This is a genomic window from Cupriavidus sp. FW305-F7 (genome assembly GCF_058782875.1).
This window is the reverse complement of sequence record NZ_JBYSYC010000061.1, coordinates 1-41,203: the sequence shown is the minus strand read 5'-3', so window position 1 is coordinate 41,203 and position 41,203 is coordinate 1. Positions and strand designations below refer to the sequence as shown.

At 66.9% G+C, this 41,203-nt stretch carries 38 protein-coding genes, 1 tRNA gene and 1 pseudogene; 27 read left to right on the top strand and 13 right to left on the bottom strand.

Features of this window, described 5'->3' with window-relative positions:
- The first annotated feature begins 68 nt into the window (after window positions 1–68).
- The gene (locus AC3WL8_RS35600) at window positions 69–206 is read left to right on the top strand and encodes a putative hemolysin (protein WP_256449324.1); all 138 of its coding nucleotides are present in this window, start codon (window positions 69–71) and stop codon (window positions 204–206) included.
- Window positions 207–217: 11 nt separating this feature from the next.
- Here AC3WL8_RS35600 and AC3WL8_RS35595 read toward each other — a convergent pair whose 3' ends face one another.
- Window positions 218–1,723, bottom strand: a complete 1,506-nt coding sequence (locus tag AC3WL8_RS35595; protein ID WP_492379853.1) for a sensor domain-containing diguanylate cyclase — start codon at window positions 1,721–1,723, stop codon at window positions 218–220.
- Window positions 1,724–1,874: 151 nt separating this feature from the next.
- On the bottom strand, window positions 1,875–3,311 hold the full coding sequence (locus AC3WL8_RS35590; RefSeq protein WP_211980837.1) for an aminotransferase-like domain-containing protein: 1,437 nt from the start codon (window positions 3,309–3,311) through the stop codon (window positions 1,875–1,877).
- Between the two features lie 175 nt (window positions 3,312–3,486).
- Here AC3WL8_RS35590 and AC3WL8_RS35585 point away from each other — a divergent pair, with 175 nt between their 5' ends.
- On the top strand, window positions 3,487–3,858 hold the full coding sequence (locus AC3WL8_RS35585) for a hypothetical protein (RefSeq protein WP_153956186.1): 372 nt from the start codon (window positions 3,487–3,489) through the stop codon (window positions 3,856–3,858).
- Window positions 3,859–3,925: 67 nt separating this feature from the next.
- The gene (locus tag AC3WL8_RS35580) at window positions 3,926–5,551 is read left to right on the top strand and encodes an NAD(P)/FAD-dependent oxidoreductase (protein WP_492379852.1); all 1,626 of its coding nucleotides are present in this window, start codon (window positions 3,926–3,928) and stop codon (window positions 5,549–5,551) included.
- On the opposite strand, the gene AC3WL8_RS35575 is transcribed toward AC3WL8_RS35580, so the two are convergent.
- Entirely contained in the window at window positions 5,548–6,813 is a 1,266-nt protein-coding gene (locus AC3WL8_RS35575; protein ID WP_492379851.1) for a TIGR03862 family flavoprotein, read from the bottom strand. The genes AC3WL8_RS35580 and AC3WL8_RS35575 overlap by 4 nt on opposite strands.
- Before the next feature lie 90 nt (window positions 6,814–6,903).
- Here AC3WL8_RS35575 and AC3WL8_RS35570 point away from each other — a divergent pair, with 90 nt between their 5' ends.
- Window positions 6,904–7,479, top strand: coding sequence for a DUF1415 domain-containing protein (locus AC3WL8_RS35570; RefSeq protein WP_013955955.1), 576 nt, complete (start codon window positions 6,904–6,906; stop codon window positions 7,477–7,479).
- Here AC3WL8_RS35570 and AC3WL8_RS35565 read toward each other — a convergent pair whose 3' ends face one another.
- Both AC3WL8_RS35565 and AC3WL8_RS35560 read right to left on the bottom strand, forming a co-directional pair.
- Entirely contained in the window at window positions 7,480–8,322 is an 843-nt protein-coding gene (locus AC3WL8_RS35565; protein WP_153956190.1) for a class I SAM-dependent methyltransferase, read from the bottom strand. It abuts the gene before it with no gap.
- Window positions 8,323–8,835: 513 nt separating this feature from the next.
- Window positions 8,836–9,132: an ArsR/SmtB family transcription factor gene (locus AC3WL8_RS35560; protein ID WP_211980840.1), complete on the bottom strand. Its 297-nt coding sequence runs from the start codon at window positions 9,130–9,132 to the stop codon at window positions 8,836–8,838.
- A gap of 432 nt (window positions 9,133–9,564) precedes the next feature.
- Between AC3WL8_RS35560 and AC3WL8_RS35555 the strand changes: the two genes are divergently transcribed.
- From AC3WL8_RS35555 to AC3WL8_RS35465, 19 genes are all read left to right on the top strand, one after another.
- The gene (locus AC3WL8_RS35555; RefSeq protein WP_211980841.1) at window positions 9,565–9,858 is read left to right on the top strand and encodes a Flp family type IVb pilin; all 294 of its coding nucleotides are present in this window, start codon (window positions 9,565–9,567) and stop codon (window positions 9,856–9,858) included.
- A gap of 52 nt (window positions 9,859–9,910) precedes the next feature.
- A complete protein-coding gene (locus AC3WL8_RS35550) occupies window positions 9,911–11,440 on the top strand; it encodes a pilus assembly protein TadG-related protein (protein ID WP_211980842.1) in 1,530 nt (509 codons plus the stop codon).
- Window positions 11,441–11,498: 58 nt separating this feature from the next.
- Complete coding sequence (locus AC3WL8_RS35545; protein ID WP_211980843.1) at window positions 11,499–12,260, top strand: hypothetical protein; 762 nt, start codon at window positions 11,499–11,501, stop codon at window positions 12,258–12,260.
- A 13-nt stretch (window positions 12,261–12,273) separates the two neighbouring features.
- Entirely contained in the window at window positions 12,274–12,987 is a 714-nt protein-coding gene (locus tag AC3WL8_RS35540) for a hypothetical protein (protein WP_249221253.1), read from the top strand.
- Between the two features lie 4 nt (window positions 12,988–12,991).
- On the top strand, window positions 12,992–13,165 hold the full coding sequence (locus AC3WL8_RS35535; protein WP_010809200.1) for a hypothetical protein: 174 nt from the start codon (window positions 12,992–12,994) through the stop codon (window positions 13,163–13,165).
- Between the two features lie 42 nt (window positions 13,166–13,207).
- Window positions 13,208–14,239 (top strand): Flp pilus assembly protein CpaB, encoded by a 1,032-nt coding sequence (gene cpaB / locus AC3WL8_RS35530; protein WP_492379850.1) that lies wholly within the window; start codon window positions 13,208–13,210, stop codon window positions 14,237–14,239.
- Window positions 14,240–14,294: 55 nt separating this feature from the next.
- A complete protein-coding gene (locus AC3WL8_RS35525) occupies window positions 14,295–15,836 on the top strand; it encodes a type II and III secretion system protein family protein (RefSeq protein ID WP_249221254.1) in 1,542 nt (513 codons plus the stop codon).
- Between the two features lie 7 nt (window positions 15,837–15,843).
- The gene (locus AC3WL8_RS35520) at window positions 15,844–17,706 is read left to right on the top strand and encodes a TadA family conjugal transfer-associated ATPase (RefSeq protein WP_492379849.1); all 1,863 of its coding nucleotides are present in this window, start codon (window positions 15,844–15,846) and stop codon (window positions 17,704–17,706) included.
- 9 nt (window positions 17,707–17,715) lie between these two features.
- A complete protein-coding gene (locus AC3WL8_RS35515) occupies window positions 17,716–18,564 on the top strand; it encodes a type II secretion system F family protein (RefSeq protein ID WP_211980847.1) in 849 nt (282 codons plus the stop codon).
- Window positions 18,565–18,576: 12 nt separating this feature from the next.
- A complete protein-coding gene (locus AC3WL8_RS35510; protein WP_211980848.1) occupies window positions 18,577–19,458 on the top strand; it encodes a type II secretion system F family protein in 882 nt (293 codons plus the stop codon).
- Window positions 19,455–19,820 carry a DUF192 domain-containing protein gene (locus tag AC3WL8_RS35505; protein ID WP_211980849.1) on the top strand — a complete coding sequence of 122 codons (366 nt, stop codon included), beginning with the start codon at window positions 19,455–19,457 and terminating at the stop codon, window positions 19,818–19,820. The genes AC3WL8_RS35510 and AC3WL8_RS35505 overlap by 4 nt, the downstream gene beginning before the upstream one ends.
- Window positions 19,817–20,527, top strand: coding sequence for a TadE family protein (locus AC3WL8_RS35500; RefSeq protein ID WP_211980850.1), 711 nt, complete (start codon window positions 19,817–19,819; stop codon window positions 20,525–20,527). The genes AC3WL8_RS35505 and AC3WL8_RS35500 overlap by 4 nt, the downstream gene beginning before the upstream one ends.
- Window positions 20,528–20,650: 123 nt before the next feature.
- Window positions 20,651–21,064: a hypothetical protein gene (locus tag AC3WL8_RS35495; RefSeq protein ID WP_238553043.1), complete on the top strand. Its 414-nt coding sequence runs from the start codon at window positions 20,651–20,653 to the stop codon at window positions 21,062–21,064.
- Window positions 21,065–21,122: 58 nt separating this feature from the next.
- The gene (locus AC3WL8_RS35490) at window positions 21,123–22,493 is read left to right on the top strand and encodes an OmpA family protein (RefSeq protein WP_013955958.1); all 1,371 of its coding nucleotides are present in this window, start codon (window positions 21,123–21,125) and stop codon (window positions 22,491–22,493) included.
- The gene (locus tag AC3WL8_RS35485; protein ID WP_211980851.1) at window positions 22,493–23,257 is read left to right on the top strand and encodes a lytic transglycosylase domain-containing protein; all 765 of its coding nucleotides are present in this window, start codon (window positions 22,493–22,495) and stop codon (window positions 23,255–23,257) included. Before AC3WL8_RS35490 ends, AC3WL8_RS35485 begins: the two co-directional genes overlap by 1 nt.
- Window positions 23,254–23,595, top strand: a complete 342-nt coding sequence (locus tag AC3WL8_RS35480) for a hypothetical protein (protein WP_211980852.1) — start codon at window positions 23,254–23,256, stop codon at window positions 23,593–23,595. Before AC3WL8_RS35485 ends, AC3WL8_RS35480 begins: the two co-directional genes overlap by 4 nt.
- Before the next feature lie 66 nt (window positions 23,596–23,661).
- Window positions 23,662–24,468 carry a hypothetical protein gene (locus AC3WL8_RS35475; RefSeq protein ID WP_013955961.1) on the top strand — a complete coding sequence of 269 codons (807 nt, stop codon included), beginning with the start codon at window positions 23,662–23,664 and terminating at the stop codon, window positions 24,466–24,468.
- 140 nt (window positions 24,469–24,608) lie between these two features.
- Window positions 24,609–26,222, top strand: coding sequence for a flagellar assembly protein A (locus AC3WL8_RS35470; RefSeq protein ID WP_211980853.1), 1,614 nt, complete (start codon window positions 24,609–24,611; stop codon window positions 26,220–26,222).
- Window positions 26,223–26,477: 255 nt separating this feature from the next.
- Complete coding sequence (locus AC3WL8_RS35465) at window positions 26,478–26,633, top strand: hypothetical protein (protein ID WP_013955963.1); 156 nt, start codon at window positions 26,478–26,480, stop codon at window positions 26,631–26,633.
- Window positions 26,634–26,694: 61 nt separating this feature from the next.
- Here the strand turns inward: AC3WL8_RS35465 and AC3WL8_RS35460 are convergent, their stop codons facing one another.
- A complete protein-coding gene (locus tag AC3WL8_RS35460) occupies window positions 26,695–27,807 on the bottom strand; it encodes a CapA family protein (protein ID WP_371827390.1) in 1,113 nt (370 codons plus the stop codon).
- Window positions 27,808–28,052: 245 nt separating this feature from the next.
- Here AC3WL8_RS35460 and AC3WL8_RS35455 point away from each other — a divergent pair, with 245 nt between their 5' ends.
- The gene (locus tag AC3WL8_RS35455) at window positions 28,053–29,441 is read left to right on the top strand and encodes an FAD-binding oxidoreductase (protein WP_492379848.1); all 1,389 of its coding nucleotides are present in this window, start codon (window positions 28,053–28,055) and stop codon (window positions 29,439–29,441) included.
- 128 nt (window positions 29,442–29,569) lie between these two features.
- Window positions 29,570–30,487: a polyphosphate kinase 2 gene (gene ppk2, locus AC3WL8_RS35450; RefSeq protein WP_153956839.1), complete on the top strand. Its 918-nt coding sequence runs from the start codon at window positions 29,570–29,572 to the stop codon at window positions 30,485–30,487.
- A gap of 343 nt (window positions 30,488–30,830) precedes the next feature.
- Here the strand turns inward: ppk2 and AC3WL8_RS35445 are convergent.
- From AC3WL8_RS35445 to pepN, 3 genes are all read right to left on the bottom strand, one after another.
- Window positions 30,831–30,906: transfer RNA gene (locus AC3WL8_RS35445), tRNA-Thr, on the bottom strand.
- 150 nt (window positions 30,907–31,056) lie between these two features.
- Window positions 31,057–32,073 carry a class 1 fructose-bisphosphatase gene (locus AC3WL8_RS35440; protein WP_013955968.1) on the bottom strand — a complete coding sequence of 339 codons (1,017 nt, stop codon included), beginning with the start codon at window positions 32,071–32,073 and terminating at the stop codon, window positions 31,057–31,059.
- A 97-nt stretch (window positions 32,074–32,170) separates the two neighbouring features.
- Complete coding sequence (gene pepN / locus AC3WL8_RS35435; RefSeq protein ID WP_211980855.1) at window positions 32,171–34,867, bottom strand: aminopeptidase N; 2,697 nt, start codon at window positions 34,865–34,867, stop codon at window positions 32,171–32,173.
- Between the two features lie 270 nt (window positions 34,868–35,137).
- On the opposite strand from pepN, the gene AC3WL8_RS35430 reads away from it, so the two are divergent.
- Together AC3WL8_RS35430 and AC3WL8_RS35425 are read left to right on the top strand one after the other, a co-directional pair.
- Window positions 35,138–35,761 carry a DUF4136 domain-containing protein gene (locus AC3WL8_RS35430; protein ID WP_211982124.1) on the top strand — a complete coding sequence of 208 codons (624 nt, stop codon included), beginning with the start codon at window positions 35,138–35,140 and terminating at the stop codon, window positions 35,759–35,761.
- A gap of 342 nt (window positions 35,762–36,103) precedes the next feature.
- The gene (locus AC3WL8_RS35425; protein WP_013955971.1) at window positions 36,104–38,425 is read left to right on the top strand and encodes an NADP-dependent malic enzyme; all 2,322 of its coding nucleotides are present in this window, start codon (window positions 36,104–36,106) and stop codon (window positions 38,423–38,425) included.
- 110 nt (window positions 38,426–38,535) lie between these two features.
- On the opposite strand, the gene AC3WL8_RS35420 is transcribed toward AC3WL8_RS35425, so the two are convergent.
- The 4 genes and pseudogenes from AC3WL8_RS35420 to AC3WL8_RS35405 form a co-directional block, all read right to left on the bottom strand.
- On the bottom strand, window positions 38,536–38,781 hold the full coding sequence (locus AC3WL8_RS35420) for a hypothetical protein (protein ID WP_013955972.1): 246 nt from the start codon (window positions 38,779–38,781) through the stop codon (window positions 38,536–38,538).
- Between the two features lie 240 nt (window positions 38,782–39,021).
- The gene (locus tag AC3WL8_RS35415) at window positions 39,022–40,089 is read right to left on the bottom strand and encodes a porin (RefSeq protein ID WP_153956841.1); all 1,068 of its coding nucleotides are present in this window, start codon (window positions 40,087–40,089) and stop codon (window positions 39,022–39,024) included.
- Window positions 40,090–40,272: 183 nt separating this feature from the next.
- Window positions 40,273–40,791 carry a 2-oxo-4-hydroxy-4-carboxy-5-ureidoimidazoline decarboxylase gene (gene uraD, locus AC3WL8_RS35410; RefSeq protein WP_211980856.1) on the bottom strand — a complete coding sequence of 173 codons (519 nt, stop codon included), beginning with the start codon at window positions 40,789–40,791 and terminating at the stop codon, window positions 40,273–40,275.
- Window positions 40,788–41,203, bottom strand: a pseudogene (locus tag AC3WL8_RS35405) (allantoinase); the annotation flags it as partial. The pseudogene AC3WL8_RS35405 and the gene uraD, both read right to left, overlap by 4 nt.

Here is a 41,203-nt window from a genome sequence, read left to right as displayed (position 1 = left end):
CGCCGAAAGGACGCCGACGGCGTCCGCGCTATCCTTCCCCGGCCTAAAGGCCGAGGCTTGCCGCGCACCTGGTCAACTGCACGCAGCGCGGCGGCAAGCTGCAGATCGTGTCGACACCGGCCGGCCAGTCCGGCATCTGCACCTTCCCGTCCGGCAAGCAATGCGAGGAGTGGGCGCTGATGCGCGGCCAATGCACGCCGGGCTGAGCCGCCAAGCTTCAATCGCGGCGGCGTTCGTTGGCCAGCGTAGTGTAGTAGTCGCGCTTGGCCTGATACATGCGGCTGTCGGCCAGCTTGACGATCTCGTTCAGCCGGTCGCCTTGCAGGCAGGTGGCGTGGCCGATGGAAAAGCTCAGGCGTGTTCCCGGGTAGAACTGGTTGTTCAGCTCCACCACCTTGCCGATCTGCTCGATCACCGTGGCAGCGCCGCGCTCGTCGCGCCCGGGCAGCAGGATCATGAACTCGTCGCCGCCGATGCGCGCCACGCAGGCCTGCTCGCCCACCGCCTTCTTCAACACCTCGCCGGTGCGGCGCAGCAGCCCGTCGCCGTCGGCATGGCCGAACTGGTCGTTGACCACCTTGAGGCCGTTCAGGTCCACCGCCACCACGCTGACCGGCCACGGGCCCTTACGGCCCAGCCGCGCCAGCTCGTCCTCATAGTAGGCACGGTTGTAGAGCTTGGTCAGCACGTCGTGCTTGCCCAGGAACTCGACATAGGCCTCGGCCTTCTTGCGCGCCGTGATATCGGTCAGCGACACCAGCACCTGGTCCCAGTCCGCTTCCCGCCCGGGGAACACCGACCACTGCATGAAGACGTCCACGGCGCGGCCATCGAGCGCGTAGTTGATGACTTCGCGCTGCTGCCACAGCTTCTCGTGCCAGAGGTCGATCAGCTGCTCGGCAAAATGGATGCGCATGTCGTCGCGGAACACATCGCCCAGCCGCGACAGCAGGACTTGCTTGCTGTCCGCGCCGAACATCTGCAGCGTCTGCTGGTTGACATCGAGCACACGAATCTCCTGCATGCAGCGCGAGACAAAGTCCGGATGCACGTTGAGGAAGGTGCGGAAGTCGGTAATGCCGGCGCCGCGGACCTCATCGAGCAGCACCTTGACCGCGCTGAAGTCCTCCACCCACAACGACACCGGCGAATGCTCGAACAGCCCCAGCGCATATTGCTCGCTGCGGCGCAGCTCGCGCTCGGTGCGCATGCGCGCGGTGATGTCCTTGATCGACAGCAGCACGCGCTCCCAGGTGTCTTCGTGGCCCGGCATCACCGTGGCCTCAAGCTGGATGTCGAGCCGCTCGCCATCCAGCGTGTAGTTGACTGTCTGGCTGGCGAAGCGACTGCCGCCGTCCCACAGCTGGCCGAGTTCCTCGACATGCTGATCGAGCATGTCGTCGCGGAACACGGTGTCGAGGTTGGCCACCAGGTCGTCGAGATCGGCCGCGCGGAACAGCTCCAGCGTGCGCCGGTTCACGTCGATCACGCGGATCAGCGCCGAGCATTGCGCCGCTTGCTGCGGGTTCGCGCGCAGGTGGGCGCGCAGGTCGGTGACACCTTCCTTGCGCAGTTGCGCAAAATACTCGCGCACGGCGCTGAAGTCTTCCAGCCACAGCGAGACAGGTGCTAGTTGGAACAGGGTTTGATAGTCGTCCAGGTTGTTGCCGGCAGGGTTGCCGACACCCTTGCCGACGGACGTTGCCGCGGATGCACTGCTCAAGGCTTTTCTCCTTTTTCTTTTTCCCGTGGTGCACGGCGCCCGTGGTCGGTCTTCGCCCCCGGAGACCAGCCGGGCAGCCCCTGCGCACCAGCGCATTAGGATAGGCGAGGCACCGGCAAAAGGGGAGGGATATTGCAGGCAGGCGCCAGGGCTAGCCTGCCAGCCGCTGCACGATGGCGGCCAGCGTGCCCAGCGCCCGCTCGATCTGCGCCGAGCGCGGCGTGCCGCAGTTGACGCGCAGGCAGTGGTCGAAGCGCCCGGCGTTGGAGAACATCACGCCCGGCATCACGCGGATGCCGGCCTGCAGCGCCTGGTCGAATACCGCTTCGGACGACACCTGCGCGGGCAGCTCCACCCACAGGTGCATGCCGCCGCGCGGCGAGCCCAGCCGCGTGCCGGCGGGAAAGCTGGCGGCGATGGCCTGCGCGAACCATTCGCGCTGCGCGCGCAGCCGGGTGCGCAGCCGGCGCAGGTGGCGGTCGTGCGCGCCGGAAGCCAGGAAGTCAGCGGCCGCCATCTGCGACAGCATCTCGTTGGGCCGCGACAGGCCGAACTTGAGCATCTCCACCCGCGCCTGCCATTTGCCGGCGGCGATCCAGCCCAGGCGCATGCCGGGCGCCAGCACCTTGTGCAGCGAGGCGCAGTGGATCACGTTGCCGCTGCCATCCCAGGCCTTGGCCGCGGCCGGCGGCGCATCGCTGTCGGCGGTGGCCGAGAAGCAGTCGTCCTCGATCAGCGCGATGCCACGCGCTTCGCACCACTGCACCAGCCGCGCCTTGTGCGCGTCCGGCATGATGCAGCCGAGCGGGTTCTGCAGGTTGGGCACCACCGCCACCGCGCGGATGTTGTCGTAGTGCTGCGCGGCCAGCTCCAGCGCCTCCAGCGAGATGCCGGTCTGGGGGCTGCACGGGATTTCCAGCGCGCGCATGCCCAGGCTTTCCAGGATCTGCAGCAGGCCATAGTAGGTCGGGGACTCCACCGCAATCACGTCGCCCGGGCCAGCCACCGCGCGCAGCGCGAGGTTGAGCGCCTCGGTGCAGCCGTGCGTGATGACAATCTCTTCCGGTGCCAGCTGCACGCGGTTGCGCAGCGCCTGGCGCGCAATCGCGGCGCGCAGCGGCTGGTAGCCATCGGACTCGACCGCCTCGCCGAACAGCTGCGGATGCCGGCGCAGCGCACGCGCCGCGGCACTGCGCAGGGCCTCGGTCGGGTAGAGCGACGGCGCGCAATAGGCGCCGCCCAGATCGGTATGCACGTGCTCATGCTGGCTGCGTGCCAGCAAGCCTGAAATGCGCTGGTGGATGCCAACGTACTGGGCCGGGTCCGGCAGCGCGGCGGCGGGCTCTGACAGTCCGGCCAGCGGGCCGCGCAGCGGCGCGGCAACAAAGTAACCCGAGCGTGGGCGCGCTTCCAGCAGGCCGTCGCTTTCCAGTTGCCGGCATGCCTGCAGCGCGGTGGACAGGCTCACGCTGTGCAACGCCATCAGCGCACGCACCGACGGCATGCGGTCGCCGGCGGCGAGCGTGCCGGATTCAATGGCGCGGCGGTAGTGGCCGGCAACCTGGCGGTAGAGCGGGGTGGTGTCCATGGGGGGATCGTGGCGTGGTCGGCCGCATCGGTACAGATACAGAAGCGGGGCCCCTGTATCGTAACAGCCCGAAATCCTGGTTGCTGTTCCGGTTCAGGTGCTACACGGGTGTGCCTGCCGCATGCGCTGGCCGGTCGATAGGCTGGAGTCCTGTGCCTGTTACCGGAGTCCTGTCATGCAAAGCGATCTCAACGACACTTCAATCGTAATGCCGCTTTCGGCCGGCCAGTGCCTGCGCGTGCGCGTGGCGGCGGGCACCGTGCTGCGTGCCGGCGTGGGTGAGCTGGAGGTTGCTGGGCCGCCGCAATGGCTGGCCGATACCTGCTATGTACCGCGGCGGCGCCTGCGCGCGGGCGACACGTGGATCGTGCCCGCGCGCGGCTGGCTGGCGGTGTCGGCCAGCCGTGCCGGCGCGCTCTTGGTCACAGCCCCGCCGGGCTGGCTGCCCCGGCTGCGAGCTTGGCTGGCGTGGTCCTGGCGCCGCACCGGCCCGGCTCGCCAGCCCGTATCCCGCCCGATTCCCGACTCCGCGCCCGAAAGACTATAAAATTGCGCTCCGGCCGGCCTGGCACATTGGTGTGCCCAACCCCCCGGCCGCAGTTCTCGGGTTCCCCATGCTACGTCTAAGTGAAGTCAAACTCCCGCTCGACCATACCGAAAGCGACCTGGACGCCGCCGTGCGCACCAGCGCCGCGCAGATCGGCGTCAAGGGAGACGGCCTGATCGGCTATACCGTGTTCCGCCGTGCCCACGATGCGCGTAAGCGCTCGGATATCAAGCTGACCTACATCATCGATATCGAGGTGCGGGACGAGGCCGCCGCCATCCAGCGCATGGCCGGCAAGCCGCACTGGAGCGTGACGCCCGACATGGCGTACCACTTCGTCGCGCGTGCCCAGGCAGGCAGCACGCATCCGCGCCCGGTGGTGATCGGCATGGGCCCGTGTGGCCTGCTGGCCGGGTTGATCCTGGCGCAGTCGGGCTTCCGCCCCATTATCCTGGAGCGCGGCAAGGCAGTGCGCGAGCGCACCAGGGACACCTTTGGCCTGTGGCGCAAGAGCGTGCTCAACCCCGAATCGAACGTGCAGTTCGGCGAGGGCGGTGCGGGCACGTTCTCGGACGGCAAGCTGTACAGCCAGATCAAGGACCCGAAGCACTATGGCCGCAAGGTGCTCAACGAGTTCGTGCGCGCCGGTGCGCCGGAAGACATCCTGTACAAGGCACGCCCGCATATCGGCACCTTCCGGCTCGTGAGCATGGTCGAAAAGATGCGCGCCGAGATCACCGAGCTCGGTGGCGAGATCCGCTTCGAGACGCGCGTGGACGATATCGACATCGACGGCGGCCAGGTGCGCGGCCTGAAGCTGTCCACCGGCGAATACCTGGAAGCCGACCACGTCATCATGGCGGTGGGCCACAGCGCGCGCGACACCTTCGAGATGCTGCATGAGCGCGGCGTGTTCATGGAGGCCAAGCCGTTCTCGCTGGGTTTCCGCATCGAGCATCCGCAGGGGCTGATCAACCGCAGCCGCTTCGGCAAGTTCGCCGGCAACAAGCTGCTGGGCGCGGCCGACTACAAGGTCGTGCATCACTGCAGCAACGGGCGTTCGGTGTACAGCTTCTGCATGTGCCCGGGCGGCACGGTCGTGGCGGCTGCTTCCGAGCCGGGCCGCGTGGTGACCAATGGCATGAGCCAGTACAAGCGCGCCGAGCGCAACGCCAATGCCGGCATCGTGGTGGGCATCACGCCCGAGGACTATCCCGGCGGCCCGCTCGCCGGCATCGAATTCCAGCGCAAGTGGGAAGCGCGCGCGTTCGAGCTGGGCGGCAGCAACTACTGCGCGCCGGGCCAGCTGGTGGGTGATTTCATCGCGGGCCGGGCATCGACCGCGCTGGGCTCGGTCGAGCCTTCGTACAAGCCCGGCGTGACGCCGACCGACCTGAGCACGTCGCTGCCTGACTACGTGATCGCGGCGATCCGCGAGGGCATTCCCGAGATCGACAAGAAGCTGCCTGGCTTTGCCCTGCATGATGCCGTGCTGACCGGGGTGGAAACGCGCACCTCGTCGCCGCTGCGCATCCGCCGCAACAACGATGACTACCAGAGCATCAATGTGAAGGGCCTGTACCCGGCGGGCGAAGGCGCGGGTTATGCCGGCGGCATCTACTCCGCGGCGATCGACGGCATCGAAGTGGCCGAGGCCGTGGCGCTAAGCATCGTCGGCGGCAAGGCCGCCTAAGCCTGCTGCAGGTAAGCCGCGGCGCCGAGCGCCGCGGTGCGCCCGCTGGCAAAGCACGCCGTCAGCAGGTAGCCGCCGGTGGGCGCTTCCCAGTCCAGCATCTCGCCCGCGCAGAATACGCCCGGCAGCGCGCGCAGCATCAACCCTTCATCCATCGCTTCGAAGCGCACGCCGCCAGCGCTGCTGATCACTTCATCGATGGGCCGCGGGCGCAGCAGCCGCAGCGGCAGCGCCTTGATCGATGCCGCCAGCGTGCCCGCATCGTGCATCGCTTCCTTCGACAGGCATTCGCGCAGCAGCCCGGCCTTGACGCCGGTGAGGCCAAGCCGGCTTTGCAGGTGGCTCGACAGCGAGCGCGCGCCGCGCGGATGCTTTACCTGCGCGCTGACGTGCTCGGCGCTGTGCGCCGGCAGCAGGTCAAGGTGGATGGTGGCGTCGCCATCGGCTTCGATGCGGTCGCGGATCGGTGCGGACAGCGCGTAGACCAGGCTGCCTTCGATGCCGGTTGCGCTGATGACGAACTCGCCCTGGCGGTAGTGCGCGTGTTCATCGCGATCGGCCAGGGCGATCGCGACGGGCTTGACCGGCTCACCGGCAAAGCGCTCGGCAAATGCCTCGCTCCACGCTACATCGAAGCCGCAGTTGGCGGGCCGCAGCGGCGCAATCTCGACGCCGCGCTCGGCCAGCCGCGGCACCCATGTGCCATCCGATCCCAGCCGTGCCCAGCTGGCGCCGCCCAGCGCCAGCACCACCGCGCGTGCCTGCACGACCGTTTCACCGTGCGGCGTGGCAAAGCGCAGCGCATGCTGCGCGCTCTCGTCCCAGCCCAGCCAGCGGTGGCGCATATGGAACTGCACGCCGGATTCGCGCAGGCGGTGCAGCCACGCGCGCAGCATCGGCGCGGCCTTCATGTCGGTCGGGAAGACGCGGCCGGAACTGCCGATGAAGGTTTCGATGCCAAGCCCGTGCACCCACTCGCGCAGGGCCTGCGGGCCGAAGCCCGCCAGCATCGGCGCGATCTGTGCGGTGCGGGCGCCATAGCGGCCCAGGAAGGCCGGCTGCGGCTCCGCATGGGTCAGGTTCATGCCGCCCTTGCCGGCCATCAGGAACTTGCGCCCGACCGACGGCATCGCGTCGTAGACGGCCACACTGGCACCCTGTGCCGCCAGCACTTCGGCCGCCATCAGCCCGGCCGGGCCGCCGCCGATGACGGCAACGTCTAGGCTGGCTTGAGAAGGGGAGGAAGTGGCGGAAGAGGGCATCAGGAGGCTCGGCAGGGGGCAGGGTGTTTCCGCCGCGGATTATAGAGCCTGCGGCAGCGCTAGAATGACGGTTTGCCGCGCCTTGCCATCATGACCTCCGCCACCCACTCCGCAGACACCGTCATCGCCGCCACCCGCCACTGGCTGGAGCGCGCCGTGATCGGGCTCAACCTGTGCCCGTTCGCCAAGAGCGTGTATGTGAAGGAGCAGGTGCGCTACGTGGTCAGCACCGTCACCGAGGCGCCGGACGTGATGGACGACCTGGAGCGCGAACTGCGCCTGCTGGCCGATGCCGACCCCGATCAGATCGACACCACGCTGCTGATCCTGCCGGATGCGGTGGCGGACTTCCTCGACTTCAACGACCTGCTGTATTTTTCCGAGCGCCTGCTCGGCAGCCTCGGCTTGGAAGGCACGCTGCAGATCGCCAGCTTCCATCCGCAGTACCAGTTTGCCGGGACCGAGCCGAACGATATCGAGAACTACACCAACCGCGCGCCGTATCCGATCCTTCACCTGCTGCGCGAGGATTCCATCGCCCGCGCGGCGGCGGCGTTCCCGGATGCGGCGGATATCTATGAGCGCAACCAGGCCACCATGCGCCGCCTGGGCCACGACGGCTGGCAGCGCTGGATTGCGGGCGAGGACGAACCCGAAAAAGGCTGATTACGCAGCCGGCGCCGGCGCGGTAAAGAAGCGTTCGCGCATCTCTTCCAGCCCCAGTCTTTCCAGCACCTCTTCCAGCCGCTCGGCCGGGCGGCGGCGCGGCAGGTCCTTGTACTGCGCGATGATCAGCTCGTTCTTCATCGAGTGTTCCCAGCCCACCAGCTCGGTCACGTTGACCTGGTAGCCATGCGCCTCCAGCTGCAGGCAGCGCAGCACATTGGTCACCTGGCTGCCGAACTCGCGCGTGTGCAGCGGGTGGCGCCAGATCTCCGTCAGCGGATTGCCCGCCAGCAGCTTGCCCTTGTGCTTGCGCAGCACGCTGGCCACTTCGGCCTGGCAGCACGGCACCAGCACGATATGGCGGGCCTCCTTGGCCAGCGCAAAGCGGATCGCATCGTCGGTTGCGGTATTGCACGCATGCAGCGCGGTGACGACGTCGACAGTGGGCGGCAACTGCGGCGAGGTGATCGAATCCGCCACCGACAGGTTCAGGAACGACATCCCCGGAAAACCCAGCCGCGCGGCCAGCGCCTGCGAGGTCTTCACCAGTTCTTCACGGGTTTCGATGCCGAAGATGTGCGAATCGTCCTGCAGCGCCTTGAAGAACAGGTCGTACAGGATAAAGCCCAGGTACGACTTGCCGGCGCCGTGGTCCACCAGCGTGACGCGGCCGCGCTCGGCCTTGACCTCCTGCAGCAGCGGTTCGATGAACTGGAACAGGTGATAGACCTGCTTGAGCTTGCGCCGGCTGTCCTGGTTCATCTTGCCGTCGCGCGTCAGGATATGGAGTTCCTTGAGCAGTTCGATGGACTGGCCGGGGCGGATTTCGTGGGTATTTGACATGAGGGGGGACTGCACAGGCTGCGGGACGCGGCGCGTCCCGGAATGCCGACAGTTTACCGAAAAGTCCCCAAGGGCCCCTGAGTGACGTGGACCTCACCGGCTCGGGCGTGGTGCAGCGGAGTCGTCGGCGTCGCCAGCACGGGTGGGTTTGAGCGAAATTGCGCGTCGGTGCCGGAGTAAATGGTAAAAATATTAAAAATGCTTGGCTGCTGCCCGTTCCAGGAATGATTGCGTTCCACCAGGCTCCGGTCGCTGGGCTTCAGCCAAAAAGGTGGCAAAAAGCAGTAATCGATTGCATTTCCCCGTCAGCGGCCGTGTGTGTTGCACATGGGCCAAGGCTGATTTCCGAAATCTGCAACGAACCGGAAACAACATAATTGACACGATTTGTGTCATGAGCTCGTAACGCGCAAATTTGGCAGAGGCGGATGGCGGGCTGACGTGCCGGGTTGGATGCGGTGACACGGTGGAGCGGTACGCCCGGCGGCGCGCCGCGCCGCCGGGACGTTGCCCTTACTGCAAGGAAGCGCATTTCCCGCCGAGAAATGCGAGGACTGAGGAAATGCCTTCGGTGGTGGCGGAGTAAATCATAAACCGTCCTTGCTGGCGGCTTTTAACCAATCCCGTTCTGACCAGTTCCTTCAAATGGAATGTTACGGAGGACGGGGTTAAATCGGAAGATGCTGAGATAATGCCCGCCGGTATTCCTTCCGGTCCCGAATCGGCGAGCAGTAAAAATATCCTGAGCCGATTTTCCTGTGCTAACGCCCCCAGTATTTCCACTGCGTTCTTTATATCCAGTTCTGCCATTTTTTTGCTTCTTTATTTTATGCCGCGGGCAGCTGGCAGGGGCGGTATGACTGCCCCGGTTCGCCTTGAAGTCCAGCAGGCAGGCCGCATGCGGCCTGCCGCCCGTGGCGCGGCTTGTCATCCGTAAATCAACACTCAATAGCACCCCATTGCTGGCAATGTGCCGGTTCCGAGAATAGTTCCTATAACCTCAGTGTATTGTAAAAGATTACTTTTTGTTACATTCGGGGGGGAGTCATTGGTAGGGTTATTTCAATGCTATTAAAAATATTGAAATTATTCTTCTTCGGCCCTAAGGAACCTTTTGATAGCATGCACGCCGCTGGTGCCGGATAACCGTTCGCATCAGCGTTTTCTTTACATATGGCTTCCATATGAGGCGCCTTTCATATGGCGCAACCGTTTCTGTGCATTCCCATGGAAGGAGTCGTTATGACATTCGCAAATCTTCGCCGCAAAGCGCGTCAGCAAGGTCAGGGCATGACCGAATACATCATCATCGTGGCACTGATCGCGGTGTCCGCGATCGGCGTCTATGCCATGTTCGGCCAGACTATCCGCAACCAGACGGCGGGCCTCGCCCAGGAAATGGCCGGCAAGAACGCGGCGTCCAAGCAGGCCATCAAGCAAGCCGGCAGCGCCGCGGACGATGCCAGCTCCAAGGCCAACCAGGGCAAGGGGCTGAACAACTACAACGTCGGCAACGACACGGGCAAGAACAACTAAGCGGCACCGCCGCCAGTTGCTTGCTGCGCTCCAGCACTCGCGATCCCGGAACATGGGCAAAACAGGTCTTGCGCATCGACGCAGCCGCCCCGGCCAGCGCGGTCAGGCACTCGCCTTCGCGCTGGTGTTCCTCGCCATTGGCGGGCTGGCCCTGTATCTCGCCTTCAACGCGAGCCAGCTGACCAGCGCCAAGACCAAGCTCCAGAACACGGCGGACGCAGCGGCCTATAGCGCCGCGGTGCTGCAGGCGCGCGACTACAACTTTGCCGCCTACGCGAACCGCGCGATGGTGGCCAACCAGGTGGCCGTGGCGCAGGCCGTGAGCCTCAAGTCGTGGATCGATGAGCTGAAGGGCACCTACACGGACAACACCTGGATCGACACGCTGGTTAAGATCTTCTCCGACGGGCAGTTGCTGTGGACCACGCCCAAGCAACTCGGCAAGGCCGCGATCACACCGGTGCGATCCGCCCTGAACACGCTGCTGCCGCCGCTGGTGACCGGGCTCGATGACATCATCGCCGCGCTCAGCATGGCGCAGCACGCCTACCACGCCGGCACCATCGCCGCGGTGCCGCTGGTGACCGACGAAGTCGCCAAGCGCAACCAGCCGGATTCGACGGTCAGTTCCGGCTACTTCTTCGGCCCGCGTTACGGCGTGCAGCTGGCCCGCTGGACCAAGTTCACCACCGTGACCGATCCGCAGAACCCCAAGCAGGGTTCGGCCACCGGCAAGGACCGCTTTGCCGACGTCACCACCGACGGCGCCACGCTCGACGGCTTCCTGAAGGACCGCGGCTCGCCGCGCTCGCCGACGGCGGTCCCGACCGCCTACAAGGGCTGCAAGGGCGCGGTGGTGGCCATCATGGTGACCGTCGTCACGCATGATGGCGGTACGCATTTGCGCCGCGACAAGAAGGGCTGGGAAGCACTCGATGCTTCGCAGGCCAACGGCACGCTTGCCTGTGTCTGGGCCACGCCGGCCGGCCCGGTCGGGTTTGCGATTCCCACCGTGTCCAGTGTCGGGCGCGGCGGCGCGGCCAATGGGCCGGGCGGGCGCTATTCGGGCCGCTCCGGCTATGGTGGCTACAGCAACTTCGGCGGTTCGCTGCTGAACCCGCTGACGCTGATCGCCGCGCAGATGCAGTACTCGTCGGGTCCTGGCAAGACCCTGCACAACAAGCCCGCGGGGCTGCAGGAGTACGCCGACCTGAGCAACCAGCCCAAGCCCGGCACCGGGCCCGTGGACGATTTCAACCGCGCGCCTTCGATCACGATCGAGGCGCAGCGCCAGGACACTTCAGTCGTCACCAGTTCGCGCGTGCTGCCGGGCGGCGATCGCCTGACGCTGGACGAACGCATGGCCGGCGGCATGATGCGCGCGCTTGCCAGCGGCAGCGCGTACTTTATCCGCCCGACCGACAGCGGCGGTATGGCGGGTGCGCTGCGCAGCGCGGCGGGGTGGCGGCGTGCCGATTCGCGCGTGGAATACCCGAGCCTCTTCAATCCGTACTGGCAGGCATCGCTGACGCAGACCAGCGATCTCGAACGTGTTGCCGCGATCGCGGCACAGGGCAACTGAGGGAGCGGAGATGCGCATGCGCAGGCCAGCCAGGCCGAACCGGGCAGCCGGACAGGCAATGATCGAATTCGTGATCGCCGCGATGACGGTGCTCGGCGTGCTGTTTCTCGGCATGGCGATGCTGGGCAAGTTCAGCGACGTGCGCAACAAGGCGCTGATGGCCTCGCGCTATGCCGGATGGGAGCGCACGGTGTGGACCGTCGATCCGGGCTGGCGCGCGTCACACGGGAGCTTCGCCAGCAAGGGCGACGAAGAGATCCGCAGCGAGTTCGTGCAGCGCGTACTGGGGCACGACCAGGCCGCGCTGGCGTCGAACGACCGCACGGCGCGCCGGCTGCCCGGCGGCATGGCGCCGATGTGGAAGGACCATGCCGGCGTGGACATGCTGCGCAACTATGCCGACGTGACCCTGGGCAGCGGCGTCGACGAGACGCCGGCCGCCACGCTCAAGCCGATCACGGCCGCCATGGGTGCGGCCAACGCGGTCAGCGCCGGCTTTGACCTGGCCACGCGCAACCTCTACCGGGCCGAGGTGGGGTTGTCCGTCGCCGGCGACAACGCGGCCCTGCGCGCGCTGTGGCCGGGCTGGACCGGCTTCGGCATGCAGGACCACACCGTGCTGCTGACCAACGCCTGGACGCCCGAGGGGCGCAACGGCACGCTTGCCGTGATCAAGGAAGCGGTGCCCACCAGCAAGGGCGGCGTGATCGACACCGCGCTGACCGTCGGGCTGGCCGCCTTCGGGCCGGAAATCCTGCAACTGGACCTGGGCCGCATCCAGCCCGACGTGGTCCCCGCCGACCGCCTGGGGGCCCGTTGAGATGAGAGGCTGCATGCATGGCGTCCTGATGCGCTGCCTGGCCGCGCTGCTGCCGTCTGCGCTCGCCTGGTCCGCCGCGGCAGCGACCGCGACAGACTGCACCCGGCAGCCGGTTGCGCCTGCCAGGGCGCATGCAGTTGGCACCGACATGGTGGTCAACGGCCTGCCCACGCGGGTGCTGACGATGGAGTTTGCCGGCACCGCCGAAGCGGTGTCGGACGCATGGCGCCAGTACTGGACCCGTGAAGGCGTGCCGGCGCGCGGCCAGCGGGCCGGCGGCCAGTACGTGCTGAGCGCGATCGACGGGCTTTGCCACTATGTGCTGTCGCTGGAACCCAGGCCCGCGCCGGGCGGGTATGTGGCGGGCATCTTCTCGGTCAGCAAGCTGGCGCCAGTGGCGTCCGGCGCCGGGCTGGGCGAGCTGGGCCTGCCGCCCGGCGCCAAGGTCCTGTCGGATGTCCAGAGCACGGACCGCGGCCAGCGCGGGCGCACCCTGGTGGTCCGGCTGCCGGGCAACGCGCAGGGCGCGCGGCAGCGCGCCGCCGACCGGCTGGCGGCGCAGGGCTGGAGTTCGGTGGTGCAGATGCCCGCGCCCATGGCCGATGGCTCCGGCCGCATCGAGGGCCTGACGCTGGCCATGCAGCGGCAGCAGGAACGCATGGATGCCACCTTTGTCGACCGCGCCGGCCAGACCGACGCGGTGATCACCGTGGCGCGGCCGGAGTAGGGCGATGGCAATCCGTAGCAGGCGCCAGCGCGGGCAGGCCGCGTTCGAATACATCGTCATCACGCTGCTGGTCGTTGCCGTGCTGGTCGCCGGTGGCGACAACTCGGTCATCAGCATGCTGGCCGCGGCGTTCAGGTCCTTCTTTCAGGCGTACAGCTTTTCCCTGTCACTTCCCTGACGCACCGCCACCGGGCGGCGTCTGGCCACTGCAAGCACATTCATGCTGAAGAAAATCAAGATTCATTCAATCATCGGGAATCCCTGGGTCGTCCTTGTCATCGCCGTGCTGGTCGCCGGCCTGCTGACGCTGTGGATCTACCGCTTCCTGAGCGGGCGCGAAGCGGCACTGAAAGAGCAACTGGCCGCGCAGCTGAACGAGGGCCGCCGCGTGGCCGTCATGGTGCCGGTGCGCAACGCTGCGCCGGGCACGATGATCGACGGCAATGGCTTCGCGGCGCGGGAGATCCCGGCCGACCTGGTCTACGAAGACATGATCCTGGCGAGCAGCTTCGACAAGGTGGCGAACCTGCGCCTGGTGCGCAAGGTGCGGCAGGGCCAGCCGGTGCGGCGCGCGGACGTGGAAGCGCTGCAGTCGCGCGATTTCTCCGACCTGCTCAAGCCCGGCAAGCGCGCCTTCACCATCGAGGTCGACATGGTCAATTCGACGGCCAAGATGCTCAAGCCGGGCAACCATGTCGACCTGTTCCTGATCAGCTCTACCTCGCCCACCGCGGCAGGCACCGACAAGCAGACCGCGCGCCTGCTGATGTCGGACATGCTGGTGCTGGCCACCGGCCAGGACGTGCGCCCGCGCGACTATGGCGAAGCCATGGCGGCGCAGGCCGCGGAGGGCGCGGAGGGCATGGAGACCAACCCTGACTACGACAGCCTCACGCTGATGGTGTCGCCAGAACAGGCGGCGCGGCTGGCGCTGGCGCAGAAGGTCGGCAGCCTGCGCGCGGTGCTGCGCAATGCGGCCGATAAGACCGCGACCCCGCAGATCGCGGTCAGCGAGCACGCGCTCTTTGCCGGTGGCGACGAAGCGGCCATCGAATACATCGTCGGTGGCCGTTCCGCGGGCGCCAACATGATCTCCAAGCTGCCTACCGCGCAGGACATCGGCAACGCCATTTCTTCGGCGCTGGCCAATGGGGGTTCCATGGGCGGTTCCGCGGGCGGCATCGCCCAGGCCCAGCAGGGCGCGGTTGCCAACGCCGCCAACGCCATGGCGGGCCGGCCGGCCTCGCGTTGAGCGTGGCCGCCGCACGACATCAGATTATCCAGAACACCAACTGACGGAACACGCAATGGATGGGTCTTTCGCGCAGCCCGGCGGCAACGCCGCGTGCCTGCAGGCGGTCACGGTACACAGAGCACCGGACGGGAAAACGGGTAAGGGCGCGCGCCATGCGGCGCGCGCGGGGATGGCAGCACTGGCGGCAGCCGCATTGGCCTCGGGGGCCTGGGCCGCCGAGCCCGTGACCACCGCGGCCCGCACTGGCGCTCAGCCGCCGTCGTACGAGGTGCCGGCGCGCTTTGGCGCGATCGAGCTGTTCAAGGGCGAGGTGCGCGCGCTCGAGGTGCCGGGCACCATCAAGCGCGTGGCCATCGGCAACGGCGCGCTTGTCAGCAGCACGGTGGTCGATGGCCGCCTGCTGCTGCTGGCCGAGGAAATCGGCACCACCAGCCTGATTGTCTGGAACGAGCGCGGCGTGGCGCTGCAGGGCAAGCTGCGCGTGGCGCCGGCCGATACCGCCGACGTGGCCCAGCGCCTGCGGGCGTCGCTGGGCAGCGTGCGCGGACTGAAGATCGAGGTGGTGGGCCCCAGCGTGGTGCTGTCGGGCATCGTCGATCCGCAGATGGTGCCGCTGATCAAAACCGCCACCTCGGGCCTGGACAGCGTGGTCAACCTGGTGCGCGCCGACGAGGGGGATGCCCTGAAGAAGACCGTGCACTTCAAGGTCCACATCATGGAGATCACCCGGCGCGGCATGGAGAAGCTGGGCATTGCCTGGCAGCAGAGCTTCAACGGGCCGCAGATCGCCTTCGCGGGCAATCCGGTGCACACCGGGCGCTATCGGACGCTGCCGTCCACCGATGCGGCCACCTTCACCGATACCCCGAGCCAGGTGGCCGGCGCCGCCAGCGGTTTCTATCTCGGCATTGCCACGACCATCTTCTCGCGCATCAACCTGGCCATCTCCGATGGCGATGCCTACGTGCTCGCCGCGCCGGAACTCAACAGCAAGAGCGGCGGGCTGGCCACCTTCCTGGCCGGAGGCGAAGTGCCGATTCCCAAGGCCGGGGCGTTCGGCACCACCGACGTGGACTACAAGCCGTACGGGATCAAGCTCAACATCCGCCCGGCGGTGAACGTCGACAACGTCATCTCCACCACGCTGGAAACCGAGATCAGCCAGATCGATCCGTCGGTATCGTTCGGCGGCTTCCCGGCATTCCTGACGCGCCGCACCACCTCCGAGACCTCGATCCGCGCGGGCGAAACGCTGGCAATCTCGGGGCTGGTCAATGCCGACGCGTCCAAGGCCGTCGACAAGGTGCCGCTGCTGGGCAGCATTCCCATCCTCGGGCGATTGTTCCGTTCCGACGAATTCCGCAACAACAAGAGCGATCTGGTGATCTTTGTCACCCCCGTCGTCTATGACCCGGCCAGCCCGGAAAACGGCGCGCTGCTGCAGCGTGGTGCTGATGTCGATGCCAATTACCGCCACCGCTTCGGCGAGCCGAGCCCGCTGCCCGCGGCGAATGCCGTGCGCGAGCAAGAAGTGATGGAGCAGAAGCGGCCGCCGCTGCCGCCGCCCGGCGTCGACCCGATGAACGGGGGCTGATCCGGCCATGCTCAATATCCGCCTGCAGCAGCGCAATGGCAGCGCCGAAGTGATCCATGTCAAGGGGCCGGGCTGCACCATCGGCAAGGATCCTGGCTGCGACATCGTCCTCAAGGGCCTGCTGATCGGCAAGATCCACGCCCGCATCGAAGGACACAACGGTGGCTGGTATATCGAGGATCAGGGCGGCATTGCCTCGACGCTGATCAACGGCGACCCGATCACGCGCTATGGCCCGCTGGCGGCGGCCGACCAGATCGAGATCGGCGGGTTCGTGATGTCGGTCGTAGCCGAGCCGGGACGTGCGGGAACAGGCGCGGCGGCGCAGCCATCGCCGCCGCAGCAGAACCACACCCAACCGCAGCGGGATGCTCCGGCGCCTCAAGCGGCGGTGTCGGTGCCCAAGCCTGTGCCGCCTCCGTCGCCGCCACGGGAGGCGGTGACGGAGGCGGCATCGCCCCAGGCAAGCGTGCCGGTGCTGCGCGACGCCATGCCCGCACCCAGGCCGCCGGCGCCTGCGCCGATACCGGCGCCGGTGGCCGCCAAGCCTGCGCCGGTGCCGCCGGCCGACGAGGCATTGCGCGCGCCGATCAACTCGCTGCGCGGCGTGGAACTGCGCAAGCAGGCGCACCAGCGTCTGATCGCGGCACTCGACCTGCGCCGCGTGAATGTCGCGCGCATGGACGAGGACGAACTGCGCGAACTGGTGGGCTCGCTGCTGGATGACATCCTGAAGGAGAGCGTGTTCCGCAGCCAGGAGATCCCGCTGGATGCGCTCAAGCATAGCGTCTTCGACGAAGTGATCGGGCTGGGTCCGCTTGAAGAGCTGCTGGACGACGACGCGGTCTCGGAAATCATGGTCAACTGCCATGACGAGATCTTTGTCGAGCGTGCCGGCAGGCTGACGCGTTCACCGGTGATCTTTACCGACGACCGCGCCGTGCTGGGCGCCATCGAGCGCATCGTTGCGCCGCTGGGACGGCGCATCGATGAAAGCTCGCCGATGGTCGATGCGCGCCTGCCCGATGGCTCGCGCGTGAACGCGGTGATCCCGCCGCTCGCCCTCAAGGGGCCGAACATCACCATCCGGAAGTTCTCGCGAAAAAAGCTCAGGGGCGAGGACCTGGTCGGCTTCGGGTCGCTGTCGCCCGAGATGCTGGAGTTCCTGCGCACCGCCGTGGAGCGGCGCGCGAATATCGTGATCTCCGGCGGCACGGGCTCGGGCAAGACCACGCTGCTGAACGTGCTGTCGAGCTTTATCCCGGACGACGAACGCATCGTCACGGTCGAGGATGCGGCCGAGCTGCAGCTGTCGCAGCCCAACCTGGTGTCGCTGGAAGCGCGGCCGCCAAATATGGAAGGCAAGGGCGCGGTGACGATCCGCGACCTGGTCAAGAACTGCCTGCGCATGCGCCCGGACCGAATCGTCGTCGGCGAATGCCGCGGCGGGGAAGCGCTGGACATGCTGCAGGCCATGAACACCGGCCATGACGGCTCGCTGACCACGGCCCACGCCAACTCGCCGCGGGACTGCCTGTCGCGTCTTGAGGTGATGACGCTGATGGCGGGGCTGGACCTGCCGGTGCAGGCCATTCGCGAGCAGGTCTGCTCGGCGGTCGACGTGATCGTGCAGCAGACCCGTTTTTCCTGCGGCTCGCGGCGCGTGACGCATATCACCGAGGTCAGCGGCATGGAAACGGGCGTGGTGCAGTTGCAGGACGTGTTCATGTTCCGCGAGGAAGGCTACGGTGCCGACGGGAAGGTCAAGGGGCGCTATGTCGCCACCTCATATATCCCGGATTTCTACCAGGACCTGATCCGGCGCGGCATCCAGGTCAATACGGGCATCTTCACCGCCCACGACGAGTAAGGAGGCGATATGAACCTTGCGCTGGTGCTGTGCGGCGCCTTCCTGATGACCGTGCTGATTGCTTGGGCCGTGCTGTCGCAGGGCAAGCGCTGGTTCGTGCGGCACACGCAGACGCTGGCGACCGAGGTCGAGGCATCGCTGGCCGATCTCTTCATCTTCATCAATATGCGGCAGGTGGCCGGCATCTCGGTGGTGGCGGTATTCGCGCTGCCGCTGCTGACCTGGCTGGTATCGCAGAACGTGTTCTTCGCGGTGCTCAGCATTCCGGTGAGCCTGCTGCTGCCGCGCGCGCTGGTGAAGAAGATGCAGCGCAAGCGCCTGATGGCCATCGAAGACCAGATGCCGGATGCGCTGCTGATGATGTCGAGCGCGCTGCGCGCCGGCGCCAGCTTCCCGATGGCGCTGGAAAGCGTGGTGGCCGAGTCGCGCCCGCCGATCTCGCAGGAGTTCGACCTGCTGATGCGCGAAGTCCGGCTTGGCGTGGACCTGATGGATGCGCTGCGCAATATGGAAAAGCGCATCCCGGTGCCCGATTTCCTGATGGTGACCGCAGCCATCACGATCTCGCGCGAGGTGGGCGGCAACCTGGCCGAGACGCTGGAGTCGGTGGCGCGCACGCTGCGCGAGAAGCACCAGATGGAAGGCAAGATCCGCGCGCTGACCGCGCAGGGCAAGATGCAGGGCCTGGTGATGACGGGCTTGCCGCTGTTCCTGATCGTGGTGCTGAACCACATGGAGCCGGTGGCGATGGCACCGCTGTTCAATTCGCCGATCGGATGGGGCACGCTGTCCGTGATCGCGGTGATGGAGATGCTTGGCTACAAGGCGATTAGCAAGATCACCCATATCGATGTCTGACCGGGGCCGACCATGATGCTTGTTGTTGCCTTCGCACTTGCCGCCGGCCTAGTCGGCGTGCTCGCCGCCACCACCATGGCCATGCGCCGCCTCACCGTGGTCGTGCCCGACGAGGCGCGCGACTACCTCGACCCGCTGCCGCCGTCGCTGCGCGCGGTCTGGCCGGTGGTGCGCTTCTTCGACCACCATTTCGTCTGGATCACGCCGAAGTCGCTGCGCGCCGCGGTGGACGAGCAGCTGCGCCTGACGGGCATGTCGTTCCTGATGACGGCGCGCCAGTTCCTGTCGCTGTCGATCGTTTCGGCGCTGGCGTTCTGCCTGCTGGCGGGCATTGCCATGCTGGGGCTGGGCCTGTTCTCGCCGCTGCTGTTGCTTGCCGCCGGCGCGCTGGGCTTCTTCTATCCGCGCATCTGGCTGCGCGACGTGCGCAAGCGCAACCTGCTGCAGATCACGCGCCACCTGCCGGTGTTTCTGGATTTCCTGACACTGAGCGTGGAGGCCGGCCTGAACATCAACGGCGCCCTGCTGCAGGCGGTTGAGAAGGGGCCGGAGGGCCCGCTGCGGCGCGAGTTCGAGCACGTGCTGCGCGACCTGAAGTCCGGCCTGAGTCGCGCCGATGCGCTGCGCCGCATGGATGACCGCTTGCGCGTGAAGGAGGTCACCAATTTCGTCGGTGCCGTGATCCAGGCGGAGCGCATGGGCTCGGGGCTGGCCGCCACGCTGCGCTTCCAGTCGGAGCAGCGGCGCACCGAGCGCTTCCAGCGCGCGGAGAAGCAGGCAATGGAAGCGCCGGTCAAGCTGATCTTTCCGCTGGTGGTGTTCATCTTCCCGGTCACCTTCATCGTGCTCGGCTTCCCGATCGTGATGAAGTTCATGCAGGAAGGGCTGCTGTGAGGCAGGCGCGCCTCTACCTGCGGGCCAGCCACGGAACGCTCGACACCGGCGTGCGCGTGTCGGTGGCCGCCACCGCGCGCGAACGCATGGCGGGGCTGCTCGGCCGCGAATCCATGGCGCCGGACGAAGCCCTGCTGCTATCCCCCTGCGGCGCGGTACACACCTTTGGCATGCGCATGGCGATCGACGTGGTGTTTCTCGACAAGCGGCAGCGCGTGCTGGCCGTGCACCCGTGCGTCGGGCGCCAGCGAGTGCGTGGCCACTGGCGCGCGCGCCAGACGCTCGAGCTTGGCGCGGGGCGCGCGGCGGCGCTGGGGATTGCGCCGGGCCAGACCCTGGAGATGCGGGAGGAGAGACCATGAGCCACAAGCCGATGCATGCGGCGCGGCGCGGGGCACGGGGACAGTCCGCGGTGGAGTTCCTGATCATCGCGCCGGCGCTGCTGCTGCTGTGCCTGGGCGTGATCCAGTTCGGGCTGCTGTACCAGGCCAAGGCCACGCTCGACCACGCCGCCTTGCAGGCCGCGCGCGAAGGCGCCGTCGACCACGGGCGGCTGGCCAGCATGCGCAAGGGGCTGGCACTGGGGCTGACGCCGCTGTTCGTGCGCTCTGCCGACCGTACCGCGCATGCCACCGGCTATGCCAAGGCCCAGTTCGAAGCCCGCACCCAGGCCAGGATCGACGTGCTGAACCCGACGCCGGCGGCGCTACAGGATTTCGGGCGAAGCGGCTATTACGCCGGCAAGACCACGCGGGAGATCCCCAACGACAGCCTGATGTACCGCGCCACCAGCGCGGGGCCGTCCTCGGGCCTCAATATCCAGGACGCCAACCTGCTGAAAATCCGGGTCACGTACTGCTATGAAATGTTCGTGCCATTTGCCGACCGCACCATCTACTCGCTGGTCAACGGCATCCGGAATTTTGTTGCGACGGGTGCGTACGGTGGCATGGAGGTCCCGACCACGCCCAATTTCTGCACCGGACGGGCCACGCTGGCGTCGGAATGGCGCATCCCGCTCGAGTCCGAGGCGATCGTGCGGATGCAATCGCCATACCGTGGAAACTGACGGGCCCGCAGCCGCCATTTTTGTAAGTATTTGTGAAAATTTGCCGGGATAAGCCCGAAGACACCGATGCCAGAATCGACAAGGTCGACAAAATTGCCGAAGCGGGGTTGTTTGGCGTTGCTGTTGTTGTGTAACCTCGGGTTCGTGCCCCAACCGGCGCTGGCGGCGATGGAGGTGTCGCGCTCCGAAGGCGTGCAGATCATCACCACGCGACGTGCGCCGCCGGCCGCAAGCAGCGCCGTGCCGGCTTCCGCGCCACAGGCGTCGGCGCTGTCCGGACGCGGCAACGCGCCCGACCTCGCGCAGGCCGCCGTCGCGGGTGCCGCGCAGGCGGCGATTCCGAGCGTGGCGGCCAGCGATGAGCGCGAGCTGGTCAAGCGTGCGCTGGCCGAAGAGCAGCGCGGCATGAACGAGGCGATCGCGAATTACGCGCGCGCCAGCAAGGCCGGTGCCAGCCCGGAAACGCTGGCGCCGCTCGAGCGCGAAGTCCGCGCGCGGCTGCAGAAGATCGACATGCTGATGCGCGCCCCGCATTGAGGCGCGCACCGGACAGGCCGGCATCACAAAAAGAAGAAGGGGAAGTACCTTGAAGGGAATGACGTTTGGACTGACGACCCGCAAGGCCGCCATCGGCCTGGGCGTCGTGGCCTTGCTGGCCATGGCCGGTTGCAAGAAGAAGCCCGCTGACAGCGCCGCTGCGCAAGGCGATGCGCAGCCCGCGCCCGCAGCGGCCTCGGCCCAACCCGCGGCATCGGCGCCGGCGACGCCCGCGCAAACCAACGTTGCCGGCCTGTGGTCCGGTGCATTCGTGGTCAACCGCGACAAGGAAGACCGCTCGTGGTATCCGCTGCTCAATGAGATTCCGGACCATGCCGGCTTTATGCGCAACGGCAGCCGGCAGGAGCTGGTGATTGCGCTGGCGCAGGCGTCATCTGTCGACGTGCTGCGCTTTCGCGGCCTGTCCGATGCCGGGGCGCGCAGCAATGCGCGCCATGCCCGCGTCGAAGCCTCCGCCGGCGGCACGCAAGGCCCCTGGACCGTGATCTACGATGCGGATCTGCCGGGGCAGGACGGCTACGATACCCGCGTGCCGCTGGCTCAGCCCGTCAAGGCCGGGGCACTGCGCCTGACGCTTACCGGCAACCGCTGGTCGGGCGACCAGGACGAGGGCCAGATCGGCCTGCAGCAGTTCATGGCCTATGGCAAGCCCGAGGCCGCGGCCGACAAGGTGCGCCAGGTGGGCGGCATCTACCAGTTCCCGGTGGAATTCGGTTCGTCCGGCTACGTGCTGCTTCACCAGGACGGCGCGGCGGTGGAAGGCTGCTATGTGGAAGGCGACTACAGCAACAAGCAGATGAAGATCACGCAGGTGCTGGGCACGATTTCCGGCGGGCTGGAAAACGGCGCCCTGCTGGCCTTCCGGCGCACCACCGAGGGCGCGCCGGAGAAGGGCGCAATGGCATTCAGCCCGGACGGCAGCCATGCCTACGCCGCGCTGGTGAAGGGCGATGCGCGCACCTTCGACAGCGTGCGCGAAGCCGGCGGCTGGCGCCTGGCGGACCAGGCGCCGCCGTGCTTCCCGAAGGCCGAGGCCGCCCCCGATCCCATCGGCCAGGCCCTTGAAGGCGCAGGCCGCGTGCAACTCTACGGCGTCAACTTCGAAACCGATTCCGACGTGCTGAGCGCGGCGGCCCGGCCGCTGCTGGACCGTGCCGCCAAGGCGGTGCTGGCGCATCCCGACTGGCGCCTGCGCGTGGAGGGGCATACCGACAGCACCGGTGGCGACGCGCGCAACCAGCCGCTGTCCGAGCGCCGCGCCGCCGCCGTCAAGCGCTACCTGGAAAGCGCCGGCGTGCCCGCCGACCGCCTCGATGCCAAGGGCTATGGCGCCACCCATCCGCTAATGCCCAACGACACGCCATTCGGCCGCGCGCAGAACCGCCGCGTGGAGCTGGCCAAGCAGTGATGCCAGCGCTTGTGGCCGCGCCGGCGCGCGGTGTGGTGGCGGCAATGCTGCTGGCTGGCGCGGTGCCGGCCGGCGCCGAGATCGTCATGCATGCCGACCGCGGCAGCGGCGTGACCTTCCTTACGTCGCGCAGCGCCGGGACGGCAGAAGTGGCTCCCACTGCGGCGCCCGCTGCGTTGCCGGCGCGGGCGTTTATTGGGCTGCCGACGCAGCCGGTGGCAAAGGCTGCCGTCGTCGCTGGCAAATCCCCACCCTCTGAGCTGGTTGCCCTCGCGCATCGCGCGGCGCAGGCCGCGGCAGTGGACCCGCATCTGCTGATGGCCATGGTGGAGGTGGAGTCAGGCTGGAACCCGCAAGCCACCTCCGTCAAGGGTGCCATCGGCCTGACGCAGCTGATGCCGGCCACGGCACGCATGCTGGGCGTGACCGATGCCTATGATCCGGCCCAGAACCTGCAGGGCGGTGCGTCCTACCTGGGCGGCTTGTTGTCGCGCTTCAACGGCGACACCAGCCTGGCCCTGGCGGCCTACAACGCGGGCGAAGGCGCGGTGCTGCGCCACGGGTCGCGCATCCCTCCGTTTGCCGAGACCCAGGCCTACGTGCCGCAGGTGCTGGGTCGCTATGCGCGCTTGCGCGGCGGCCAGGACGACAGCGCCGCGGCGCCCTTGCGCCAGCCGGCGGCGCCGGCGCAGCGAAGCGGTCTGGTCATCGTCTCGTTCCAGAAAACCCCCGCCTCCGTGGTGAAGAAAAAGGAGAAATCATGAAGTCGTACTGGATCCCGCGTGCCTGCCTGCCGGTCATGCTGGCGCTGGCCGTTGCCAGCTGTGGCAAGGACGAAGGGCGTTCCGCCGCGGCCAGCGATGCCTTGCCGAAAGCCTGCCAGGAAGCCGAGGCCGCGCAACGCGCCTGCACCGAGAACATGGCGGCCAAGCTCGACAAGTCGGGGCAGGCCGCGGCCGCCCAGACCCTGCGCGACGGGCTGCCCGGCGAGCTGGAATCGATCCGCACGCGCTGGGCCGGCGTCTCCGACAAGGATGGCCTGGCGCAGTCCTGTGCGACGGTGCGCGACAGCTTCCGCGACATGCCGCAGTGCAAGGATTGACGCCTGTCCGCCGCAGCGCCAGCGTGCCGGCGCCTTGTTGAACAGACCCTAATGGAGAGGCGACAGATGCCGAAGAAATCCGACCGCGCGACCGCGCGTCAATCCCTCGACCGCCGCACGGCGCTTGGCGCAAGCCTGGCCCTGGCTGCGCTGCTGCTCCCGGCAGCCGCTGCGGCCGGCGTCTGCGATGCGCCGTGGATGCATGACGGCGGCGAGATCCGCATGACCATGCAGGGCGGTGCGCCGGGCACGGCGACCATGTCCGTGTCCGGCGTGCGCAAGTCGGGCAAGGGCCAGTGCAATGCCAATATCAGCGTCGTGTCGAATGTGGCCGCGGCCGGCTCAGCCAACGAGACGCGGCTGGACTACACCATGGCGGTGATCGAAGACCGCCTGACCATCTCGCGCGGCGGCGCGCCGGGCAAGGTCGAGGGCAAGAGCGCCGCCGGCACGGCATCGGGCATGCTCGACAGCAGCGCGGTCGGCACGCTGGCCTACGGCGGCGTCATTGAAGCGGAAGGGCAGCGGCTGCCGGGCGAGTCGCAGACCGTGCGCATGGACCTGCAGATGACCGCCGCCGGCCAGAGCGCCGGCCAGGCCAAGATCCCGTCCGCCAAGGTCACCATCGGCGGCAAGGTCGTCGGCAAGCGCGCGACCATTCCCACCCGCCTCGGCCAGAAATCCTGCTGGCCGGTCCGCTACGAGCGCAGCACGACCATGGCGCCGGTCACCGTGGCGGGCCACACCGTGTCGGTGCCGCCGGCGACCGCCAGCGTCACGGACTGGTACTGCCCCGACATGGGCCTGGTCATGAAGCAGGAGGTCGTGCAGAACGGCCAGACCGGCACCATCGAGGTGGTCTCGGTCAGATAACCCGGGCATCGTCCGGATCATCCCCCCACGCGGGGTGCTGTGCGCTAAAGTTCTCCGCGCGGCTGCCGTTGGTTATGGATCGATAACAAGCGGAGCGCCGGCACCCGCCGCGCGGCTCCACAAGACGATTCAGGGGACGCATGACGCATGAGTCGGGTTTGCGCCTGGAACTTGCCGAGCCAGGCGAGCAGGTGCATGCGCGCTACACGCCGCAGCCGGGCAGGCTGCCGCCGGACCAGGCCAGCCTGCGCCAATGCCTGGACAGCCTGGGCTGGGCCGGCGCGCGGCTGGATGCGCGCGCGGTGGCGCAGTTCCTGGCGCAATGCCAGCGGGCCGAGCATGAGATCGATGCCACCATCGGTGCGCTGATCGACGGCGCCTTCGAGCTCGACATCACCGCCGACGGCCTGGCCGTGCGGCTGACGCTGCTGCCAGCCGAAGGCGGCCGCCCGGTCAGCGCGGAGGACATCCGTCGCGCCGTGGCCGAACGCGGCGTGGTGGCACCGGTCCAGACCCTGGCATTGGACGCCGCGCTGGCCGAAGGCCGTTGCGAGCTGCGCACCATTGCCGCCGGCGTCGCGCCGCGCCAGGGTGAGCCGGCGCGCTTTATCAACCTGCTCGAACCGCGCAAGCCGGCGCAGCCTGACGACGAGGCCGGCAAGGTCGACCTGCGCGACCTGGGCAACCTGCTGCTGGTCAGCCCCGGCACGCCGCTGATGCGGCGCATCCCGGCAGTGCATGGCAATGACGGCATCGACGTATTCGGCAAGCCCGTCGCCGCCGATCCGGTCGATGATCCGCCCTTTGCCGAAGGCCTGACCGGCGCTGCCGCCGATGCCGACGATCCGGAGCTGCTGCGCGCGGTGATCGCAGGATCGCCGGTGGTGGGCGTGCACGGCATCTCGGTCAGCCCGGTGGTGCAGGTGGACTCGGTTGACCTGCACTCAGGCAACGTGGCGTTCGACGGCACGCTGCGCGTGTCGGGCGATATCCGCACCGGCATGTCGGTCAATGTCAGCGGCGACGTGGTGGTCGAGGGCACCATCGAAGCCGCCAACGTCGAGGCCGGCGGCAATGTCATCGTCAAGGGCGGCATCATCGGCAAGGCCGACACCGGCCGCGCCGAAGGCGGCATCAGCCGCGCCAGTGTGCGCTGCAAGGGCGCGGTGAAGGCGCGCTTTATCGAGAACGCCGTGGTCGAGGCCGGCACCGAGGTCAACGTCGAAAGCGGCATCCGGCAGAGCGATGTTGCTGCCGGCGAGCGCATCGTGGTGGGCGGCACCGGCGCGCAGGGCAGCATCAGCGGCGGCCGCAGCCGTGCCTTGCTGGCGGTGCGCGCCGCGGTGCTGGGCGCACCTGCCGGCACCGCCACCAGCATCCAGGTCGGCCTGAATCCTTTTGCCGACGCACAGCGCGCCGCGCTGGAAGCCGAGCGCCGCCGCATGCTGGCAGAGCAGAACAAGGTCAAGCAGCTGGTGGATTTCTTTGCCAAGCATCCCGAGAAGGCCGTGGGTGACCTGCGCGAAAAGGCGCGCGCGACACTGTTCAAGCTGTCGCGCGATCTGTTCGAGCTGGAGGCACGCCTGACCGAACTGGGGCAGCAGATGCAGCCGGCCGCCGAGGCCGTGATCGACGCCGCGCGCCGCATCCATGGCGGCGTCACGCTGCAGGTTGGCAGCCGCGTGCTCAAAGTGATGGAAGACAAGCCTGGCGGCCAGATACGTCTGGTCGACGACCGCATCGCCGTCAGCTGAACGCGCGCTGTTATCCGCGGGGATTTGTACTATGCTGCAGTTATGTCCTGGGGTGCCGCAGGATGGGCGAGAGAGCTAGAGTCGGGCAGTGAATGAAGAAGCGGATCAGCACTCTGCGGAAGCGTTACACGGAACCAACTCACGTGGCACTGGAATAACCGGAAGGCCAGCCATCAAGGCTGGCCTTTCTGTTTTCCGTGATGGCTGCCAGGCGAACTACACTGAAGGTGCAACCATTATCCAAAGGAGGTTGCTATGGCCGCCACCTTGATTACCGCGCTGGTCCTGATCGCCCTTGTTGCGTGCGCCGCATTTACCATCTGGATGTTGCGGGAAAAGAACCCGACGCTGCTGCAGCAGCAGGAGCAGTCAGTGCGCACATGGTTTGATCACATGATCCATCGCCACTGACGCCTGGCGATTCGATTTCGTGCAGCCCGCCGCCACGGCGGGCTTTTTCATGGACTGAGGCTCATGCGGCCCACAAGCGCAGTTCATGCAATCCGCTTCGCTCCACCCGGGTGCCGAGTGCCCGTCCCTCGTCTTCAAACATGGCCTGCAGCCACGTCATATCCACTTCGCGCGCGTAGGCCAGACGGAAATGGCTGCGCCGCAACGGCACCAGCCGCAGGTCGGCGCTGCCGCCGGCATCGAAGCTGACGAAGGCCATCAGCGCCAGGTCCGGCCGGTATTCGTCGTAGCCACCGATGCCTTCGTAATCGTTGATGAAATCGCCGCAGCCGTACAGGATCGGCTTGCCGGCATGCAGCTCAATCCCCAGCGGATGATGCGAGGAATGCCCGTGCACAATGTCGATTTCGCCGCTTTCCACCAGCCCGCGGGCGAAGGCGCGTTGCGCGGGGTCGATGTGGTAGCCCCAGTTCGGGCCCCAGTGGATCGATACCACCACGACGTCGCCGGCACGCCTGAGCTTGCGCACCTGTGCGGCAATGCGTTCGCGCGAGGCAACGGACCAGTCTTCCAGCAGGTTCACGCCGGAATGTCCGGCGCTGGCGCGCCACGCCGCCGGGGTGCCGGCATTTTCCATGGCGAGGGCCAGCACCAGCACGCGGCCGCCGCCGGGCAGCGGCAGCTGTACGGCGTGCGCCGCGCTCGCCTCGTCGGGGCCGGCGCCGGCATGCGCGATATGCGCGCCGTCGAGCGCCGCCAGCGTATCCGTCAGGCCCGCGCGGCCCCAGTCCATCACATGGTTGTTGGCCAGCACCGCACAGTCGATGCCGGCGGCCTGCAGGCAGGCGATATTGCCCGGATGCATGCGATAGTGCACCGCCTTGCCGGGCCAGGCATCGTCGCTGGTGGTGATGGCGGTTTCCAGGTTGACGATGCGCGGCCGCGCAACACGGCTTTCCAGTTCCGCCAGGGCATCGCCCCACGGGTATTCCGGCGAGGCGGGGCGCGCGATCGGGCCGGCCTTGTGCTCGGCCAGGCGCACGTAGTCGAGCGCGGAATGCACATACGATTCATGCAGCAGCGGCTGGCTGGGATGCGCGAGGATCTGGTCGATGCCGCGCCCGGTCATTACGTCGCCGCACAGGAACAGGGGAGGGTGGCTGGCTGTGTTCATGGCGCAGACGGACGGCGCGAGGGCGCCATGCCGGCTGTTCATTCATGATAGGCCGGCAGGGTGGCGGCGCGGCATGATCGCGTTGCGGCACTTGCCATGGAGATTGTGCGCGTGGGGCCAGAGCCCCATTTACATTTAGGTGGTGCCTGCCTTAAATGATGTAGTCATCGGTCCTCGTGGCCATTTCCCTGCACCCAGACGCCGCGCGCCGTCCGATGTTTCCAACCAGCATCGGGAGGCACACTATGGCCCAGCCATCGCAGGAACACATTGAGGCACTCAAGACACAGCTGCGCGGGCGCCTGCTGCAGCCGGACGGCAGCGGCTACGACGAAGCGCGCCGCATCTGGAACGCGATGATCGACCGCCGTCCGCCACTGATCGTGCAGGCCGCGGGCGCTGCAGACGTGATCGCCGCGGTCAACTTCGCGCGCGACCATGGCGTGCTGCTGTCGATACGCGGCGGCGGCCACAATATCGGCGGGCTGGCGATCTGCGAGGATGGCATGGTGCTGGACCTGTCGCAGATGAAATCCGTGCGCATCGATCCCCACGCGCAACGTGGCTTCGTGGAGCCTGGCGCCACACTGCGCGATTTCGACCATGAAGCGCAGGCCTTTGGCCTCGCCACGCCACTGGGCATCAACTCCACCACCGGCGTGGCCGGGCTGACGCTCGGCGGCGGCTTCGGCTGGCTCAGCCGCAAGTTCGGCACCACCGTCGACAACCTGGTGTCGGCACAGGTCGTGACTGCCGACGGCAAGCTGGTGCGCGCCAGCGCCGACGAGAACGCCGACCTGTTCTGGGCGCTACGCGGCGGCGGCGGCAACTTCGGCGTGGTGACGATGTTCGAGTTCCGGCTGCACCCGGTCGGCCCCGAGGTCTATGGCGGGCTGATCGTCTATCCGCTGGAACAGGCCGCCGCGGTGCTGCCCGCCTATCGTGAACTGTTCAAGTCGATGCCGGACGAGCTGACCGTCTGGGTGGTGCTGCGCCAGGCGCCGCCGCTGCCGTTCCTGCCGCCCGAGGCGCACGGTAAGCCGATCGCGGCACTGGCGATCTGCTATATCGGCCCGCCTGACAAAGGCCCCGAACTGGTCGAGCCTTTGCGCAAGCTCGGCACGCCCTACGGCGAGCATGTCGGTCCCATGCCGCTTACGGCATGGCAGCAGGCGTTCGACCCCTTGCTGACGCCGGGCGCGCGCAATTACTGGAAATCGCACAACTTCGCCGGGCTGGACGACGGCCTGATCACGATGCTGATCGAGCAGATCGGAAAGCTGCCCTCGCCGCAATGCGAAGTCTTTATCGGCGCCATGGGCGGGCAGACCAACCGCGTCGCGCCTGACGCGACTGCCTACGCCAGCCGCGACGCCAACTTCATCATGAACCTGCACGGGCGCTGGGACGCGCCCGCTGACGACGACAAGTGCATCAGCTGGGCCCGTGAAGTGTTCCGCGCGGCAGCGCCCTTTGCACTGGGCAGCGTCTATGTGAACTTCCTGACGCAGGAAGAAACCGACCGCATTGGCGCGGCCTACGGGCCCAACTACGACCGGCTGGTCGAGGTGAAGCGGCGCTACGATCCGGGCAACCTGTTCCGCCATAACCACAACATCAATCCAGCGGCGTAACTGGCGTAACCTGCAGGGACAGGCAGGAAGGCGGGGCAGGGCGGGTGGCCTGCCCCGTTTTCACGCGGCTGCAATACTGGCATGCGAGTATCGCCGCGACCGCGTTGTATCCACAGGGAGCAGATCAGATGAGACCGGGCGAAGCAGAATTGGTGCGGCGCATCCACAACGAGGTGGCCGACTACTACGACGAAGAGATCGAACTGGAACTGGACGACCGCGAAGCCAGCGAGGCCTTCGGCGATCCGGTGCACCTGGACGACGAGGCCGAGCAGGACAGCCGCCGCCACTATTTCCGCGAGCTGTTCCGCCTGCAGGGCGAACTGGTGCGGCTGCAGAGCTGGGTGGCCGCCACCGGGCACAAGATCGTCATCATCTTCGAAGGACGCGACGCTGCCGGCAAGGGCGGCGTGATCAAGCGCATCACGCAGCGCCTGAACCCGCGCGTCTGCCGCGTGGCGGCGCTGCCCGCGCCCAACGACCGCGAACGCACCCAGTGGTACTTCCAGCGCTACGTGGCGCACTTGCCCGCCGCCGGCGAGATCGTGCTGTTCGACCGCAGCTGGTACAACCGCGCCGGCGTCGAACGCGTGATGGGCTTCTGCTCTGACGAGCAGTATGAAGAGTTCTTCCGCTCCGTGCCCGAGTTCGAAAAGATGCTGGTGCGCTCCGGCATCCAGGTGATCAAGTACTGGTTCTCGATCACCCACGACGAACAGCGTCTGCGCTTCCTCAGCCGCATCCACGATCCGCTCAAGCAGTGGAAGCTGAGCCCGATGGACCTGGAATCGCAGCGCCGCTGGGAGGACTACACCAAGGCCAAGGAAATCATGCTCGAGCGCACGCACATTGCCGAAGCGCCGTGGTGGGTGGTGCAGGCCGACGACAAGAAGCGCGCACGGCTGAACTGCATCCATCACCTGCTGAGCCAGGTCCCCTATGCGGACGTAGAGGCGCCCAGCGTGGTGCTGCCGGGGCGCGAACGGCATGAGGACTATGTGCGGCAACCGGTGCCGAAGGAGATGATCGTGCCGGATGTGTATTGAGGAATCAGACCCTAGGGTTTGCACGGGGTGCGCCATCGTCCCCCTGCGGTAGACGGCTACCTATAATGAAAACAGCCACCTGTAAATCCAAGGGTGGCCGTTATCGTGGAACTGCTAGTTTTTTGGGCGGCCATGCTTGCTGCCTACCTTCTGATGAAGCGTGCCGGCTGCTTCAGCCAGCCGGTGCTTTATCCCGATTTAGATCATCCCTTCCGCTACTGGTGGGCGCAACGGCTGGGGCGCCCGCTGCCACCGCCGGCTTTGCCGGATCCCAGGCAACAAAAAACCCGGAGAGCGTGACGCTGTCCGGGTTGGCTTGTGTGGGCGATGCCCTGGAATTCTGTGGTGCCGAAGAGAGGAATCGAACCCCCGACCTTCTCATTACGAATGAGCTGCTCTACCGACTGAGCTACTTCGGCAACATGTTCCGGTGAACTGGAACAGCCCGCAATAGTAGCAGCGTTTTTCCGCCTTGTGAACCCCTTTTGTGTCGCCCGTGCCATCCGGCCGGGGCCGAAAGAAAACGGGGCGCCACCTGGGCGCCCCGTCCTGTTGCCGCGCGGCCGGAATCAGGCCTTGCCTTCGGCTTCCAGGTGGTAGCGGGTGACGCGTTCCACTTCGTTCTTGGAGCCCAGGATCACGGAGACGCGCTGGTGCAGTTTTTCGGGCTGCACGTCCATGATGCGCTGGTGGCCGTTGGTGGCGGCGCCGCCGGCCTGTTCGACCAGCATGGCCATCGGGTTGGCTTCGTACATCAGGCGCAGCTTGCCCGGTTTTTCCGGCTCGCGCTTGTCCCACGGGTACATGAAGACGCCGCCGCGGGTCAGGATGCGGTGCACGTCCGCAACCATCGAGGCGACCCAGCGCATGTTGAAGTTCTTGCCGCGCGGGCCTTCTTCGCCGGCCAGGCATTCGTCGATATAGCGGCGCACGGGCGGGGCCCAGTGGCGCATGTTCGACATGTTGATGGCGAATTCCTTGGTGTCGTCCGGGATCGTCACGTTGGAGTGCGTCAGCACGAAGCTGCCTGCCTCGCGGTCGAGCGTGAACATGTGCACGCCGTTGCCGACGGTCAGCACCAGCGTGGTCTGCGGGCCGTATACGGCGTAGCCGGCGGCGACCTGGTGGGTGCCGGGCTGCATGAAGTCGGCCTCGGTCACGGTCTGGCCCGGCTTGGGCATGTGCAGCACCGAGAAGATGGTGCCGATCGAGACATTGACGTCAATGTTCGACGAGCCGTCCAGCGGGTCGAACATCAGCAGGTATTCGCCCTTCGGGTAGCGGTTGGGAATCTCGTAGAACGATTCCATTTCTTCCGACGCCATGGCGGCGAGGTGGCCGCCCCATTCGTTGGCGTCGAGCAGCACTTCATTGGCGATCACGTCCAGCTTCTGCTGGGTTTCGCCCTGGACGTTGCCGGTGCCGGCCGAGCCCAGCACGCCGGCGAGGGCGCCCTTGCTGACGGCGTTGGAAATGGCCTTGCAGGCGCGCGCGACCACTTCGATCAGCAGCCGCAGTTCGGGCTGGATCGTGTTGTGCTTGCGCTGCTCCTCGACCAGGTAGCGGGTGAGGCTGATGCGAGTCATGGTTGGTTCTCCTTGGATGGCCGCAATTCTACATGCCCGGCCGCGCTTGGCCGGGCAAAGGGGGCGTTGGCGGGCCTCCCTGTGTCGTTCCCGCCGCTCAGGCGGCGAGCGCCTTGCCGACGATCTCGCGCACGTCGCGCGACAGCGTGCTGCTGGCGGCGACGCGTTCCAGTTCGGCGCGCATGCGGTCGCGCAGCGCCAGTTCGTATTTCTGCCAGCGGTCCATCACCCGCGCCAGGCGCGCGGCCACTTGCGGGTTGATGGCATCGAGCGCCAGCACCTGGTCGGCCCAGAAACGGTAGCCCGAGCCGTCCTGGGCGTGGAACTGCGCCGGGTTGCCGGAGCAGAAGCTGAAGATGAGCGAACGCGCGCGGTTGGGGTTGCGCAGGTTGAAGGCGGGGTGCTCCATCAGCGCGAGCACGGTGTCGATGGTGCGCTTGCCGGCGTGCGGGCCGACTTCACCGCGCTGCATGCCTTGCAGCGAGAACCATTTGTCGATCACCAGCGGGTCGTCCTCGAAGCGCTCGTAGAAGTCCGCCAGCGCATGCTCGCGCCCGGGGGCGAAACTGTTGACCAGCGCCGACAGCGCGGCGAAGCGGTCAGTCATGTTGTCGGCGTTCTGGTACTGCTGCTCGGCCAGCGCCTGCATCGCGGCGTCGCCGCTGTCGGCCAGGTAGCCGAGCGCAAGGTTGCGCAGTGCGCGCCTGGCGGCGGATGTGGCATCGGGCGAGTAGTTGCCCGGCGTGGCGTTGCCCTCGTAGGCGGCGAGCCAGTCGGCCTGCAGCGCGCGCGCCAGGCCTTCGCGCATGAACTGGCGGGCGCGGTGGATGGCGGCGGGATCGGCCACGCCCATGCGCTCAGCCAGGTAGGCCTCGGCGGGCAGCACCAGCGCCTGTTCGCGGAAGGCGGGATTGAGCGTGTCGTCGGTCAGCACGGCGCCCATGGCCTGCACCAGCGCGGGCTCGAGCTTGAGCTCGCGCCCGGCCTGCACGTCTGCCACCATCTGCAGCAGCGCGCGCGTGGCCAGGCGCTGGCCGGCTTCCCAGCGGTTGAAGGCGTCGCTGTCGTGCGACAGCTGGAAGGTCAGCTGCGCGTCGGTGTACTCGGCATCGACGATCACCGGCGCCGAGAAGTTGCGCAGCAGCGAGGGCAGCGGGGCACTGGCGCCGCGCGGCAGGTTGATGAAGCGGAAGCGCTGCTCGGCCTGCGTGAAGTCGAGCACGCGCGTGGTCGCTCCGGGCGTGCTTTCGCCTTCGAGCTGCAGCGGCAGGTCCTTGCCGTCTGCGCCAAGCAGTCCGAGCGCGAACGGGATATGGAAGGGCTGCTTCTCGGGCGTGCCGGCGCGGGTCTCGATGCCGACCTTGGGGCAGCGCTGCGACAGCGTCAGCGTCAGGCTGCCGTCGTCGCCGTTCCAGTCCGTGCGCGCCGTCACCACCGGGGTGCCGGCCTGGCTGTACCACAGGCCGAACTGGCTCAGGTCGCGGCCGTTGGCATCGGCCATTGCCGCACGGAAGTCGTCGCAGGTGACGGCCTGGCCGTCATGGCGCTGGAAGTACAGGTCCATGCCCTTGCGGAAGCCCTCGCGGCCGAGCAGGGTCTGGTACATGCGCACGACTTCGGCGCCTTTCTCGTACACGGTGACCGTGTAGAAGTTGTTGATCTCTTCATAGCTGTCGGGGCGCACCGGGTGCGCCATCGGGCCGGCGTCCTCGGGGAACTGCACCTGGCGCAGCACGCGAACGTCCTCGATGCGCTTGACCGCGCGGCCGGATTCCGAGCCCATCATGTCGGCCGAGAACTCCTGGTCGCGGAACACCGTCAGGCCTTCCTTGAGCGAAAGCTGGAACCAGTCGCGGCAGGTCACGCGGTTGCCGGTCCAGTTGTGGAAGTACTCATGGCCGACCACCGCCTCGATATTGGCGAAGTCCGTGTCGGTGGCGGTCTGCGCGTTGGCCAGCACGTACTTGGTGTTGAAGATGTTCAGGCCCTTGTTCTCCATCGCGCCCATGTTGAAGTCGCCCACGGCGACGATCATGAAGCGATCCAGGTCAAGTTCCAGCCCGAAGCGGCGCTCGTCCCAGCGGATCGAATGGATCAGCGAATCCATAGCGTGGCGGGTCTTGTCGAGGTCGCGCGCCTCGACCCAGACCTGCAGCAGCTTGTCCTTGCCGGAGGCGGACTGGATCCGTTCCTCGATGCATTCGAGCTTGCCCGCGACCAGCGCGAACAGGTAGGCCGGCTTGCGGAAGGGGTCTTCCCACACGGCTTCGTGGCGGCCGTCGGGCAGTTCTCGCTGGCTCACCAGGTTGCCGTTGGACAGCAGCACCGGATAGGCGGCGCGGTCGGCGCGCAGCGTGACGCGGTAGGTCGCCATCACGTCGGGGCGGTCCAGGAAGTAGGTGATGCGGCGAAAGCCCTCGGCTTCGCACTGGGTGAAGAAGTTGCCGTTGGACACGTACAGGCCCGACAGCGTGGTATTGGCCGCGGGCTGGCACGCCGTGGTGATCTCCAGCGTGCCCTGCGCCGGCAGGCCGGGGATGGTCAGCGTGCCGGCATCCTGGGTCGCGTTGGCGACCGGCTTGCCCTCCAGGCTGACGCCGATCAGTTCGAGTTCCTCGCCGGCCAGCACCAGCGGTGCGTCGGGCGCGCCGGCCTGGCGCGCGAAGCGCAGCGTGCTGGTGACCACGGTGCGCTGGGGATCGAGGTCCAGCACCAGCTCGGCGTGGTCGATGGCGAACGGCGGCGGGGTATAGTCCTTGCGATAGACGGTAACGGGCGTGTCGGTGCGCAGCATGGAAAGATCCTGTCTTCGGAAGACCGTTAGGAAAGGGGGCGGGCCATGCGCGCGGCAGCGAAGCATGGCGCTGAAGTCCTCATTGTAGCCAAGGGGTCGGGGCGCGGCCCGGCGCAGCACGGCATCGGCATGCTGCGGGGAATTCCGCGCCGGCGGCGTGGTCTCAGAGACACGTGGGTATTCAGAGGAAAGCGAGGTAGCACTATGTGGCAGCGCGCAGGCGGTGTCGGCAATGCAGGAGCGGTGGGGCCGCGCAGGTGGTGGGGGGCGATGGCGTTGCTGGCGGCGCTGTTGCTGTCAGGGTGCGCCAGCACAGTGGTGACCGATGTCACGGCGTTCCGCCAGCCGGGCTGGCAGAACGATGCGCCGCGCACCTACAGCTTCGAGCGCAGCGCCGAGCAGGCGGCGCAGCTGGACCGCCAGACCTATGAGCAGTGGCTGGCCGCGGCGCTGGCGGGGATCGGCTTCGAGCAGGTGCCGGCGAAACAGGCGCGCTATCGCGTCAGCATGGACTTCGATGCCGCGCCCGGCATCGTGCGCGTGGCCGAGACCGTCTACTCGGACCCGTGGTACGGCCCGTGGGGCCCTTACTGGGGGCCCGGCTACTACCGCCCCTACGGGCCCTGGGGTCCGTGGGGCCCATGGGGGCCGGGCTACTGGCCGCCGCAGACCGTGGTGCGCGACGTGCCGGTGACGTTCTCCAGCCTGCGGGTGTATTTCAGGGATGCGGCCAGCGGCAAGCGGATCTACCAGGTCACCGCGCAGAACCAGACCGAAAACGGCAGCCTGCCGGCGGTCATGCCCTACCTGATCCGCAGCGCCTTTACCGACTTCCCGGCCGAGAGCGGCCGTCCGCGCAGGGTGACGCTGGAGGTCGAGAAAAACTCAAAGTAGGGCAGCCGGGGGCCGGCCGCGCGGTCCTGGCCAGGCGATGCGTGCGGATGCATGCAGGGGCATGCGTCTGCACCCGCATTGCATACGCAATGGTAAAAGCTGTTTAACTGGAATAATCCACTCAAAAAACGGCCTGCAGGCGGGCTGTGGTGGTACTTTGCGCGGACACGTGGGCTAGAATGGTTGCTCGATTTTTCCGGCCTGTCTGCCGGAATCGCCAGTTTCGCTGCCAGGCGTTGTCATTCGCTGCCGGCCCGTATCCTGAGACTTCTCGATCGGGCCCGAGCCGGTTCTTGGCGGGAGAGGGGCGCTTCCGGTCCGGGCCATTTTCCGGACGAGCCAATGAGCAGCAAGATTAGCGGTGATGCACCGCAACATGCCCCGAACAGTCCTGAAGCGCAGCTGCGCCTCGCTGCGCTGGAATACCACCGCAGCCCCACCAAGGGAAAGATCCAGGTAACCGCGACCAAGGCGCTGTCCAACCAGCGCGACCTGTCGCTGGCCTACTCGCCGGGCGTGGCCTATGCCTGCGAGGAAATCGCCAAGGACCCCGCCACCGCCGCCGAGTACACCTCGCGCGCCAACCTGGTGGCCGTGATCACCAACGGCACCGCCGTGCTGGGCCTGGGCGATATCGGCCCGCTGGCCGGCAAGCCGGTGATGGAGGGCAAGGGCTGCCTGTTCAAGAAGTTCGCCGGCATCGACGTGTTCGACATCGAGCTCGACGCGCGCGACCCGGACAAGATCGTCGAGATCGTTGCCGCGCTCGAGCCCACGCTGGGCGGCGTGAACCTGGAAGACATCAAGGCGCCGGAATGCTTCTACATCGAGCAGAAGCTGCGCGAGCGCATGAACATCCCCGTCTTCCACGACGACCAGCACGGCACCGCCATCATTTCGACCGCGGCGCTGCTCAATGGCCTGAAGGTGGTCGGCAAGGACGTCGGCAAGGTGAAACTGGCCGTGTCCGGCGCCGGCGCGGCTGCCATTGCCTGTCTGGACACCATGGTCAGCCTGGGCGTGAAGCGCGAGAACATCTCGGTGGTGGACTCCAAGGGCGTAATCTACGTTGGCCGCGACGTCAACATGGAAGCCAACAAGGCGCGCTACGCACAGGACACCTCGGCGCGCACGCTGGCTGACATCGTCAAGGACGCCGACGTCTTCCTGGGTTGCTCGACCGCCGGCGTGCTGACCGCCGAGATGGTCAAGACCATGGCCGACAAGCCCATCATCCTGGCGCTGGCCAACCCCGAGCCGGAAATCCGCCCGGAAGTGGCCAAGGCCGCGCGCCCGGACTGCATCATCGCCACCGGCCGTTCGGACTACCCGAACCAGGTCAACAACGTGCTGTGCTTCCCGTACATCTTCCGCGGCGCACTGGATTGCGGCGCGACCAAGATCACGGAAGCGATGAAACTGGCCTGCGTCAAGGCCATCGCCGAGCTGGCCGAGGCCGAGCTGAACGACGCCGTTGCCGCCGCCTACGGCGGCCGTGAGCTGAAGTTTGGCCCGGACTACATCATCCCGACCCCGTTCGACCAGCGCCTGATCGAGAAGATCGCGCCGGCGGTGGCCAAGGCCGCGGAGGAATCCGGCGTGGCCACGCGCCCGATCAAGGACCTCGAAGCGTATCGCCAGCAGCTGTCCACCTATGTCTATCACACCGGCCTGATCATGAAGCCGGTGTTCTCGGCCGCCAAGGCCGCGCCCAAGCGCGTGGCCTACGCCGAGGGCGAGGAAGAGCGCGTGCTGCGTGCCGTGCAGACCGTGGTGGACGAAGGGCTGGCGCGCCCCACCCTGATCGGCCGCCCGCACGTGATCCAGATGCGCATCGAGAAGGCCGGCCTGCGCCTCAAGGCCGGGGTGGACTTCGACCTGGTCAATCCGGAAGAAGACCCGCGCTACCGCGCCTACCACGAGGCCTACCACGCGCTGCGCGGTCGCGACGGCGTGACGCCGGACATGGCCAAGGTGGCGCTGCGCCGCTCCAACACGCTGATCGGCACGATGCTGATGCACATGGGCGATGCCGATGCGCTGCTGTGCGGCACGGTCGGCCGCTTCGAGGCTCACCTCGAGCACGTGCGTGACGTGATCGGCCTGGCGCCTGGCGCCAAGGTGTTCGCCGCGATGAACGCGCTGATGTTGGAGAAGCACACGCTGTTTATCACTGACACCTTCGTCAATGACGATCCCTCCGCCGAGGAACTGGCCGCGATCGCACAACTGGCCGCTGAGGAAATCGCGCGTTTCGGCCTGGTCCCCAAGGCCGCGTTGATGTCGCATTCGATGTTCGGTTCCTCGACCCGTCCGTCGGCGCGCAAGATGCGCGAGGCTGCGGCTATCCTGGCCAAGGTGGCACCGCACCTGGAAGTGGAAGGCGAGATGCAGGGCGACGCCGCACTGGACGAAGACGTGCGCCGCCACTTCCTGCCGTCGACCAAGCTGGCCGGCAGCGCCAACCTGCTGGTGATGCCGACGCTGGACGCGGCCAATATCGCCTTCAACCTGCTCAAGATCACGGGCGGGCAGGGCGTGACGGTGGGCCCGATCCTGCTGGGCGCGGCCAGGCCGGTGCACATCCTGAACCCGCAGGCGACCACACGCCGTATCGTCAACATGACGGCGGTGGCCGTGGCGGAGAGCGGCGCGGTGCGCTGATGCGCTGAAAACGAAGTCACCAAGAATGCAAAAAGCCGGGTCGTCTGACCCGGCTTTTTGTTTGATGCTGCCCCGCGGCAATCGCGGGGGGAAGGCACTTGACGTGGTTGCTATTGCAGCACGTTGTACTGCTCGCGCATCACGACGATGATCGACTTGGCCGCGGCCAACTGCGTGTCGAGGTTTTCAACATATTCCTGCGGGAAATCGACCTCGGCGCTCCAGTTGCATCCGGTATGGTCAGGCTGGTGCATTCGCACCGCGTGCAGTTCGCATTCGCCGCACTCGGGGTTGTTGTCGAGGCACTGGTTCAGGATGGCCATCAATTCGGAACGGGTCTTCGGGTAGCGCCGCATGAATCACCTCTCTCAATGTCGTTTTGAGGGTCCGGAACACCAATCTAGGAAGCGTGAAGGGGGGCTTCCAATTGAATCCATCTATGAAATGCTAGCTTTCGATCCGTATTGCCGGACGGCATGCGATGGCGCGGCGCAGCATTGCGGTGGCAGATTTCCGCGCAGTGTGATGCGAACGCGGCAATGAAAAAGCCCGCCGGAAGGGCGGGCTGCAGGACTGCCGGTGAGACGGTTACGTCATCAGAACTTGTGACGCACGCCCACGCCGAAGGTATCGCCGTGCTCGATGCCGGTGATCTTGTCGTAGTAGTAGGCGGCGTACACGTCGGTGCGCTTGGACAGGTTGTAGTCGTAGGCGACGGCAAACGTGTTGCGCTTGAAGTCACCGATTGCGTTCTCGGTCTTGCCATAGGCGTAGGACGCCAGCACGTTGCCGGCACCGATCGGCACCGAGGCCCCGACCTGACCGTTGGTGTGCTTGATGTCGCCGCTGGCGGCCGTGCTGGCCTTGGTCTTGATGTACTGGCCCTGGGCGAACAGCTTGACCACCTTGAAGTCGTATGTGATGCCGCCCAGGACGGCGTCCTGGCGGCTGAAGCCCGCGCTCGACAGGTCGTCGGGAACCGCGTTGAAGCGGACCTGCTGGTACGCGACGGTCGCGGCGAACGGCCCGTTGAAATACATCAGGTTGCCGCCCCACTTGTTCTGGCCCGCGGCACCTGCCTTCTCGCCTGCCGAGTAGATCAGGTTCGCGCTCAGGCCGCCGAAGTTCGGGGTGGAGTACAGCACCGAGTTGTTCCAGCCCGAGTCGCCGATGATGCCCGGGTCCACCACGCCATTGCTGGCGGCACCGAAGTAGGTGTGGAAGATGGTCGGCGAGAACACGTACGAGTCGACCAGCGGGTTGAACAGGATGGTCGAGATGAAGTACGGGGTCGTGTTGCGGCCCAGCTTCAACGTACCCAGCTTGTCATTCTGCAGGCCGACGTACGCATTGCGGCTGAACATCGAATCCCCGTTGAAGCGGCCGCTGTTGCCGCTGTCCGTGCGGAAGAACCCGTTCAGATCGAAGATGGCCTTGGTGCCGCCGCCCAGGTCTTCGGTGCCCTTGATGCCCCAGTAGGACGTCTGCATACCGCCCGAGTTGGCCACCCATGCGCGCTCGCCCGAACCCGGGCTCTTGACGCCGCCGACGAACATGTCAGCCTGGCCGTACAGCGTGACGCTGGACTGGGCCATGGCCGCGCCGGAAAAAAGGGTAGCCGCTACCACCGCCAGCTTTAGTGCCGGCTTGTACTGCTTCTGCATTGTTAGACCTCCGTGGTTTGATCGATCCTGCTTGGAACGTTGTGTACTGGGTCCCTGTCGGGTTCTTCTAATGTCTTGGTGCTTTTATTCGTGCCGCCTGGCCTGGCTCGGTGGTGGGTGGTACATGGGGTGCCGGCGGCATCGGGTACAGCGTTTTTTGTTATACAGGTGACGCTTTTTTGCTCAGGCGGATACTAAGTCGTCAAGCCGGAACTGCGCAATGCGATGGATCTGGTTGATGCAAGTTTGCAACTCGTGCTGCGGCGTGTTTTCCAGGCGGCGCGCGAACTCCGCGATGATCCCGTGGCGGTCGTAGCCGCGCACGGCCAGGATGAACGGGAAGCCGAATTTCTGGTTGTAGGCCGCGTTGAGCGACTGCAGGCGGTCGAACTCCTCGGGCGTGCACAGGTTCAGGCCGGCGCCGCTTTGCTCGCGCGTGGACTCGGCGGTCAGCTCGCCGCGCACGGCGGCCTTGCCGGCCAGCTCCGGGTGAGCGCGCACCAGCTTGAGCTGGGCCGCCTCGCCGGCTTCATCGACGGCCTTGCGCAGTGCCTGCGCCAGCGCGGCACCGTCGGCGAAGGGCCGTTGCGCGGCAGCGGCCTCGGCAAACCACGGCGAATGTTCGTAGATGCCGCCCAGCACCTGCACGAACTCCGCGACAGGCATGGTGTTGAGTTGGGCGATGGTGTAGGTCTGGCTCATGCTTGGTTCCGGGGGGTGTAGGGGTGGGTATCGGCCCAGTGGCGGGCGATGTCGACACGGCGGCAGATCCACACCTTGTCGTGTCCCTGCACATAGTCGAGGAAGCGCTGCAGCGCGCGGAAGCGGCCCGGGCGGCCGAGCAGGCGGCAGTGCATGCCGACCGACAGCATCTTGGGGCTGTCCTGTCCGCTCGGGTCGCCTTCCTCGTACAGCACGTCGAACGCGTCCTTGAGGTACTGGAAGAATTGTTCGCCGGTATTGAAGCCCTGCGGCGTGGCAAAGCGCATGTCGTTGGAGTCGAGCGTGTACGGCACCACCAGGTGCGGCTTCTTCTTGCCGCCGGTGACTTCGACTTCGGTCCAGAAGGGCAGGTCGTCGCCGTAGTAGTCCGAGTCGTACAGGAGGCCGCCGT

Coding starts and splice junctions, on each gene's coding strand:
- cpaB (WP_492379850.1), top strand. CDS start 13,208: ATGCTGAAGAAAATCAAGATTCATTCAATCATCGGGAATCCCTGGGTC.
- AC3WL8_RS35525 (WP_249221254.1), top strand. CDS start 14,295: ATGGATGGGTCTTTCGCGCAGCCCGGCGGCAACGCCGCGTGCCTGCAG.
- AC3WL8_RS35420 (WP_013955972.1), bottom strand. CDS start 38,781: ATGCGGCGCTACCCGAAGACCCGTTCCGAATTGATGGCCATCCTGAAC.
- uraD (WP_211980856.1), bottom strand. CDS start 40,791: ATGAGCCAGACCTACACCATCGCCCAACTCAACACCATGCCTGTCGCG.
- AC3WL8_RS35515 (WP_211980847.1), top strand. CDS start 17,716: ATGAACCTTGCGCTGGTGCTGTGCGGCGCCTTCCTGATGACCGTGCTG.
- AC3WL8_RS35485 (WP_211980851.1), top strand. CDS start 22,493: ATGCCAGCGCTTGTGGCCGCGCCGGCGCGCGGTGTGGTGGCGGCAATG.
- ppk2 (WP_153956839.1), top strand. CDS start 29,570: ATGAGACCGGGCGAAGCAGAATTGGTGCGGCGCATCCACAACGAGGTG.
- AC3WL8_RS35540 (WP_249221253.1), top strand. CDS start 12,274: ATGCATGGCGTCCTGATGCGCTGCCTGGCCGCGCTGCTGCCGTCTGCG.
- AC3WL8_RS35425 (WP_013955971.1), top strand. CDS start 36,104: ATGAGCAGCAAGATTAGCGGTGATGCACCGCAACATGCCCCGAACAGT.
- AC3WL8_RS35570 (WP_013955955.1), top strand. CDS start 6,904: ATGACCTCCGCCACCCACTCCGCAGACACCGTCATCGCCGCCACCCGC.
- AC3WL8_RS35440 (WP_013955968.1), bottom strand. CDS start 32,073: ATGACTCGCATCAGCCTCACCCGCTACCTGGTCGAGGAGCAGCGCAAG.
- AC3WL8_RS35580 (WP_492379852.1), top strand. CDS start 3,926: ATGCTACGTCTAAGTGAAGTCAAACTCCCGCTCGACCATACCGAAAGC.
- AC3WL8_RS35550 (WP_211980842.1), top strand. CDS start 9,911: ATGGGCAAAACAGGTCTTGCGCATCGACGCAGCCGCCCCGGCCAGCGC.
- AC3WL8_RS35590 (WP_211980837.1), bottom strand. CDS start 3,311: ATGGACACCACCCCGCTCTACCGCCAGGTTGCCGGCCACTACCGCCGC.
- AC3WL8_RS35480 (WP_211980852.1), top strand. CDS start 23,254: ATGAAGTCGTACTGGATCCCGCGTGCCTGCCTGCCGGTCATGCTGGCG.
- AC3WL8_RS35415 (WP_153956841.1), bottom strand. CDS start 40,089: ATGCAGAAGCAGTACAAGCCGGCACTAAAGCTGGCGGTGGTAGCGGCT.
- AC3WL8_RS35500 (WP_211980850.1), top strand. CDS start 19,817: ATGAGCCACAAGCCGATGCATGCGGCGCGGCGCGGGGCACGGGGACAG.
- AC3WL8_RS35510 (WP_211980848.1), top strand. CDS start 18,577: ATGATGCTTGTTGTTGCCTTCGCACTTGCCGCCGGCCTAGTCGGCGTG.
- AC3WL8_RS35585 (WP_153956186.1), top strand. CDS start 3,487: ATGCAAAGCGATCTCAACGACACTTCAATCGTAATGCCGCTTTCGGCC.
- AC3WL8_RS35465 (WP_013955963.1), top strand. CDS start 26,478: ATGGCCGCCACCTTGATTACCGCGCTGGTCCTGATCGCCCTTGTTGCG.
- AC3WL8_RS35520 (WP_492379849.1), top strand. CDS start 15,844: ATGCTCAATATCCGCCTGCAGCAGCGCAATGGCAGCGCCGAAGTGATC.
- AC3WL8_RS35460 (WP_371827390.1), bottom strand. CDS start 27,807: ATGAACACAGCCAGCCACCCTCCCCTGTTCCTGTGCGGCGACGTAATG.
- AC3WL8_RS35565 (WP_153956190.1), bottom strand. CDS start 8,322: ATGTCAAATACCCACGAAATCCGCCCCGGCCAGTCCATCGAACTGCTC.
- AC3WL8_RS35575 (WP_492379851.1), bottom strand. CDS start 6,813: ATGCCCTCTTCCGCCACTTCCTCCCCTTCTCAAGCCAGCCTAGACGTT.
- AC3WL8_RS35470 (WP_211980853.1), top strand. CDS start 24,609: ATGACGCATGAGTCGGGTTTGCGCCTGGAACTTGCCGAGCCAGGCGAG.
- AC3WL8_RS35560 (WP_211980840.1), bottom strand. CDS start 9,132: ATGGCAGAACTGGATATAAAGAACGCAGTGGAAATACTGGGGGCGTTA.
- AC3WL8_RS35545 (WP_211980843.1), top strand. CDS start 11,499: ATGATCGAATTCGTGATCGCCGCGATGACGGTGCTCGGCGTGCTGTTT.
- AC3WL8_RS35555 (WP_211980841.1), top strand. CDS start 9,565: ATGACATTCGCAAATCTTCGCCGCAAAGCGCGTCAGCAAGGTCAGGGC.
- AC3WL8_RS35490 (WP_013955958.1), top strand. CDS start 21,123: ATGACGTTTGGACTGACGACCCGCAAGGCCGCCATCGGCCTGGGCGTC.
- AC3WL8_RS35455 (WP_492379848.1), top strand. CDS start 28,053: ATGGCCCAGCCATCGCAGGAACACATTGAGGCACTCAAGACACAGCTG.
- AC3WL8_RS35475 (WP_013955961.1), top strand. CDS start 23,662: ATGCCGAAGAAATCCGACCGCGCGACCGCGCGTCAATCCCTCGACCGC.
- pepN (WP_211980855.1), bottom strand. CDS start 34,867: ATGCTGCGCACCGACACGCCCGTTACCGTCTATCGCAAGGACTATACC.
- AC3WL8_RS35535 (WP_010809200.1), top strand. CDS start 12,992: ATGGCAATCCGTAGCAGGCGCCAGCGCGGGCAGGCCGCGTTCGAATAC.
- AC3WL8_RS35430 (WP_211982124.1), top strand. CDS start 35,138: ATGGCGTTGCTGGCGGCGCTGTTGCTGTCAGGGTGCGCCAGCACAGTG.